53 protein-coding genes (2 of these 53 cut by a window edge) are annotated in these 57,671 nt (G+C 42.6%); 32 read left to right on the top strand and 21 right to left on the bottom strand.

The features are described from left to right. Both C5Z25_RS06495 and C5Z25_RS06490 read right to left on the bottom strand, forming a co-directional pair. Positions 1 to 492 carry the 5' portion of a beta-galactosidase small subunit gene (locus C5Z25_RS06495; RefSeq protein WP_105451896.1) on the bottom strand. Its footprint begins 474 nt before the window's first position, so 492 of the gene's 966 nt are visible here — the first part of the coding sequence; its start codon is at positions 490 to 492; its stop codon lies beyond the left edge, outside the window. Further along, complete coding sequence (locus C5Z25_RS06490) at positions 476 to 2,368, bottom strand: glycoside hydrolase family 2 TIM barrel-domain containing protein (protein ID WP_105451895.1); 1,893 nt, start codon at positions 2,366 to 2,368, stop codon at positions 476 to 478. Before C5Z25_RS06490 ends, C5Z25_RS06495 begins: the two co-directional genes overlap by 17 nt. Positions 2,369 to 2,667: 299 nt before the next feature. On the opposite strand from C5Z25_RS06490, the gene C5Z25_RS06485 reads away from it, so the two are divergent. From C5Z25_RS06485 to C5Z25_RS06470, 4 genes are all read left to right on the top strand, one after another. Continuing rightward, positions 2,668 to 3,834: a galactokinase gene (locus tag C5Z25_RS06485; protein ID WP_105451894.1), complete on the top strand. Its 1,167-nt coding sequence runs from the start codon at positions 2,668 to 2,670 to the stop codon at positions 3,832 to 3,834. 43 nt (positions 3,835 to 3,877) lie between these two features. Further along, positions 3,878 to 4,882 carry a UDP-glucose 4-epimerase GalE gene (gene galE, locus C5Z25_RS06480; protein ID WP_105451893.1) on the top strand — a complete coding sequence of 335 codons (1,005 nt, stop codon included), beginning with the start codon at positions 3,878 to 3,880 and terminating at the stop codon, positions 4,880 to 4,882. Continuing rightward, positions 4,882 to 6,351, top strand: a complete 1,470-nt coding sequence (locus C5Z25_RS06475) for a UDP-glucose--hexose-1-phosphate uridylyltransferase (protein WP_105451892.1) — start codon at positions 4,882 to 4,884, stop codon at positions 6,349 to 6,351. The genes galE and C5Z25_RS06475 overlap by 1 nt, the downstream gene beginning before the upstream one ends. A gap of 93 nt (positions 6,352 to 6,444) precedes the next feature. Further along, complete coding sequence (locus C5Z25_RS06470) at positions 6,445 to 7,446, top strand: LacI family DNA-binding transcriptional regulator (protein WP_105451891.1); 1,002 nt, start codon at positions 6,445 to 6,447, stop codon at positions 7,444 to 7,446. A gap of 261 nt (positions 7,447 to 7,707) precedes the next feature. On the opposite strand, the gene C5Z25_RS06465 is transcribed toward C5Z25_RS06470, so the two are convergent. Then, positions 7,708 to 8,697, bottom strand: coding sequence for a LacI family DNA-binding transcriptional regulator (locus C5Z25_RS06465; protein WP_105451890.1), 990 nt, complete (start codon positions 8,695 to 8,697; stop codon positions 7,708 to 7,710). Between the two features lie 136 nt (positions 8,698 to 8,833). Here C5Z25_RS06465 and C5Z25_RS06460 point away from each other — a divergent pair, with 136 nt between their 5' ends. The 6 genes from C5Z25_RS06460 (at position 8,834) to C5Z25_RS06435 (ending at position 16,955) form a co-directional block, all read left to right on the top strand. Next, positions 8,834 to 10,234 carry a glycoside hydrolase family 1 protein gene (locus tag C5Z25_RS06460; protein WP_105451889.1) on the top strand — a complete coding sequence of 467 codons (1,401 nt, stop codon included), beginning with the start codon at positions 8,834 to 8,836 and terminating at the stop codon, positions 10,232 to 10,234. Positions 10,235 to 10,296: 62 nt separating this feature from the next. Then, positions 10,297 to 10,962: a ribulose-phosphate 3-epimerase gene (locus C5Z25_RS06455; protein ID WP_105451888.1), complete on the top strand. Its 666-nt coding sequence runs from the start codon at positions 10,297 to 10,299 to the stop codon at positions 10,960 to 10,962. Between the two features lie 16 nt (positions 10,963 to 10,978). Beyond that, a complete protein-coding gene (rpiB, locus tag C5Z25_RS06450) occupies positions 10,979 to 11,479 on the top strand; it encodes a ribose 5-phosphate isomerase B (RefSeq protein WP_105451887.1) in 501 nt (166 codons plus the stop codon). Between the two features lie 25 nt (positions 11,480 to 11,504). Further along, a complete protein-coding gene (locus C5Z25_RS06445; RefSeq protein WP_105451886.1) occupies positions 11,505 to 13,373 on the top strand; it encodes a beta-glucoside-specific PTS transporter subunit IIABC in 1,869 nt (622 codons plus the stop codon). Positions 13,374 to 13,637: 264 nt separating this feature from the next. Beyond that, the gene (locus C5Z25_RS06440; protein ID WP_105451885.1) at positions 13,638 to 15,038 is read left to right on the top strand and encodes an FAD-dependent oxidoreductase; all 1,401 of its coding nucleotides are present in this window, start codon (positions 13,638 to 13,640) and stop codon (positions 15,036 to 15,038) included. Between the two features lie 180 nt (positions 15,039 to 15,218). Further along, the gene (locus tag C5Z25_RS06435) at positions 15,219 to 16,955 is read left to right on the top strand and encodes an ABC1 kinase family protein (RefSeq protein ID WP_105451884.1); all 1,737 of its coding nucleotides are present in this window, start codon (positions 15,219 to 15,221) and stop codon (positions 16,953 to 16,955) included. 73 nt (positions 16,956 to 17,028) lie between these two features. Here C5Z25_RS06435 and C5Z25_RS06430 read toward each other — a convergent pair whose 3' ends face one another. Then, complete coding sequence (locus C5Z25_RS06430) at positions 17,029 to 17,679, bottom strand: MIP/aquaporin family protein (RefSeq protein ID WP_105451883.1); 651 nt, start codon at positions 17,677 to 17,679, stop codon at positions 17,029 to 17,031. Positions 17,680 to 18,026: 347 nt separating this feature from the next. Here C5Z25_RS06430 and C5Z25_RS06425 point away from each other — a divergent pair, with 347 nt between their 5' ends. Next, positions 18,027 to 19,145: an exonuclease SbcCD subunit D gene (locus C5Z25_RS06425; RefSeq protein WP_105451882.1), complete on the top strand. Its 1,119-nt coding sequence runs from the start codon at positions 18,027 to 18,029 to the stop codon at positions 19,143 to 19,145. A 3-nt stretch (positions 19,146 to 19,148) separates the two neighbouring features. After that, the gene (locus C5Z25_RS06420) at positions 19,149 to 22,280 is read left to right on the top strand and encodes an AAA family ATPase (protein WP_105451881.1); all 3,132 of its coding nucleotides are present in this window, start codon (positions 19,149 to 19,151) and stop codon (positions 22,278 to 22,280) included. A gap of 237 nt (positions 22,281 to 22,517) precedes the next feature. Here C5Z25_RS06420 and C5Z25_RS06415 read toward each other — a convergent pair whose 3' ends face one another. Further along, entirely contained in the window at positions 22,518 to 23,102 is a 585-nt protein-coding gene (locus C5Z25_RS06415) for a TetR/AcrR family transcriptional regulator (protein ID WP_105451880.1), read from the bottom strand. A gap of 683 nt (positions 23,103 to 23,785) precedes the next feature. Between C5Z25_RS06415 and C5Z25_RS06410 the strand changes: the two genes are divergently transcribed. The 5 genes from C5Z25_RS06410 (at position 23,786) to C5Z25_RS06390 (ending at position 28,648) form a co-directional block, all read left to right on the top strand. Continuing rightward, the gene (locus C5Z25_RS06410; RefSeq protein WP_105451879.1) at positions 23,786 to 24,067 is read left to right on the top strand and encodes a cell surface protein; all 282 of its coding nucleotides are present in this window, start codon (positions 23,786 to 23,788) and stop codon (positions 24,065 to 24,067) included. Next, positions 24,067 to 24,636: a WxL domain-containing protein gene (locus tag C5Z25_RS06405; RefSeq protein WP_105451878.1), complete on the top strand. Its 570-nt coding sequence runs from the start codon at positions 24,067 to 24,069 to the stop codon at positions 24,634 to 24,636. The genes C5Z25_RS06410 and C5Z25_RS06405 overlap by 1 nt, the downstream gene beginning before the upstream one ends. Before the next feature lie 50 nt (positions 24,637 to 24,686). After that, entirely contained in the window at positions 24,687 to 25,376 is a 690-nt protein-coding gene (locus tag C5Z25_RS06400) for a WxL domain-containing protein (RefSeq protein WP_105451877.1), read from the top strand. Positions 25,377 to 25,459: 83 nt separating this feature from the next. Next, positions 25,460 to 26,482 (top strand): WxLIP family cell surface protein, encoded by a 1,023-nt coding sequence (locus C5Z25_RS06395; RefSeq protein WP_105451876.1) that lies wholly within the window; start codon positions 25,460 to 25,462, stop codon positions 26,480 to 26,482. A gap of 21 nt (positions 26,483 to 26,503) precedes the next feature. Continuing rightward, on the top strand, positions 26,504 to 28,648 hold the full coding sequence (locus C5Z25_RS06390) for a lectin-like domain-containing protein (RefSeq protein ID WP_105451875.1): 2,145 nt from the start codon (positions 26,504 to 26,506) through the stop codon (positions 28,646 to 28,648). 57 nt (positions 28,649 to 28,705) lie between these two features. Here the strand turns inward: C5Z25_RS06390 and C5Z25_RS06385 are convergent, their stop codons facing one another. From C5Z25_RS06385 to C5Z25_RS06375, 3 genes are all read right to left on the bottom strand, one after another. Beyond that, entirely contained in the window at positions 28,706 to 30,055 is a 1,350-nt protein-coding gene (locus C5Z25_RS06385; RefSeq protein WP_105451874.1) for an FAD-dependent oxidoreductase, read from the bottom strand. Between the two features lie 313 nt (positions 30,056 to 30,368). Further along, positions 30,369 to 30,857 (bottom strand): GNAT family N-acetyltransferase, encoded by a 489-nt coding sequence (locus C5Z25_RS06380; protein ID WP_105451873.1) that lies wholly within the window; start codon positions 30,855 to 30,857, stop codon positions 30,369 to 30,371. A gap of 59 nt (positions 30,858 to 30,916) precedes the next feature. Then, on the bottom strand, positions 30,917 to 32,833 hold the full coding sequence (locus tag C5Z25_RS06375; RefSeq protein WP_105451872.1) for a M13 family metallopeptidase: 1,917 nt from the start codon (positions 32,831 to 32,833) through the stop codon (positions 30,917 to 30,919). A 188-nt stretch (positions 32,834 to 33,021) separates the two neighbouring features. On the opposite strand from C5Z25_RS06375, the gene C5Z25_RS06370 reads away from it, so the two are divergent. From C5Z25_RS06370 to C5Z25_RS06355, 4 genes are all read left to right on the top strand, one after another. Then, entirely contained in the window at positions 33,022 to 33,957 is a 936-nt protein-coding gene (locus C5Z25_RS06370; RefSeq protein WP_105451871.1) for a sugar phosphate isomerase/epimerase family protein, read from the top strand. Positions 33,958 to 33,983: 26 nt separating this feature from the next. Beyond that, positions 33,984 to 35,369, top strand: coding sequence for a PTS transporter subunit EIIC (locus tag C5Z25_RS06365; protein WP_105452853.1), 1,386 nt, complete (start codon positions 33,984 to 33,986; stop codon positions 35,367 to 35,369). Between the two features lie 95 nt (positions 35,370 to 35,464). Next, entirely contained in the window at positions 35,465 to 36,202 is a 738-nt protein-coding gene (locus C5Z25_RS06360) for a DeoR/GlpR family DNA-binding transcription regulator (RefSeq protein ID WP_105451870.1), read from the top strand. 19 nt (positions 36,203 to 36,221) lie between these two features. After that, complete coding sequence (locus tag C5Z25_RS06355; protein WP_105451869.1) at positions 36,222 to 36,686, top strand: PTS sugar transporter subunit IIA; 465 nt, start codon at positions 36,222 to 36,224, stop codon at positions 36,684 to 36,686. Between the two features lie 58 nt (positions 36,687 to 36,744). Here the strand turns inward: C5Z25_RS06355 and C5Z25_RS06350 are convergent, their stop codons facing one another. Next, on the bottom strand, positions 36,745 to 37,419 hold the full coding sequence (locus tag C5Z25_RS06350) for a Crp/Fnr family transcriptional regulator (protein WP_105451868.1): 675 nt from the start codon (positions 37,417 to 37,419) through the stop codon (positions 36,745 to 36,747). 180 nt (positions 37,420 to 37,599) lie between these two features. On the opposite strand from C5Z25_RS06350, the gene C5Z25_RS06345 reads away from it, so the two are divergent. The 3 genes from C5Z25_RS06345 (at position 37,600) to C5Z25_RS06335 (ending at position 38,715) form a co-directional block, all read left to right on the top strand. Further along, positions 37,600 to 37,821 (top strand): heavy-metal-associated domain-containing protein, encoded by a 222-nt coding sequence (locus C5Z25_RS06345; RefSeq protein ID WP_199774899.1) that lies wholly within the window; start codon positions 37,600 to 37,602, stop codon positions 37,819 to 37,821. A 13-nt stretch (positions 37,822 to 37,834) separates the two neighbouring features. Further along, the gene (locus C5Z25_RS06340; RefSeq protein WP_105451866.1) at positions 37,835 to 38,386 is read left to right on the top strand and encodes a ferritin-like domain-containing protein; all 552 of its coding nucleotides are present in this window, start codon (positions 37,835 to 37,837) and stop codon (positions 38,384 to 38,386) included. Positions 38,387 to 38,505: 119 nt separating this feature from the next. Next, positions 38,506 to 38,715: a hypothetical protein gene (locus tag C5Z25_RS06335; protein WP_105451865.1), complete on the top strand. Its 210-nt coding sequence runs from the start codon at positions 38,506 to 38,508 to the stop codon at positions 38,713 to 38,715. 58 nt (positions 38,716 to 38,773) lie between these two features. Here C5Z25_RS06335 and C5Z25_RS06330 read toward each other — a convergent pair whose 3' ends face one another. The 3 genes from C5Z25_RS06330 to C5Z25_RS06320 all read right to left on the bottom strand — a co-directional run bounded on the left by C5Z25_RS06330 (position 38,774) and on the right by C5Z25_RS06320 (position 41,478). After that, positions 38,774 to 39,046, bottom strand: a complete 273-nt coding sequence (locus C5Z25_RS06330; protein ID WP_105451864.1) for a metal-sensitive transcriptional regulator — start codon at positions 39,044 to 39,046, stop codon at positions 38,774 to 38,776. Between the two features lie 2 nt (positions 39,047 to 39,048). Beyond that, positions 39,049 to 39,369 carry a thioredoxin family protein gene (locus C5Z25_RS06325; RefSeq protein ID WP_105451863.1) on the bottom strand — a complete coding sequence of 107 codons (321 nt, stop codon included), beginning with the start codon at positions 39,367 to 39,369 and terminating at the stop codon, positions 39,049 to 39,051. Between the two features lie 186 nt (positions 39,370 to 39,555). Further along, positions 39,556 to 41,478, bottom strand: coding sequence for a heavy metal translocating P-type ATPase (locus tag C5Z25_RS06320; RefSeq protein ID WP_105451862.1), 1,923 nt, complete (start codon positions 41,476 to 41,478; stop codon positions 39,556 to 39,558). Between the two features lie 101 nt (positions 41,479 to 41,579). Here C5Z25_RS06320 and C5Z25_RS06315 point away from each other — a divergent pair, with 101 nt between their 5' ends. Next, on the top strand, positions 41,580 to 42,551 hold the full coding sequence (locus C5Z25_RS06315; protein WP_105451861.1) for a GDSL-type esterase/lipase family protein: 972 nt from the start codon (positions 41,580 to 41,582) through the stop codon (positions 42,549 to 42,551). On the opposite strand, the gene C5Z25_RS06310 is transcribed toward C5Z25_RS06315, so the two are convergent. The 7 genes from C5Z25_RS06310 to C5Z25_RS06280 all read right to left on the bottom strand — a co-directional run bounded on the left by C5Z25_RS06310 (position 42,525) and on the right by C5Z25_RS06280 (position 48,395). Then, complete coding sequence (locus C5Z25_RS06310) at positions 42,525 to 43,553, bottom strand: acyltransferase family protein (protein ID WP_105451860.1); 1,029 nt, start codon at positions 43,551 to 43,553, stop codon at positions 42,525 to 42,527. The two genes, C5Z25_RS06315 and C5Z25_RS06310, sit on opposite strands and share 27 nt — an antisense overlap. Before the next feature lie 252 nt (positions 43,554 to 43,805). Beyond that, complete coding sequence (locus C5Z25_RS06305; protein ID WP_105451859.1) at positions 43,806 to 44,507, bottom strand: YdcF family protein; 702 nt, start codon at positions 44,505 to 44,507, stop codon at positions 43,806 to 43,808. Beyond that, positions 44,500 to 45,228, bottom strand: coding sequence for a demethylmenaquinone methyltransferase (locus C5Z25_RS06300; protein ID WP_105451858.1), 729 nt, complete (start codon positions 45,226 to 45,228; stop codon positions 44,500 to 44,502). Before C5Z25_RS06300 ends, C5Z25_RS06305 begins: the two co-directional genes overlap by 8 nt. 209 nt (positions 45,229 to 45,437) lie before the next feature. Then, positions 45,438 to 46,304, bottom strand: coding sequence for a transporter substrate-binding domain-containing protein (locus tag C5Z25_RS06295; protein ID WP_105451857.1), 867 nt, complete (start codon positions 46,302 to 46,304; stop codon positions 45,438 to 45,440). Between the two features lie 21 nt (positions 46,305 to 46,325). Continuing rightward, the gene (locus C5Z25_RS06290; protein WP_105451856.1) at positions 46,326 to 47,066 is read right to left on the bottom strand and encodes an amino acid ABC transporter ATP-binding protein; all 741 of its coding nucleotides are present in this window, start codon (positions 47,064 to 47,066) and stop codon (positions 46,326 to 46,328) included. Then, on the bottom strand, positions 47,063 to 47,752 hold the full coding sequence (locus tag C5Z25_RS06285) for an amino acid ABC transporter permease (RefSeq protein ID WP_105451855.1): 690 nt from the start codon (positions 47,750 to 47,752) through the stop codon (positions 47,063 to 47,065). The genes C5Z25_RS06290 and C5Z25_RS06285 overlap by 4 nt, the downstream gene beginning before the upstream one ends. Continuing rightward, positions 47,733 to 48,395, bottom strand: a complete 663-nt coding sequence (locus C5Z25_RS06280) for an amino acid ABC transporter permease (RefSeq protein ID WP_105451854.1) — start codon at positions 48,393 to 48,395, stop codon at positions 47,733 to 47,735. Before C5Z25_RS06280 ends, C5Z25_RS06285 begins: the two co-directional genes overlap by 20 nt. A 516-nt stretch (positions 48,396 to 48,911) precedes the next feature. On the opposite strand from C5Z25_RS06280, the gene licT reads away from it, so the two are divergent. The 3 genes from licT (at position 48,912) to C5Z25_RS06265 (ending at position 53,196) form a co-directional block, all read left to right on the top strand. Beyond that, complete coding sequence (licT, locus tag C5Z25_RS06275) at positions 48,912 to 49,757, top strand: BglG family transcription antiterminator LicT (RefSeq protein ID WP_105451853.1); 846 nt, start codon at positions 48,912 to 48,914, stop codon at positions 49,755 to 49,757. Between the two features lie 111 nt (positions 49,758 to 49,868). After that, positions 49,869 to 51,743 (top strand): beta-glucoside-specific PTS transporter subunit IIABC, encoded by a 1,875-nt coding sequence (locus C5Z25_RS06270; RefSeq protein ID WP_105451852.1) that lies wholly within the window; start codon positions 49,869 to 49,871, stop codon positions 51,741 to 51,743. Continuing rightward, positions 51,736 to 53,196 carry a glycoside hydrolase family 1 protein gene (locus C5Z25_RS06265; RefSeq protein WP_105451851.1) on the top strand — a complete coding sequence of 487 codons (1,461 nt, stop codon included), beginning with the start codon at positions 51,736 to 51,738 and terminating at the stop codon, positions 53,194 to 53,196. The genes C5Z25_RS06270 and C5Z25_RS06265 overlap by 8 nt, the downstream gene beginning before the upstream one ends. A gap of 215 nt (positions 53,197 to 53,411) precedes the next feature. Here the strand turns inward: C5Z25_RS06265 and C5Z25_RS06260 are convergent, their stop codons facing one another. Then, positions 53,412 to 54,569 (bottom strand): site-specific integrase, encoded by a 1,158-nt coding sequence (locus C5Z25_RS06260; RefSeq protein ID WP_105451850.1) that lies wholly within the window; start codon positions 54,567 to 54,569, stop codon positions 53,412 to 53,414. A gap of 65 nt (positions 54,570 to 54,634) precedes the next feature. Continuing rightward, positions 54,635 to 55,246 carry a helix-turn-helix domain-containing protein gene (locus C5Z25_RS06255; RefSeq protein ID WP_105451849.1) on the bottom strand — a complete coding sequence of 204 codons (612 nt, stop codon included), beginning with the start codon at positions 55,244 to 55,246 and terminating at the stop codon, positions 54,635 to 54,637. 124 nt (positions 55,247 to 55,370) lie between these two features. Between C5Z25_RS06255 and C5Z25_RS06250 the strand changes: the two genes are divergently transcribed. From C5Z25_RS06250 to C5Z25_RS06235, 4 genes are all read left to right on the top strand, one after another. Then, positions 55,371 to 55,565 carry a helix-turn-helix domain-containing protein gene (locus tag C5Z25_RS06250; protein WP_105451848.1) on the top strand — a complete coding sequence of 65 codons (195 nt, stop codon included), beginning with the start codon at positions 55,371 to 55,373 and terminating at the stop codon, positions 55,563 to 55,565. A 12-nt stretch (positions 55,566 to 55,577) separates the two neighbouring features. Beyond that, positions 55,578 to 55,847 (top strand): helix-turn-helix domain-containing protein, encoded by a 270-nt coding sequence (locus C5Z25_RS06245; RefSeq protein WP_105451847.1) that lies wholly within the window; start codon positions 55,578 to 55,580, stop codon positions 55,845 to 55,847. Positions 55,848 to 56,269: 422 nt separating this feature from the next. Next, positions 56,270 to 56,563 carry a hypothetical protein gene (locus C5Z25_RS06240; RefSeq protein WP_105451846.1) on the top strand — a complete coding sequence of 98 codons (294 nt, stop codon included), beginning with the start codon at positions 56,270 to 56,272 and terminating at the stop codon, positions 56,561 to 56,563. A 19-nt stretch (positions 56,564 to 56,582) separates the two neighbouring features. Continuing rightward, positions 56,583 to 57,671, top strand: the 5' portion of a protein-coding gene (locus C5Z25_RS06235) for a virulence-associated E family protein (protein ID WP_105451845.1). Its footprint extends 174 nt past the window's final position; 1,089 of the gene's 1,263 nt are visible here — the first part of the coding sequence; the start codon lies at positions 56,583 to 56,585; its stop codon lies off the right edge, out of view.

Raw genomic sequence — 57,671 nt, 5'->3', positions numbered from 1 at the left:
TAGTCCCAAAGCGGGTAAGTCAGGTAAGGCGGCATTTCCCGTATAGTGGACTTGGACGTGTAATTGACCCGTACCGGTGACCGTATAGGTGACGGTGACCGGTGTGCTAGGCACGGTATTGGTACTAAAGGTAAAAGTTAAGGCAACCTCAGTCGCAGTTTCGTTGTTGCTATAACGATTATTCAACGGCGCAATCGGCAACTCTGGTAACAGCCGGCCGTCAATACTTAACTTAACTTGGGTACAAGGCGTTAACAGGTCGGCTGCTAACCATTGTGCAGATTTTTCTGAAAAATGATTACCGTGATCGTTATCGGTCGTGGCCCGCCAGAAGGTTGGCTTTGGTGTGCGATAAAGCCATTCTTTACCGTGGATTTGTAAGGACTCTAACCCACCGCGTTCATAGCTAAAAAGATAATGAAAATCAGCACCGTTCAAACCGAGTGACCCATCACCGTAAATGACATGAAGCTGATTAGTTGTGTAAACCATAGTAATATTTCACCTCCTGCATAGCTGGTTTCGGGGTCCGGTCAGCGAATAATAAGCCGTCGCCCGAAAATTCGTAGTCTGAATGACGGTCATCAAAATCGCCACCATAGCGTAAAACATCCTGTCCAGAAATTGGATCGTGAACTAATAAGGCTTGGTCAATAAAGTCCCAAATAAAACCACCTTGGTACATTGGATAGCGATCAATTAGGGCATTGTAAGCCTGCATGCCGCCTAGTGAATTACCCATATCATGCATGTACTCACAATCGATAAAGGGTTTTTGTGGATTATTATCCAAGTAAGCGGCAATGTTTTTAGGACTTTCATACATCCGACTTTCAACGTCTGAAATTTGGTCTTTCAATTCGGGCGTATGGACGACGCCTTCGTAATGAACCAAGCGAGAAGTATCGTGGGTTTTGTAGAAACGATTCATGGCAGCGATATCGCTCCCGGCATAAGATTCGTTACCCAAGGACCAGAAAATGACGGCGGGATGATTCTTGAAGAGTTCATAGTTGGTGCGCGCACGGTCCACTACGGCGGCTAGCCAGTGGGGGTTGTCGCCGGGCACGTTATAAGACGGTTCGATGGCCCCTTGTTTTTGCCAAGAACCATGGGATTCTAAGTTGTTTTCGGCCATCAAATAAATGCCTGCTTGGTCACATAAGGTATACCAAGGGAGTTGATCAGGATAGTGGCAAGTTCGATCGGCGTTGATATGATTAGCTAACATGGTTTGAATATCCGCTTGCATGTCGGCGATTGATAGGACGCGGCCGGTTTTTGCGTTCCATTCATGCCGGTTCACACCGTTGATTATCAGGCGCTGATTATTGACGTAAATTACTTTATCAGCTCGTAGTTCAACTTTCCGGAATCCAAATTGATAAGGCACGACTTCCATTAAGTGTTGGTTAGCTGTCAAAACTGCTAACGTGACTTGGTACAGACTCGGCGTAGCGGGTCCCCAAAGTTGCACATCCGTGACAGTAATCGGGTCAAATTTGACCGTCGTAGCACTTGGTTGGGTTTGTTTGGCAATGACTTTACCGGCTGGATCAGTAACCGTGAGTTGTAAGGTGGCCGTTGGGGCGGTGTCCACACATGATAACTTGGTCGTAACTGCTAATCTACCAGTGTGCCAGTCGGCAGCTACGGTTGGTCGTAAATCGAGGTCCGCAATATGGACGGCCGGGAGTGCTAATAAATTAACATCGCGAAAAATCCCTGAGAATCGAAACATATCTTGATCTTCGATGAAAGCGGCGGTACTACGCTTGTAAACGCGTACTGCCAACGTATTTTCCCCGGTTGTGATGAATGGCGTTAAGTCGAATTCGGATGGGGTGAAGCTATCTTCTGCATAGCCAACAAAATGTCCATTTAACCAGACGTATAGGGCTTCTTCGACCCCTTGAAATTGAATAATTGTCCGTTTATCGTGGAATTCAGGGGTTAATTCAAACGTTTTGAGATATGAGCCGACGGTATTGTCAGCAGCATCACTGAAGAGCCCAGATACTAACTGATCGGCATTTAAAGTGTAGGGTGGCCGGCGAAAGACTTGGCCATCCCAAGGATATAACGTATTAATGTACTGAATCTGGCCGTAGCCAGCTAATTCAATATGACCAGGAACTGTAATTGGTTTAAAAGCACTGGCGTCGAAATCTAGGTCGTAAAAATTTAAGGGCCGTTCCGCAGGGGTCTTGGCAAAGTTAAATTGCCAAGAGCCATTTAAGGATTGCACGTAACTGCTAGTTTGGGTCATTTCAGCATTGGTTTGATAGAAGGAATGGTCGCTATGAGCCGGAAGTTGATTCACGCGAAACACTTCGGGGTCATCCAACCACTCAAGGTCAGCTTGCATATAAATGGTGCTCCTTTCAAAAATAACGGCATTTTGTAAAACGCTTACACAAACAATATAAAGCAAAACTAGGCATTTGTATAGAATATTTAGTTAAAATTAACTGAAATAATTTTACCAATTAGATGAAAATAAGCCTGGATTTGGTTATTAACTAGGCGAGTGAATTAAAAAATAGCTATTTGATAAAGCGTTACCATTTTTGTTAAGACGGGGATAATTAGCATTTGACAAACATCGGTAATTGTTTTATATTCAGATTAATAAAGTTTTACTAAAACATACCGGAGGCTACAATTATGAAAACCAGCGACTTACGACAAGAATTTAAAACGACTTTTGACAGTGAACCAGAACGGGTCTTTTTCTCACCTGGTCGAATTAACTTAATCGGCGAACATACGGATTACAATGGTGGGCATGTCTTCCCGTGTGCAATTAGTATTGGGACATACGGGGTCTATGCTGCTCGAACTGACAACACGGTGCGGATGTATTCTGCTAATATTCCGAATCAGGGCATCGTCACCTTCGATGTCCATGACTTAAATTATGACAAGGCCGCTGGTTGGACAAATTATCCTAAAGGTATGATGGATGAATTAGCGAAGACTGGGGTTACATTTGACCACGGCTTTGATTTATATGTGCATGGGAATTTACCAGATGGGGCTGGATTATCATCATCAGCTTCCATCGAATTGCTGATGGGCATCGTCTTAAAAACTGGCTTTAACTTAACGGTTAGCCAATTAGACCTCGTTAAATTAGGTCAAAAAGTTGAAAACAATTACATTGGCGTTAATTCTGGAATTATGGATCAATTTGCAGTTGGTATGGGTAAAAAAGACCAAGCTATTCTATTAGATACTAATACAATGGATTACTCATATGCACCCGTTAAATTGGGCAATCATGTTATTGTGATTATGAATACGAATAAACGTCGTGAACTTCAAGATTCGAAATACAATGAACGCCGGGCAGAATGTGAAGAAGCCTTGGCACGTCTTCAAACTAAGTTAGCTATTAAATCATTAGGTGATTTAGATGAAGCTAGCTTTGATGAAGCGGCTTATTTGATTAATGATGCGACATTAATTAAGCGCGCCCGGCATGCTGTTTTTGAAAATCAGCGAACGATTCGCGCAACAGAAGCCTTGGCTAACGCTGACTTAAAAACTTTCGGCAGCTTAGTGACAGCTTCACACGTGTCACTGCATTTTGATTATGAAGTTACGGGTGAAGAATTGGATACCTTGGCAGAAACTGCTTGGCAGCAACCTGGCGTTTTAGGCGCTCGGATGACTGGGGCTGGTTTTGGCGGCTGTGCAATTGCAATCGTTGAAAAGGATCAAGTCGAAGCCTTTAAGGCAAACGTGGGTAAAATTTATCGGGATACAGTGGGTTATGATGCTGATTTCTATATTGCTGAAATTGCGGATGGACCTTTAGAATTAGCTTAATAAGCTTGGGCATAAGTAGCTGAATTGAATAGGAGGAAATCACATGGCAGTGTTAGTTTTAGGTGGAGCCGGTTATATTGGGTCACATGCAGTCGATCGGTTAGTTGCACAAGGTTATGATGTTGCGGTGGTGGATAATTTAGTGACAGGACATCAGGCCGCTATCAATCCGCAAGCCCGTTTTTATGAAGGTGATGTCCGTGATACCACGTTTATGAATTCGGTTTTTGATCAGGAAGATATTGAAGGGGTTATGCACTTTGCAGCCTTTTCTGTCGTACCAGAATCAATGCAAGATCCGTTGAAATATTTTGATAATAATACGGCCGGTATGGTGAAATTACTAGAAGTTATGGCAAAACATGATGTGAAACGAATTGTCTTTTCATCAACTGCCGCAACTTATGGCGAACCCAAGCAAGTTCCCATCAAAGAAACTGACTCCCAAGTGCCGACGAATCCTTATGGGGAAAGCAAGTTAGCTATGGAAAAAATCATGCATTGGTCAGATGTTGCTTATGGGATTAAGTTTGTCGCATTGCGCTATTTCAACGTGGCTGGTGCGAAACCAGACGGCAGTATCGGTGAAGATCATCACCCAGAAACGCATCTCGTGCCGATTATTTTGCAGGTTGCTGCGGGTGAACGGGATCAATTGCAGATTTTTGGTGATGATTATCCAACTCCAGATGGCACCAACGTGCGTGACTATGTCCACGTGGTTGATTTAGCGGATGCACATATTCTGGCATTAACTTATTTACAACAAGGTCATGCCAGTGCAGCCTTTAACTTAGGTTCTTCAACGGGTTTTTCTAATCAAGAAATGTTAGATGCAGCTCGTGAAGTGACTGGACAACCGATTCCAGCCGTGATGGCGCCACGTCGAGCCGGCGATCCAAGTACCTTAATTGCTGCGAGTGATAAAGCCCGCGCTACTTTGGGCTGGCAACCACAGTATGATGATGTCAAAGAAATCATTCGAACTGCCTGGAACTGGAAACAGCGCCATCCCGCTGGCTATGACGATCGGGGAGGGCAAGCCTAATGACAACCATTGATCAATTTGTGACGGCAGTCATTGCGTCGCCATCACAATACACAGCCTTAGACCGGATTTATGTCACCAATCGAGTCCTCGCCTTAGTCGGTGAAGGCCCCGTCTTGACTGCGACTGATGATCAGCTGACGAGTCTTACTGCTGCCCTTGTTCAAACTGCAGTCCAAAATAAGTTGATTGCGGCTGATCAATCGGCACGTGATATTTTAGCGGATCAATTGATGGATTTAGTCACGCCATTGCCATCCGTGGTTAATCAAAATTTTTGGGATAAGTATCAAACGAGTCCTAAAGCGGCAACTGATTATTTTTATCAGTTAAGTCAAGCAAATGACTACATTAAAACGAGTGCCATTGCGAAAAATGTTGTTTTTCCAGCGCAGACTGATTTTGGTGAACTTGAAATTACGATTAATTTGTCAAAACCAGAAAAAGATCCTAAAGCCATTGCAGCTGCACGTAATCAACCGGAAAATGGTTATCCGTTGTGCCAACTATGTCTAGAAAATGAAGGCTACTTGGGCCGTTTAGGTTACCCAGCTCGCAGTAATCATCGGGTGATTCGTTTCACTTTAGCAGGTGACACTTGGGGCTTTCAGTATTCGCCCTATGCCTACTTTAATGAACATTCAATCTTCTTAGATCGGGTGCATCGACCAATGGTGATTAATCGACAAACATTCAGTAACTTGTTAGCGATTGTGACCCAATTCCCACACTACTTTGTCGGTAGTAATGCTGATTTGCCAATTGTGGGCGGGTCGATGTTGTCACATGAGCATTATCAAGGTGGCCGCCACGACTTTCCAATGATGAAGGCCCCCATTGATCGGCCGATTGATTTGGGGCTTGCTAACGTTGAGGCTGGAATCGTGAAGTGGCCGATGTCGACCATTCGTTTGACCAGTTCAGATCAGACCGCATTACTAGATGCGGCGACTAAGATTCATGAAGTCTGGAAAAATTATTCGGATGAAACGGTTGATGTGCGGGCTTATACAGGGACAACGCGCCACCACACAACGACGCCGATTGCACGTAAAGTGGGCGATCAATATATTTTAGACCTGGTACTACGGGATAACCAAACATCAGCGGCTTATCCAGACGGGATTTTCCATCCACATCAAACCGTGCAACATATTAAAAAAGAAAATATTGGTTTAATCGAAGTCATGGGTCGTGCCATTTTACCTGCTCGGCTAAAAACCGAACTTCAAGAAGTTGCAAAATACCTCTTAGACCGTCATAATCAAATGGTACCAATGCATCAGCCTTGGGCCGATGCATTGAAAGCCAAGTATACGTTTACGGCCGCTAATGTGACGACAATTTTGGATCGTGAAGTGGGTCAAGTCTTTGCAGAAGTCCTTGCTAACGCGGGGGTCTTTAAATGGGATGATGCCGGAAAAGCGGCCTTTGATCGGTTTGTCACGGCAGTTAGAGCCAGTAATTAAATGTAAAAAATTGTCAGGTTAAATGACAGTAAGGCGCCAGGCTCAGCAACTTCTGTGGGCCTGGCATTCTTATCATCTAGGAGGAATTGGGTAATGGCGGCAACGTTAAAAGATATTGCCAAAGCAGCGGGGGTTTCGTTAGCAACCGTTTCACGGGTTTTGAATCATGATCAGTCTTTATCGGTCGGTGATGAGACCCGCCAACGAATTTTTAGTGCAGCGGAAGCGTTACAATATTCGAAAAACAAACGGCGGTCAACCATGCCAACTGCACGTAAAAAGTTGGCAATTGTGCAATGGTATTCTGAATCAAAAGAACAAGATGATTTGTACTATATGTCCGTACGGATGGGGATTGAGCGCCAAGGTCAGGCCCAACAATTTGAAGTCACCCGGATTTTTCAAAATGACATGCAACAAATTGCGACCGATGTGGATGCGGTAATCGCAATTGGGAAGTTCAGTCCACATCAAGTTCAGGATATGGCAGCGTTGACGGATCAATTGGTCTTTGTGGATGACGACCAGTTTGCAGCTGGCTTTGATAGTGTCTTGACGGATTTTAAGCTGGCAACGGCTAAAGTTGTGGATTATTTTTGGCAACAAGGTATTCAAGCGATTGGGATGATTCATGGTCTTGAAACTACGACTGATCAGGCAGTCCAGGTAGTCGACCAACGATTGCTTAGTTTTAAGGCGGCGATGACGGCACATCAAGCTTATCAGCCGGAACTTGTCTTTGAAGGTGATTATACGGGGCAAAGTGGCTATGAGATGATGAAGCAAGCCATTGAGACGTTAGGTGATGACCTACCGCGGGCTTTTTTTGTTGCCAATGATCCAATGGCTGCCGGCGCGCTCAAGGCTTTGCAGGCGGCTAAAATCCAGGTCCCGGAACGTGTCAAACTATTCAGCTTTAATGATACGTCGTTAGCGACATTCGTTTATCCGGAATTAAGCTCGGTTCGGGTTGCGACTGAATTAATGGGCGAAACGGCAGTAGATTTAATTGTGAGTCGTTTACAAAATGGCCGCAAGATTCCACAACGGATTGAATTAGGCACACAGTTAGTGGAACGAGATAGTACGAAGTAAGTTAGTGTCAGGCGATAGTCATGATAGCCACGCCAACTTTCTGTTAGGTCGCCTTTTTTTAAAATCATTATAAACAAGTATGAAATAGCGATTTTTGCGTGCAATAATTTCTGTTGGTGGTAATCAAAGTGAAAACTCAGATTACCACCAGCAGATTTTTAATAAAATGCAACCTAAAAATAGACATAAGCGTCAGGCTTAATGTCTATTTACTAGTGCCTTTCAAGTGTCAGCAGTGGCGCTATTGAAGCAAGGCAAGAATCAACTGGTTTCCCGTAATCGTAGCTTGGCTGGAATAATTACTTCGTGTCCTGGTTGTGTCGTCTTGTCAATGAGCCCAAGCAATTGTGCGACGGTCTGCTCAGCTAACTCAGTATTATTTTGAGCGACTGATGAAAGGGTAGGCGTCACGTATTCGTCGGTTGGTGAGTCATCAAAACCAATCAGTTTCATCTTTGCTGGGACTGAAATAGCCAATTTCCGTAGAATCTGATGTAATTTTAAAGCGACGGAATCATTAACCGCAAAGATGCCATCCGTTTGGGGATGTCGTTGTAAGTAGGCGGTTAGGTCATCAGTACCAGCCGCTGGTGTTGATAATTTAAAGATGTGGCCCCATTGGGCGGTACGATTGGTTAAGGCGGCGTTAAAGCCAGCAAGTCGGCCCTGCATTGAAGGGGTGTCAAAGGTACCAATTGCAATTACTGGATTTTGGCAACCAGCGTGATAAAGTGCTTTGGTAGCGTCATAAGCACCTTGCTGATGATCTGAAGAAATAAAAATAGTCTTGGACTTATCGGCCGGTTTACGATCAACGCAGACATAAGGAATCTTTTTTTGACTGTTTCCTTGCGTAAATTCAAAGGTGGCACTACCAGAGATGACAATCAGGCCGTCAATTCCTTTACTCTCTAAGGTTCGAAGATAGCTTTGTTCACGTTGATCATCATGTGCCGTATTGCAGATAATAACAGAGTAGCCATGGGCAAACAATTTTTCTTCTAACAATTTAGTGATTTCAGCAAAGAAAAAGTTACTGATGTCAGGAATCAAGATGCCAATGGTATCAGAACGATTCATGCGTAAATTTTTAGCGCTATAGTTGGTTTCATAGCCAGTTTTTTGAATAACAGTTGATACCTTTTTACGAGTTTCTTCAGAAAAACGACCGTTATTATTAATGACGCGTGAAACGGTCGCCACGGAAACCCCGCTGAGCCGGGCAATATCTTTAATTGAATAGTGCTGCATTTGAGTCACCTCGATGTTTTTAAATAAAACTAGTTAAGTAAGCGTTGACAATTACATTTTAAGGTATTACGATAGTAACCGTAAAGAGTAAACGATTACTCAAAGGCTATTATATAGTTTAAACGGAGGTTTTACAATGACAGAATTACTACCTGTTGGGTTTCCAAAGACTTTTAAGTGGGGATCCTCAACGAATGCGCAACAATTTGAAGGCGGTTCCAACGCCGGGAATAAAGGCGTTTCGATAGCGGATGTCCGTCAAACGGCTAGTTCTCAAACTAATACGGCGGCATCGAGTGCTGACTTTGCCGATTTTAAAACGGCTTCGGATCATTATCATCGGTTTAAAGAAGATATTGCTTTATATGGTGAAATGGGATTTCAGATTTATCGGTTTACGATGGCCTGGACGCGGATTTTCCCGAATGGTGATGAGGCTACACCTAATCAAGCTGGTTTAGACTACTATGATGCGATGTTAGCCGAGCTGGAAAAATACCATATTGAACCAGTCGTGACGCTTTATGCTTATGATTTACCGCTGCATTTGTTGCAAGCCTATAACGGCTGGATGGATCGTCAAATTATCACAGACTATTTGCATTATGTTAAGACGGTCGTGACTTATTTTAAAGGGCGCGTGAAGTATTGGGTTCCCTTTAATGAGCAAAATTTTTTACCCATGGATTCGCAATATATGACTGGTTACCATGGAAAAAATAAGACTGAAATTTTTAAGATGCAACATTACTTTAATTTAAGCTATGCCCAAGCAACGGTACTCGTGCATGAAGTTGATCCGCAAGCGCAGGTGGGTGGTAATATTGGTAATATTTGTGCTTATCCAATGACCGCAGATCCAAAGGATGTCGAAGCAACGGATGGCTTATTAAAGCGTGTTGGTTACGGGCCAGCGGATGTTTATTTTCGTGGTAAATATGCCCCATTTTATCTGAAAGCTTTTCCAGGTGCTGATTTTGATCAGGTCATTGAACCAGGGGATTTAGCGATAATTGCTAAGGCTGAACCAGACTTTATGTCATTAACTTATTACATGTCGTCAGCGATTTCAGCACAACAAACGGATCTCAGTCATGAAATGAATGGGATTAAAGCGCCTAATCCGTACGTCGCAACTAGTGAATGGGGCTGGACCATTGATCCTTATGGGTTTAAACATTATTTAGAAGATTTTTATAGTCGTTACCAATTGCCAATCTTGATTTTGGAAAATGGCTTAGGTGCTCGTGATACGTTGGAAGCCGATGGCACTGTGGTTGATAACTACCGAATCAAGTATTTAGCCGATCATATTGAGAAAATGCGTGAGGCAGTTGAAGATGGGGTCGAAATGGTCGGTTATCTAACCTGGTCGGCAACGGATTTGTACTCAACCCGTGAAGGTTTTGAAAAGCGTTACGGTTTCGTGTATGTTGATAAAACCCAGCAGTTAAAACGGATTAAGAAGCAAAGCTTTTATTGGTATCAACGGGTTATTGCCACCAATGGGGCTAATTTAAAATTAACATTGGATTAATTTTTTTGCTGGTTGAGTAAACGATTACTCATGAGTAATTTAAAAGAAATGAGGATTAATTAATGAAATTACGACTAAGTCCGTCAATGATGTGTGCTAACTTCGCCGAGTTAAAGCATGAAGTTTCAACTTTAAATCAGGCTGGGATTGATTACTTTCATATGGATATTATGGATGGTCAATTTGTTCCTAATTTTGGTATGGGGTTACAAGATTATGCCTACATCAGTCAGGTGGCACAAAAGCCATTGGACGTGCATTTGATGATTGAGCATCCCCGGCGTTACGTCAAGTTATTTAGTGACCTCGGTGCGCAAGTGATTTATTTTCACCCTGAAGCGGAAACACAAGCGGCTCGAACAATCGATGATATCCATGCACTGGGTAAGCAAGCTGGCATTGCGATTAATCCTGGGACTGCGGTGGCAACCATCGAAGCACTACTCCCAATTGTCGACAATGTGATGGTGATGACGGTTAATCCCGGATTTGCTGGACAACCATTTTTAGACTACGTTTTACCGAAGATTGAGGCCTTGGCTGCCAAACAAGTTGAATTTGGGTACACCATCAGTGTCGATGGGGCCATTTCACGGCCACGAATTCAGCAATTACATGCTTTAGGCGTGGAAAACTTTATTCTGGGCACATCGGCGCTATTTAACAAGCCTCAAACCTATCAACAAATTATTCATGAAGTTCGACAAGAAAATACCGTTACGATTTAAATTAAGGAGAATAATGATGACAAAAATTGCAATTGGATCAGATCATGTGGGAATTGAATTAAAACCAACGATTAGCGCTTATTTAAAAACACTCGGTTATGACGTAACTGATTTTGGTACGAATACAACGACGAGAACGGATTATCCGATTTATGGTAAGCGGGTTGGTGAGGCCGTTGCTAGTGGAAAATTTGACCTAGGAATTGTGATTTGTGGTACCGGTGTTGGCATCTCCTTAGCTGCCAACAAAGTTAAAGGGATTCGGGCGGTTGTTTGTAGCGAACCTTATTCGGCCCAATTATCACGACAACACAATAATACCAATGTTTTAGCTTTTGGATCCCGGGTTGTCGGTCCTGAATTAGCCAAGATGATTGTTAAGGCCTGGTTAGATGCTAGCTTTATTGGGGGGCGTCATTTACGACGAGTTGATGAATTAGCGGCAATTGAAAATAATGATGAGCAACAATTTGAAGCTATTCGGACGGCTACTTCGGACCGATACGCTGATCAGTAGCGGTAGTTATTAGGAGGGCTTAGATATGGCTAGTGATAAGATTAAAGAGACTGCCAATGCGATATTGGTTGGTGTTGGTGGTAAAGATAATGTTAATAGTTTAGTGCATTGCGCGACGCGGCTACGCTTTAAATTAAAAGATGAGCGCAAGGCCGATCAGGCGAGTATTGAAAGTATAGCAGGCGTTGTCTCAGTCGTTAAAAGTGGCGGCCAGTTTCAAGTAGTGATTGGGAATACAGTTGCTGATGTGTATGATCAGATTGTGCCGCAGTTGAATGACGCTGACGAATCGAATTCTGACAATGATGGTCCCAAAGGGAATATCCTCAATCAAGCGATTGATTTGATCGCGGGAATTTTCACGCCGGTATTACCGGCTTTAATCGGTGGTGGGATGCTGAAAGGTATTCTTATGCTGGCGGTTCAATTTGGACTGAGTGAAAAAAGTGGTACTTACATTATCGCAAATGGGATGGGTGATGCTGTCTTTTACTTTTTACCATTCCTGCTAGCCCTGTCGTCTGCGCGGAAATTCAAAGTGAATGAGTTTTTAGCTTTAGTCGTCGCCGGTTCATTGCTTTATCCAAGTATTGTGACTATTTTTGGTCGCGGGTCTAATCTAGATTTCTTAGGAATTCCAGTGGTGTCAGCGACGTATTCTTCTTCGGTGTTACCGATTATCTTAGCGATTTATTTGATGTCGAAAATTGATCAATTATGTAAACGGATACATCCAAATGTTCGTAATATTTTAACGCCGATGTTAGATTTGGGATTGACTATTCCAATAACTTATATCGTAGTTGGTCCCTTGATGACTTATTTAGGTGATGCGATTGCTAAAGGGTATCTGGCTATTTATCAAATCAATCCGATGATTACGGGTATTATTTTTGGGAGTCTCTGGGAAGTTCTGATTATTTTCGGGATTCATTGGGGCATGATACCGATTATCACCCAAAATATTGCTAAGTTTGGCAGTGATACGATTGTCGGCATGACTGGCGCGGCGAACTTTGCGCAAGCGGGCGCAGCTTTTGGTGTTTTTCTCAAGTCGAAACGAGCTGATATCAAACAAACCGCTTTGTCTGCGGCAATCACAGCATTCTTTAGTATTACTGAACCGGCAATTTATGGCGTTAATTTAAAGTATAAAAAGCCGTTCTATATTGCTTGTATCATGGGTGGAATTACCGGGGGAATCACCGGTGCAGCCGGAACATCCGCGTTGGCAGCAATTCCAGTTGGTATTCTCAGTATCCCAGTATTTGTTGGTAAAGGATTTACAGCGTTTTTAATCTCAATTGGGTTAGCTTTTGTAGGTAGCGCAGTGCTAACGGTCCTGTTTGGGTATCAAGATGCCGATGAACCGGCAACAACTGTGACTGACAAAGTACGCATTCAAAATAATGAAACATTAATGGGGCCGGTGACTGGAACTAGCTTTGAATTAACACAGGTTAAAGATGATGTCTTTGCTTCACTGAGTTTAGGTGAAGGAGTTGCATTTGGGAGTCAAGATGGGCAGGTCTATTCACCAGTGAGTGGTATTGTGCGGGTTGCTTATCCAACGGGACATGCGATTGGCATTGCTTCAGATGATGGCGCTGAAATCCTGTTACATCTTGGGATTGATACGGTTGAATTACAAGGTAAGTATTTTAAGAGTCATGTGAACCAAGGCATGCGGGTTAAAAAAGGTGAGTTGCTAGTTGAATTTGATCAGGATGCGATTATTGCAGCGGGATATGATCCAACCGTGATGTTGATTGTCACTAATACTGATAATTATGAAGCGGTTTTGCCGACTGCATATGGGCACGTTTCACCACAAGTTGAGGTGCTAAAAACGACCCAAACCACGCAAGCAACACTACAGGCACAACCGAGTTAACTTAGTTAAAGAAGCGGCCAGCCCAAGGGATTAACCTAGGCTAGCTGCTTTAAACTAGCCGCTTAACGGTACTAGCTAGCGATTAAATGGTAACGATATAAAAATAAACTTAAAATTTTATATCTTTTAATAACGCCTTGTGGTTTACTAATCAATTAATTAGCATTAGTATTAAAAAATCGAGATGAGGTTGTAATTTTATCATTTGGGTCATTAATTTTATGTTAATTAGTTAAGTTTATTTTTATGAATGGAAGGTATCACATGAAGGTTATTATTGTAGGTAGTACGCACGCTGGTACCGCAGCGGCAAAGCAAATTTTAAGACGCCATCCGGATACTCAGGTGACGGTATATGAACGGCACGATAATATTTCATTTGTTTCTAGTGGGATTTATTTATATTTAACTGGGAAAATTAAGCACTTAGAAGACATGTTTTATTCATCACCCGAAGCCTTGGAAAAGATTGGGGCCACGGTGAGAACACAGCATAATGTCTTACGGATTGATACGAAAAATAAGACGATGCAGGTGGCTGATATGCAAACTGGTCAAGTTTTTGATGACCAGTATGACAAGTTAATCATGACGACCGGTTCCTCAGTGGTAGTGCCGCCCATCATGGGGATTGACCAATCAAAGGTCCTGCTCTGTAAGAATTATGAGCAAGCCCAGGCTATCTATGCCACCGCTAAAGATAACCAGCATATCGCAATTATCGGTGCTGGGTACATGGGAACTGAATTAGCTGAAAGTTATGCGTCAACCGATCATGATGTGTCCTTGTTTCAGTCGCATGATCAAATTTTGAATAATTATATTGGCCCTGAGCTATCGACCAAAGCGGTTCAGTTATTACGGGATTATCAAGTTAAAGTCTACTTAAATGAACGGGTAACTGGTTTTAGTGATAATGACGCCGGGCAACTGGTTATTGAGAGTTCGTCAGGTGACTATACGGCTGATTTAGCCATTGTTTGTACCGGCTTTGTGCCGAATACCGAACTATTACGGGGCCAAGTGAAGATGGATCGGCATGGTGCGCTCATTATTAATGACTACGTTCAAACGTCAGATCCAGATATTTACGCGGCTGGCGATGCCTGTGTGGTGAACTATAATCCGACTGGCAAGCCCGCCTATACGCCATTAGCCACGAATGCGCTACGGCAAGGTGCGCTAGCGGGAATCAACGTCTTTGGTGATATTCAGCCGTATGTGGGCACGCAGGCCACTTCAGCGATGCAGTTATTTGACACTACCCTGGCAACGTCTGGTTTGACCTACGTGGCGGCACAACGTGATCAGTTACCAGTTCGGCATGTGATCTTTGAGGGGACTTGGCGGCCAACCTATATGCCAACGGCAGAACGCCTATTGATTGATCTCGTTTATAATTATAAAACGCGCCAAATCTTAGGTGCGCAATTTTGGAGTAAGCACGATGTTTCTCAATCAGCGAACACGATTTCGGTGATGATTCAAAATCAGAATACGATTGATGATTTGGCTTATATCGACATGTTGTTCCAACCAAATTTTGACGAACCATTTAATTATTTGAATTTGGTCGGCCAACAGGCGGTTGAACAGGAGTTAGACTTAGGTCGTGTTGAACCACGAGTGACTGCACGTGGGAATTGGCAAATCGATCAGAATTGAAAAATTAAACTTGAATAAAGACCAAATAATCGCTGTAAGAATGTCCAATTCTTGCAGCGATTATTTAGTAGCTGGCGTCGAGACGGTTTCTTTTTTGGGGAAAGACAGTTTAAGTCGTGCGTATTGTGATGGAAAGATGGATAATAGACTTAATTCAATTTCTGAATCGGAGGCCTTCAAATGGCTAAAACCACGACTGAAGAACCACAATGGCGAGTTAACCAAAATCGACATACGCGTTTTCGCACGATTGTGAGCGTGTTACGAAAATATAATGTCCTCAGTAATTTAGCTCGGCAGAAGCATCCAAGCCAGGTACGGGCAGCCTTTGAAGAGCTCGGGCCAACTTTTATTAAAATTGGTCAGATTTTATCGTCGCGAACTGATATTGTTAAACCAGAATTTGCCAATGAATTCAAAAAATTACAGGATAATGTTCGTGCGGATGATTACCAAGTGGTCAAGCAAACCATTGAAACTCAGACCAATCAGTCAATGGATCAGATGTTTGCGGCTTTTGATGAGCAGCCGTTTGCTTCTGCTTCGATGGGGCAAACCCATCATGCAACCTTACTTAACGGTCAAAAAGTGGTCGTGAAGGTGCAACATCCCGGTATTGATGCCGAAGTGACATTGGATATTTCATTATTTGAACGGGCTTTGCCGCTTTTACGGTATATTCCAGATTCATCGGTGGTTGATTTACGAGAAATGGTAGCTGAAATTAAGCGGTCATTGTTTAACGAATTAGATACGAGTATTGAAGTGAAAAATGGGACACGCTTTTATCGACTGAATAACCAAGATGATATTATTCGTGTGCCCCGGGTCTATGCGAAATATAGTACTCAAAAAGTTTTAGTCAATCAATATATGGCTGGGACCAGTATTCAGCATTTTATGGCGCAAGTCATTGCAGCGGATGCGGCTGATGATCATCAATATGATGAAGAACGACAATATCTGGCACAAGTATTAGTTACCAATTTTTTAAAACAAGTTTTTGAGGATGGCTTTTTTCATGCTGATCCGCATCCTGGTAATATTTTATTACGTGAATTAGCGCCAACTGATATTGGCTATCACGAAACGGTTCTCCGGAAAAAAGGGCGCTTAGGGCAACGTTCAGTACCACCATACCGGTTAGTCTACTTGGATTTTGGTATGATGGGAGCGATTAGTCCAGCCTTGATGACGGGGATTGCGAACGTGGTGGTTGCAGTCACGACCGAAAATACGCGCCAAGTTGGCAAAGCCATTCTAGCGATTTCTAATCGCACCGGCGAAGTGGATGAAGAAGCTTTCTTTAGTGAATTAGCACCATTTTTAGGGCAGTATTATAATTCTGGATTAGGCGATATTGATTTTCAAGGACTAATTTTTGAAATGGTCAAAGTTTGTCGGAGTAATAATATTCAGGTTAACTCTGAAGTGACGTTACTTGGTAAGGCATTTGGCACGATTGAAGGCATTGTCGAAACGTTGGACCCCAAGTTGTCGATGATGGATGTTGCCCGTCCCTTTGCCCGCCAATATATTCGCGAGAATTTTAATTTACAACATGAGTTGGAAGATGGGCTGCTAGCGACAGCACAGGGCTTACGAGATACGCCGAAGTTACCGTCACGATTGTTAGCGGCTTTAGATACTTTTGAAAATGGACAGACACGGGTGAATATTGTCTTTTCACACCGTAAAATGTTTATCGATCGGATTGATTCAATGGTCAATAAGGTTGTTTTAGCGGTGATTTTAGCGGCTTTGATTGTGGGCTCTTCTTTATTGGTTCAAAGTCACTCGGATAATAGTTGGATTACTAATATTGGGATTTTTGGTTACGTCACGGCCGTCATTGTCATTGTCGGTCTGGTAATTGGGACGCTACACGAATGGTACCGACACTGGCGCCGAAAATAAATAATACCGCTAACAGGCACGAGGGCCGATTAGCGGTATTATTTTTGAACTAATTTTGATGTTAACTTAAGTGCTAGTCTTCACTACCCAAAGCACGTGAGCAGTAAGCGGCTAGAATTGCGCCAACTTCAGGGGCTAAGATGTAGACCCATAAGTGTGAGAGCGCAGTGCCACCGGCGAAGAGTGCTGGGCCGATTGAACGAGCGGGATTTAATGAACCACCGGTCAAGTTCAAGGCAACGATAATTAAGAAACCTAACGTAACCCCGATTATTAAGCCGGCAAAGTCACTGTTACCGTGGCTGGCACTGGTGACATTTAAGATGACCATTAAGAATAAGAAGGTCACTAAGGCTTCAACGAAGAAGGCCATGCCACTGTTGATCTTTGAAAAGTCTGTTTGACCAAGTGAGTTGGTTGCAAGGCCCAAGGCGCTAACAAAACTACGGATTGCGGCCGAAGCAACAATTGCCCCTAAGATTTGACTGACGATGTATCCCAAGGCATCGCGAGCGGCTATGCGACGATTGATCAACATTGCAGTAGTGACAGCTGGGTTAAAGTGTCCACCGGAAATGCCACCGAAAGCATAAGCTGAAACCGTAATCGCTAACCCGAAGGCTAAACCAATGGTTAAGACGCCACCCTTACCAACTACAACGGCGCCAGTCCCAAGAAAGACCAGCATGAATGTACCGAGAAACTCGGCTAGATATTTGCGCATGAAATTCACGCTCCTTTTTATAATATGACAACCTATTGACTATTCTACAATACTTTAAAATGGACTGCTCGTAATATACGTATTATATCGATGAGTTCGATAAATTAAACACAATAAATATGATGTTAATGGAAACGATTTCTTTGCTGATAAATAAGCGTTTTTATAATTAAAAGTTCTAAACGTTTAATTCAATAATAATTTTTTTGATTTTACTTAGTGAGGTAATTCTAAGCATAGCTAGTTTGTCATTTTAACGAACTTAATATGTAAATGATCCTAACTGAGTTAATTAATGTGCTAGCTGCTTTATAATGGAACTAACTATTTTTAGGAGGACGATAAACATGCGTTTTTTACATACAGCTGATTGGCATATTGGCAAGAAACTACATGGGTTTGATCTAGCTGCGGAACAGCAGGCGGCTTATCAGCAGATTAAACAAATTGCGATTGATGAACAAGTGGACGCAGTCGTTATTGCTGGGGACTTGTATGATCAGTCGATTCCGAGTGAGCGGGCAGTGACCCAACTAGACAATATGTTGATTGATTTAAATTTAAAAGCTAAATTACCGGTGTTGGCAATTAGTGGTAATCATGATAGCGCAACCCGGTTGCGAACTGGGAGTCCTTGGTTTCAAGCGACCAATTATTACCTCAATACGACGTTAAGTCAGGCAGTCACACCAGTGGAATTCGAGGATACCCAATTTTTCTTATTGCCGTATTTTGAACCGTTCGCAGCGCGACAGTACTTCGATGACCAGCATTTAACAACGGCGTTAGCAGGAATGGAACGATTAGTGGCAGCTATGGTGGCGCGCTTCGATTCAACAAAAAAACATGTTTTGGTGGCGCATTTTTTTGCGGCTGGTAGTGAACATGTCGATTCAGAAACTAAGATAACAGTTGGGGGATTGAATGCAATTCCAGTTGATTTGCTCGCGCCATTTGATTATGTGGCGTTAGGCCATTTGCATGGTAAAGATGCTTTACATGCTGAGCGTGTGCGATATAGCGGTTCGCCAGTAAAGTTCTCCGTCTCAGAAGCCCAGCAACAAAAAGGGGTCTGGGTTGTTGATACTGCACCTTTTAAAGTCACATTTAAGCCGGTAACACCAATCCACGATGTCCGGGTGTTAACTGGAGCCTTTGCGACACTAACTGATCCCGCATTTTATCAACAACAAGAACAGGCTGATTATTTAGCTGTTCGGTTAACTGACCAGGCCGTTATTCCTAACGTCATGGCTGCATTACGGGAAATCTATCCTAATATTATTGAATTAGAGCGTGCTGATGGTCCAATCAATACCGATAATCAGATAACTGAACTGGACCCAAACTTGGATCCAATGGCATTGTTAACGCAATTCTTTGAACAAACGACGACTAGTCCCCTTAGTGCGCAACAAAAAAAGTGGGCCGCCCAAGCATTAACGGCAGCCAATCAGGAGGAATAACCGATGCGACCTTTAACCTTACAACTTGATTTTTTTGGTCCGTTTCGCCATCAAAAGATTAATTTCACGAAATTTAATGATTTTCCAGTCTTTCTAATTAGTGGTAAAACGGGTGCTGGTAAAACGACGATTTTTGATGCCATGTGTTTTGCGTTATTTGGCGGTACGTCGGGGGGCGACCGGCAAGTCAAACAAATGCGGTCCGACTTTGCGACGTTTGATGAATTGACCCAAGTTAGGTTTGATTTTGAACACCAGGGACAGACCTATCGGCTCGTCCGGTCACCTGAGCAAACAGTTGCAAAAAAACGGGGCACTGGGACACATAATCAGCCGGCTACCGTGACCTTAACGGTTTTTGATGCCAGCGGTCAGGCGGTTGCGGAATATACGAAAGTTAATGCGGTCCAGACGCATATTAGGGACTTGTTACAATTGACGCGAGCTCAATTTTCACAAATCGTGCTCTTGCCACAAGGCCAATTTCGCCAATTTTTAATGGCTAATAGTGATGAAAAAGAAAAAGTCTTACGCGGAATTTTTGGGACGAGTCTATATGGCCGATGGGCGGCGCAACTGAAGCAACAGCTAAAGCAACAACAGCAGGCTAATGCGACAACCACGCAAACGTTGGCCACGTATCAACAACAATTAACATGGCCTCCTGAAATGACCGGTGCTGATTTGGCACCACAGGCAGCGGTAACAGCCCAGTTAACATGGCAAACCGAGCAAGTGACTAAACGAACAGCCTTAAATACAGCACTAACCACTGCTAAACAGACCTTAAAGCAGGTCCAGCAAGCTGAAGCGACCGGGCAGGCACTGGCTGAAAAGTACGCGACGCAGCAACAATTAACGATGGAACAGACCCAATTAAAGCAACAAATGCCACAGATTGAAGCACAACGGCAACAGGTGAAGCACTTAGAATGGGCGCAGCAATTAGCACCAGTTCAGCAACAATTGACGGCTGCACAGGGCCGAGTACAAGCTGAACGGACGGCGCAAACACAGTTAATTGATCAGCAAGCCAGCTTGAAAGTCCAACAAAAAGCAGCACAAACAACGCAACAGCAGCTAGCAGACCAACAGCCTATTGCCGATGACCGACAGCAACGTTTGACGACATTAACCGCTAAAAAGGGGCTATATGAACAAGTTGAGCAGACGACGATAGCGGTAAATAAGGCACACCAACAAGTGGCACACCTTCAAGAACAAGCAACTGAGTTGGCCAAGCGGCAACAACAATTGCAGCAGCAACAGACTGAATTAACGGCTCTGAGTGACCAATTACCTAGTCGATTAACGAGGCAAGCCACTTTGGGTAATCAACAACGCGATTTAACTGAGATTACGCAACAATTGACGGCGGTCACAAGTCAACAAGTTAAGCTAACCCAAGCAAAGGTAGTTTGTGAGCAACAGAAAAATGTGGTGACGCAGCAAACGGCCGAGGCGACTCAGGCCGAGACAATCTATCGGAAATTAGATAGTGATTGGGCTCGCGGACAAATTGCTTTGTTGAGTCAGCGCTTATTGCCAAATGAACCGTGTCCGGTGTGTGGTTCGACGACGCATCCCAAGCCGGCCCCAAGCGATACGTTGACCATAACTGAGGTTGATGTGAAAACAGCTCAAAAACAAAGTATGCAGGCCACGAAAACGTTGACGACCGCACAAACGCAATTAATAAATGACCAACAACAAGTTAAGGCGGCGCAATCACAACTGGATGAGTTAACCGCTGTTTTGACCGAATTGATTCAAGCGAAGCAACCAACTTTGACGACGGTGGTCGCACAGTTAGCCGCTGCACTAACTACCATGCAGGCCGAACTGACCACGCAACAAGCTGACAATCAGCTGCAAGTGACCGCTGCGCAACAGGCCCAGACCCAATTGACTCAGTTGGTACCAACAATCGATCAATTAACGCAACAACAAGCTGAAGTGACACAGGTCCTAACTGCTGCTGAAAAACAAGGGCTACAATTACAGACGCAGTTAGCTGATCAACAACAGCAATTAGCACCGGATTATCCAACCTTGACGGCCCTAAATCAGTATTTAGAGCAGTTATCACAGGCGCAAACTGATTATGAAACGGCGATGCAGCAAGCTAATCAAGCCGTGACGACTATCAATGAACAATTAGCGGCCGTCCAGGCACAATTAGTAACGACGGCTAGCCATTTAACCGCTAGTCAACACCAAGTTAAAACTGCGACTGAAACCTTAACGGCAGCTATGCAGGCAGCCTGGTCGCACGTTGATTTTGAACGGCTAAATCAGCAATTACAGGCAGTCACCACGTTGGCTACTTTGCGGGCGCAGATTAATCAGTTTGAACAACAACTTTCAACATTACAAGGTCGGCTTGCGACTGTGCAACAAGCGATTGGTAAGCAGCCACAGCCAGATTTGGCTGCTTTGGCATTAGCTGTCACAACGGCGACGGCGGCCGAACAACAAATTGAACATCAATATTATGATTTGGATCGTGAATTGCAAGCCAATCAAACCTTAGTCGCTAAAATGCAAGCGGCGTTAGCTCAGGCTCGTGATCAACAAGCTGAGTTGGCCCAACTGGCTAAGTTAGCTGATGTCACTAACGGTAGCGGCGCACAAAAGTTAAGCTTAGAACGCTTTGTATTACGGACTTATCTGCAAAAAGTTCTGCGGCAAGCTAATCATCGGTTACAACAATTAACGCGTGGACGCTATCAATTCCAACTAGAGACGGCGTTGGGGACCTTCCGGAATGGTAGTGGTCTTGAAATCAATATTTATGATGATAATGCCGGCAAAGTTCGAAGTGTGCATACTTTATCAGGTGGTGAAAGCTTTGTGGCTGCGCTGTCCTTAGCATTAGCGTTGGCTGAGGTTATTCAAGCGCAGGCCGGTGGCATCAAAATTGAAGCGTTGTTTATTGATGAAGGCTTCGGTTCTTTAGATGAAGAAGCTTTAGAAATGGCCATGGAAACGTTGCAGCAAGTGGAAGGCCAATCACGCATGATTGGGATTATTAGTCATGTTAGTGAGCTTGAAAGTCAATTACCGGCGCAATTACAAGTTATTCCAAATGGTAATGGTGAAAGCAAGGTTCACTATCAACTGGCCTTTGATTAATTGTTTCACGTGAAACAAAAGAGAACGGGTCTAAACTGACTTTTGTTGTGTAGATTTCAGCACTTTTGATGGTAGAGACTAAATGGTTGCTTCAAGAATTCACAAATTCTTGAAGCAACCATTTTCTTTTGCCGGATTCTCTTTTGAACGACTGCAAGTTACAGGTTGAAACGTGAGACCAAACGCTGTGACTAGTACTTGTTACTAGGTCATACGGATAACAAAGGCCCTATTTGATTAGACCTGAAGTAATGCGGTCCACGCTTGCTGACGTTGCGTAATATCGGGTTTTTGTCCCTGTCGTATTCGGGTTTGCAAGCCAATTCGAGCTTCCAATAAGCTTTGCGCCCAAACCATGCTGGATTGGGCATTGCTAATGGTTTGACTGGCTTGCCCCTTCAAAATAACAGCAGCCATTAACGTTAAATAGTCCGTATAGAAGTGTTCAGCGGCTTGAGTAACGGCGGCGTCTGTTGTGGCAAATTCTGCGATGGCATTGGCCATTAAGTCACCAGTCGGTTGAGTCGACGTGACTAACTCACGGCTAAATAGCATCATGAGAATAGTTAAAGGGGATTCGCCAGCTTGTTCTAGCGGTTGCATCGCTTGTGCGCAAGCCTTTAAAGTTAATTGGTGGTAGCGCTGCAAGGATTTGAGATAAAGGGTGTGCTTATCACCAAAAGCATTATAGAGGCTTTGCTTTTTGACACCACTCTTAGTAACAATATCATCCATTGAAGTATGGTAGTAGCCGTTTTGCCAAAACAACTGCATGATTTGGGTGATGACTTGGTCGTCGTTAAAGGTTTTCTTGGCAGGCAAGATCAGGGTCTCCTTCTGATTAAATCACTTATTTTTCTTAGTATACCATATGGAAAGGGCCGGATTAGCAGTGTTCATGGTTGATTGGTTAACATGGAAAAACAAAAAAGGTTGTATTTAATATAATCTTTTTTGTTTTTATAGCAAGTTCTAATCAAATATTGAAATGTGTGATTCATAAAAGAAAATATTTTGCAACTTAATTGTCATTACAGTTGTTGGAAATTTAGAAACATAAGCTATATATAGCAACAATGAACCCGTTAACATTCCATTTTTATATTAAGGATTGTTGGTTATAGTAATTAAAGCAAATGACTAATAGCTGGTCACATTAAACTTTAATAACAATATAATGTTAACGGGTTAATTAGTTAAATGGGGTTACTGACTTTTTCAAAAACTGATTTATTAGTTGCTTAAAAATGCTGTTACCAAACTGATTAAAGTAGTTTGTATAACTATTTTTATCTTTTTATAAAAATGAGAAATGCCTCAGAAGACCGTTAGAAGTGTGTTTTTAGCCAATAGTTAACGCCCCTAATTAATTGACAGCGATTTGCGTTCCGTGCTATATTTTCGTTGCTGATAGGGAAGCGCTAACGAATGTTAACTATTAGTAACTGACATTTAAGTTGACTAAGCGATTAATTGTAAAGCCAAGCGAAGGGTGTGATGGTAAGATGTGGTGGCGAATTTTGCTGAGCGGACTAGCAGCCGTATTAAATGGTAGCTGGACGCTTAATGCGTTGGCTGATGTTCAACAAAGCACCTATGATATTACCGTAACCGCACATGCAGCTGGCGATGCGATGCAAGCAGGCCGGTTATCGGGGATACTGCCACAGTTAAGTGGTAGTCAAGCCGGGGTCTTAGGTGGTATCGCATTACTTATAGTTAGTTTATTAGGACTATTGATCAGAATCTGGTGGCAATGCCGTCGACAAATAAAGGAGCAATCATGATGAAGAAATATATCGGAACACTACTTGCAGGAGTTTCACTAATGACCGTTTTACCTTTGGCTGCCCAAGCTGCAGACACTAGCAAAGATACGACTGCTGAAATTGAATTAACACAGGACGAAACTAACAAAGATATTACCTTAGACTCGGCACCGGATATTAATCTTGGGACTAATACCAATAGTTTAACAACTGAAACTTACACTGCTACATCGGTTTCTGGTTTAGCCCAAGTGACCAATCCAGGGAACACAGATGGTTGGCATGTAGCTGTTAAAGGGACGAGCTTTGATAGTAGTACTGGAACATTAAGAGGTGCGACTTTGAGTTTAGCTAGTGGCGAGGTAGCTGCTACAGATACAAGTAATGCCTCAAAAGCACCGGTTGCTCAAGATGTGACTGTTAATACAGAGAATCAATCGATTTTATCAGCGGATGCTGGTGAAGGGATTGGGATTTTCACCATGACCCATGATAAAGACAATGTTAGTTTAAATGTTCCTGCTGGGAATTCAGCGGGCGCCTACAAATCAACCTTAACATGGACTTTAACGAACGCACCATCGTAATCATAAGTTAATTCAGTTGAAATTTCACTGCGAGAAGTGAGGTGTAGCTGATGCATAGGGTAAGGGCCTTAACGTGGTTATCGTTAGCTGGCAGTACGCTCGCCGGCAGCTGGTTACTGATGCCATTAGTGGGTCAGGTTGCCACGACTCATCAGTCCCAAGTAAAAATTGAAATTACGCCTAATACGGATGATAGTGCCGTTGCACCAGTTGATCCAGATAATCCAAATCGACCCTATCCAGGTGATCAAGTTGATCCAGGTAATGTCGATGGTACTGGTTCGCAAGGTGACCTAACGATTGACTATTTGAGTAATTTAAAGTTTGAGCCCAGTTCGATTAAACAAGGGCCAGTAGCTGTACCAGCCCAGAACCAACGGGCGATGGTTCAGATTTCTAATCGGCGAGCTAGTGCGACTGGGTGGACGTTACAGGTTAATCCTAGTCCACCAAGCAGTACTAGCCGTGAATTACATGCGACAATTGATTTAGGTTCGGTTGAAATTAAACCCGTGGGAGTTAACGTGAGTTCAGCGCCAAAGTTAGTTAATACCGGTCATTTAATAGCTGGTCAGGTAAATAATGTACTAGTTGCGGCGCCTAACACAGGTTTGGGAACATGGTTGTTAGTTATGAATCGGGGCACGGTTCCGACAACCTTACATTTACACGATCCAACCATTGAAGATGGGCGTTATACCGGCACACTAACGTGGTTATTGACTAACGCACCGAGCTAAATTTAGTCGGGCGAGGCGCCGTCATTAAGGCACCTCGCCCGGATACATAAGTAATGATTTGAAAAAGAAAGGTAAATATAGTGATGAAAAAAATATTCTGGCAATTAAGCGTCATCCTAAGTGTGATGTTTGGCAGCTTGACTATGGTTGCTAAGGCGGACAATCTAAACTACAGTGTTGCTGCGGAATTGCCTGACAATCAAGTGAATACAGATGTTTCTTACTTTGATCTGAAAGTTAGTCCCGGCCAGACACAAGACTTAACGATTAAGATTAAGAATAAAGATAGTCAGGCCCATACTTATATTGTTTCGCCTAATCGGGCAAGCACTAATAGTAACGGGGTCATCGATTATAGTCGGTATCAGGCTAAGGCCGATGCGTCATTGAAATTTGATATTAAACAAGCTTTGCCAAAGCGCCAAAAGGTTGATGTTCCAGCCAAGTCAACTAAGGCAGTGACTATCAAGTTATCCGTACCCAAAAAAGCATTTACTGGGATTGCATTAGGTGGAATCAATGTCACTCAGGAAGATACGGCAACTGCCAAAAAATCCAGTGGTATGACGATTGAAAATCAGTATGCCTATGTTATTGGGCTGCAATTACATGAAACGACTAGTGAGACCATTAAACCTAATATGAAGTTATTGGGGATTAAGGCGAAGCAAATTAACTATCAGAATTATGTCACGGCTAATCTACAAAATAATCAACCCGTGATTATGCATCGGCTCAAGATTAAGAGTTATGTCACTGGTGTTAATTCGACTAAAAAGCTATTAACAACGAATAAAGAAAATATGGCGATGGCCCCCAATAGTAATTTCAACTTTGCGATTGGGGATGGCAAGCAGCCTTTAAAAGCTGGAAAATATACGTTGCATTTAACGGCAACGGCGGACAATGGCAAATACAAATGGCAGTTTACCCGTAATTTTACGATCAGTCAGCAAAAGGCTGATAGCTTGAATAAAACGGCAGTTGGTCAGGTGCAACAACGTAACTACTTCTGGTGGTTCGTGGGTCTTGGTGTGATTATTGTCGCTTTGCTGGGACTTATTATCTGGTTATTACTCAAGAATCGTCGTCGCAATCAGGATTAATTAGGGAGAGGAGCTAATCAAATGCGTCAAGTACGAAGACTATTATTGGCCGGATTTATCATCTGGGCTAGTTTATGGGCGAGTGCCGCGCGTGTTCAAGCCGTTGACGGGTCCGCTGAAGCAGCGGCTGCCCCATTAACGACTGCTCCAAAAGGATTGAACCAATTGAGTCAGTTATTTACGTTACCAGAAACCTTTACAAATGGGGTTAAAAACAGTGCCAGCATTCAGAAAGTAACTAATGCGGCCGCGCCTAATACTGAAGCTATTGAGATTAATAGTGCGAAAAAGCAACTGGGTGGCGCATGGTCGTCGGATGCCAATCGTTTTGACATTAATCAAGATGCAACCTTGAAAATGTGGCTTTATCTGGGGACTTCTACGAGCAAAGCGGGCGATGGGTTGGCATTTGTGATGCAAAATGATGCCAATGGTACCGGCGCCGCATCGAGTTATACGAAACAAACCATTATCGGTGAAACGATGGGGGTTTGGGGCGTTGATGATGACAAACAACGGACAGATGCGGCTGAAATTGCTGCAACTGGGATTCAAAATAGTTGGGCGTTAGAATTTGATACGTATTCTAACACCTCGAAATCATATAGTGATGCAGGGAGCGGGTCGGCGTTTGATGTCGGTATTAAAGGCCAGCATATTGCCGCCGGGTATCCCGGTTCGGCCGATCAATACACGGCGACAAAGGTCACCCAACTCCTTTGGGCTGATCGGTATCTATTTACCCAAAATCATATTGACGCCAAACCAAGTTTGTCCTTGACGGATGGTGCCTGGCACCACTTGACTTTAAAATGGAATGCTAGTGCGAAGACGATGACCTATGCGTTTAACGATGTTAATCCTGATGGGTCAGCTAATGCGAATGTTATCACACAAACTGAGGATGTGGATACGAGTCAATTTAAGAGTAGTGATGGGTTAGTCCGTTGGGGATTTGTTGGGACCAATGGGAGTAATGCTGGGAGTAGCCTAGTCGTATTTGAATCCTTGCCCAACTTACTAGATGTAACTGCGGATGTAAAAGTGACTGATACGACCAAAGATAAAGTTGTGACCACTGGTTCAAAGGTGAAGGCCAAAGACAAGGTGACCTATGAATACAAGTTAGACTATCAAAGTGGTGCGGTTAATTGGGATCAGATCAAAGCTAATCTAAAGTTGCCAACTGGCATTACATTCTCATCAGCTAGCATTACCTATGCTAACGGTGAGACCCAAAGTATCAATGCACCCACTGCCGGTGCTAGTAGTGTGACGTATGATTTGGCACAGGCGTTGTCGACTACCAATCCTAATGCGGTGATTACCTTGAAGGGGCAAGCTGACGAGGTGAAGATTAATACGGCTACAACGGCGACAGATGCCACCTTTACGAGTGACAAATTTGAAACGAGTACGACGGCACCTAATTATACGGTGACCGTTGACCAAGATATTCAGCTCTATATTCCGAAACAATCTTATACCATTGATAACGGTAGCGACTTAAAAATCACTGGATTTGTGTTTGCGGAAGATTCTGAACAAATTAAGAATAGCTGGATAACAGTCAATTCGAGCTTGAATGGTGAAAAACTTGATTCATTCCAAATGAGTGATGACGATGAGTCAGGGGTGTTCAGCATGGTCCTCAAAGCGGATCAACTGCATGTTGGTGATAACGAATTGAAGATTCATGTTATTGATGAAGATGAAAATGAATCAAATGAAGTGACGATTGCGATTAAGGTTAGTAGTGGTGAGCTTGGATTTAAGACGATTGCGTCAACTAGTAAATTCGCAGCGATTACCGTTAATGGAAAAGCTCAGACTGCTACCCGCGAAGACGACTGGCAATTAGTGGTTTCTGATGAACGGGGTAAAGGGTCTAGTTGGCAATTACAAGCTAGCGCTGGTGACTTTACCAATGAAGACGGACAAACGTTACCTAGTCAGATTGTTTATAAAAATGGTGACCAGTCGACCATAATCAATGGGGCTGGTACGGTTATTGATAGTCACAAAAGTACTAGTGACAGCGATGAGTACGATGTGATGAAGGATTGGACGGCGGATACTGGTTTATTAATCGAAACTAATGCGGCGGCGACGCCGGGATCGTATTCGGGTAAAATTACATGGACATTGAGTAACGCACCTAGCTAACAAAAAACCACTAAGGCCCGGCGATAATCATCGTCGGGCCTTAGTGGTTTTTGACGTTTAAGCGTGAACTTGTTTTTCAGCTTGGGCGATTGCTGCTTGACCAAGAATATTCAAGTAGTTAAATGGCCGATCGTAAGTTGGCTGGAAGAACATATCAACGAAGCCTAAATCATCAATCGTGTTATTATTTTGAATCATGACTGAGATCGTGTTTGCAGATTGCGAAACATCATAGTCACTCATGAATTGGGCCCCTAAGATAACGCGAGTTTCAGGATTGTAGACTAATTGCATTAAGACTGGGGTAGTGGTTGGCATAAATTCTGGCCGGTAGTTATCCTCGACTGTGACAGCTGCGGCTGGAATTGATTCTGCTTGAGCATGTTCTAGGGTCATCCCAGAAGCAACAATCGTTTTGCCAAAGAGCATTAAGCCAGAGGTTGATTGAGTTCCCATATACTTTCGAGTTGGTTTGAAAAGGTTTAAGCCAACCAAAGTTCCTTGACGGATAGCATTAGTTGCTAGCGGAATATAAGCGTCTTTGTGGGTTGGGTTGTAGTGAACAGCAACCGAATCACCAGCACCGTAAATGTCAGGATCAGAAGTTTGCATGTAATCATTAGTTTTAATGGCGCCATTTGGTAACATCTCGAGTTGGCCTTTGAACAGGCCAGTGTTAGGCCGGAAGCCAACACAGAGAATCGCCATATCAGCGGTATAGCTACCTTGGTCAGTCGTAACGGTCACTTCATCAGTGCCACTGAAGCCTTTAACCATCTGACTAAGGGCGAGCTTAATCCCATGATCAGTAAAGTCCTTTTCGATGCGATCAGTATAATTTTGATCTAGATACTTGTTTAAAATTCGTGGTAAGCCGTCAATTAAGGTCACTTCTTTACCTTGGTGTTGGTAAGCTTCTACTAGCTCGGTCCCGATGTAGCCACCACCAATGACAATCACCCGTTTGGCATCTTTAGCATCGGTCCAGAGCTTTTGCGCATGGCCCCAGTTTTTGCAAAGGTAAACGTTGGGATTGTTGATGCCGTCGATTGGCGGGATGACTGGCCAAGAACCGGTTGTAACGACTAATTTGTCGTAGTGTTCGGTTGAAACGCTGCCACTCACTAAGTCGGTTACTGTGACAGTATGAGCCTTGGCATCTACGGCCGTGACGTCATGCTGCATTTTTACGGTGGCACCAAGTTCAGCAAGCTTTTCAGGACTTGAGTAGAACAAGCCTTGTGAATCGGCGACTTGACCACCTAAGTAGAGCGCAATCCCACAAGATAAGAAGGAAACGTTATCATTTTTTTCATAAATAGTCACGTCTGTTTCTGGATTTGAGGCTAAAATTTGATTCACCGCAGCGGTGCCGGCATGGGTACAACCAATAACGATAACTTTCATTTTAAAACACTCCTTAATTAATGTGTCTATCTTCACAATCACAATTGCACAATATGTTTTTGTTAACAATTCTATTTTACTAGATTTAAAAGAAAACGCAACCAAAAACGGGTTGAAAGTTAAAGTATTTCATTAATTATGTGATAAATGAATGCTGATATTACAGGGATACTAATGATTTCGAGGGCGACTATGTGGTTTGATCATGATTAAATTGGTCTGACTTTGAATGATAACTCAAACCGTTATTAAAAATAAGCCCTAATATAAAAAGACTCACAATCTTATGATTGTGAGTCGGTATAGCAGGTTATTAATTCTTTAATTCATAAGCACGAGCCGCAGGTGTTTTGGGAACAAAATCGAGCTGTACTAAAAGATGACGTGTGATTATGTCGTCTGCTGCCGGTACCACGGTCAAGTGGGTGAGGTGAAGTTCATGCCATGCAAATGCGATTAACCGTTGATAAATCTCAGTTAAAACCGCAGTTTGATGGTGAGCGCTCAGAACAGTCACGGTGAGGACGGCTGTTTTAGTAGTGAGATCAATCGGATCAAAGCCAGCCTGACCGACGAATTGATCAGTTGGCCGGGTACTAATTCCCCAAACTAATTTTTGATCGTGAAAAATCTCGCGCATAGTTTGGTTTAACTGATCGGCCGTTGTTAGCATGGTCGGCGGCGTTTGGGTGTCGCTCATCTGTTGATAAAGGGTGAAGACACTCTTAACTCGAACCTTGGTTAACCAATCAAACGTGTAGTGGGGCGTTAATAACGGATGATACTTTTCAAATTTTGACATACGGATACCTCGCAATAACTAAAAAATCCGGGCAAGTAACCCGGATTTAATAAGGGACATTACCAGATTTTGACGCGGTCAGCAGGGGCTAAGTACATTGGATCGCTGGGTTGAACATCAAAAGTGGTGTAAAAATCATCTAAATTCTTTGGTTGCACGTTAGCGCGTAATTTAGCTGGCGCATGCACATCAATGGACAGCAGTAATTGCATGTATTGTTTGGTGGCTTTCATGCGCCAAACCATGGCCCAGTTGGTGAAGAAGGCCGTGAGATCAACTTCAGGTTCACTCTTTGCAGCTTCCTCAGCACAACTTAGCCCACCAGCGTCGGCGATGTTTTCGGAAACAGTTAAGGTCCCGTTAACTTTGGCACCGGCAAATTCAAGCCCATCGAATTCGGTAATCATTGCTTTTGCCAATTCTTTAAAATGGGTCGTATCGGCTTCAGTCCACCAATTATGCAAGTTCCCAAATTCATCAAACAATGCACCGTTATTATCAAAGGCATGTGAGATTTCATGCGCAATGACCGCACCGATACCACCATAGTTGGCGCTAGCAGACTGTTTGAGACTGTAAAATGGCGCTTGCAAGATAGCGGCTGGGAAGACAATGATATTCATGAATGGATGGTAATAGGCATTGACGGTATCCGCACTCATTTCCCAGCGAGTCCGGTCGGTTGCTTGATTCCACTTAGCGAACATATCTTGTCGTGCAATCCGACCAAAAGTTAAGACGTTACTCAATACGCTACCACCTTCAGCGGCAGTATGTGTTTTGAACTTAGTGTAAACAGCTTCTAATTTATCGGGATAGCCAACTTGGATGCCCAAGTGGTTGAGCTTAGTGATGGCCTTTTCACGGGTAGCGGTACTGAGCCAAGTATTGGCTTGTAATCGGCGTTGATAGACGCCAATCATCTTAGTGACCATTTGGTGGACATCCGCTTTTGCGGCCTCGCCAAAGTATTTGTGGCCATAATAGAGGCCGACGACTTGGTCAAAAGCACCGGTAGCCAAATAATAAGCACTTTTGGCTTGGCTACGTGGCTGCTCTTGCCCAGATAGCGTACGTGAATAAGTGGTCCCTAAAGTGCGAATTTCGTCACTTAGATAGCCACTAAGTCGTTGAACTAATTTTGTCTTCATCCAGTTCTTCATTAAGTCGAAATTATCAGGATTAACGACTTCGTTAAGGTGATCAAAATAGGCAGGTTCTGGCAAAATAACTGTTTCTGGATTACCAGCAATCACTGAATAAGTAATGGCGGCTAAGTCCAAGTATTTACTATCATTAGCAAAATCTTTGAAAGCCCGTGGATTATACATCTTACTGTAATCGGCACTTTCTTCGGCACTTTTAACCCAAGGGACAATTAAACGGTCAAACTTCAAAGCATCAGCGACGGTTTGTTGTGCCTCGGTTTCATCAGCACCGGTTAATTGAAGGAGTTGAGTCATCATGTGGCTATAAACGGCTAATAATTTTGGTCCAGATTCGTTGCCTTCATCGTAATAAGTCTTGTCTGGCAAAATAGTGCCAGGCGCTTGAGCGAAGAGGGCGTTGACTTTGGTATTCTTCATGTCAGCGTCGACGTCTAAGCTAAATGGCAACGGTAGGCCGTCATAAATCCAGTCAGGCATGCGTTGTTGTAAGTCGGCGAAGTCACTCAAACTGTCGATTTGTTTCAAATAAGGCAGTAGTGGTTGGGCGCCAGCTTGGTCACGTTGTTGGAAATCTTTAGCTAATTGATAAAATTTAATGAACTCAGTTAATTGGGGATCATCGGTCGCCAAGTCACCGGCGGCCATCGCATCAAAATCATGCATTAAGGTTTTTTCAATTGCATCGACTAAATCCATAAAGCCACCGGTTGAAGCATGGTCGGCGGGAATTTCGGCTGTCTTAAGCCAGTCACCATTGACGGCGTCATATAAGTCATTTTTTACTGCTGCTGGACTGATTGTTGCCATTAAATTCACTCCTCGATTGATTTTCTAATACAATCCTCATTATACCGTAGATTAATGACGCAAGTGGGTTTTTGCTTCTGGTTTAAAAAACTAAAATGAATAATTATGGAATTAAATGACAAAATATGATTGTAAACGGAAAAATATGGTGCTATACTAATTTTGTTAAATATTGAGGAGGAAAAATAATGAAATTAGCAACCCGTATCAATTCGTTTTTACCAGTAAATAATGAGGATATGCAGCAGGTGTTTCAACAGTTTCACAAACTTGGCTTAACGCATGTGGACTTGAATTATCCAGAACATATTAATGATTATTCAGCAGTTGAAATGAAAGCGCTTCTTAAGTCGAATGATTTGCAACTTAACGGGGTTGCACTTCGTTTTAAGTCAGATTTCATTAATGGCGAGCTAGGCAATACGGATACCGCAATTGAAGAGCAAGCAGTTCAATTGTGCAAGGATGCAGCTGATTATTGCCGTGAGGCTGGGGGACATGTTGTAACGGTTTGGATGGCACATGATGGTTTTGACTACAGTTTTCAAATTGATTATGTCCGCTTTTGGAACCAGTTGGTGAAAGCTTTTCAAACGATGGCGGACTACGCACCAGATTTGAATTTTAGCATTGAATATAAGCCATTCCAGCCACGCGGGTATGCATTCGTTGATAGTATGGGGATTGACGGCATGCTAATTAATGAAATTAATCGTAAAAATGTTGGGGTGACATTGGATTATTGTCATATGTTAATGAAACATGAAAATCCTGCTATGGCCGCCGATTTATTTGGCAGTCGGCAACAATTATTCGGTGTTCATTTAAATGATGGTTATGGGTTGAACGACGATGGCTTAATGATTGGCACGGCGAGTCCCTTTAAAACTTTAGAATTTTTATACTATCTAAAAAAACACAATTATGATGGTATGTTGTATTTTGATACGTTCCCAGTAATTGAAAATGCGACAGCTGAGTGTAAACGTAATATTGAAATGGTGACTCGATTAGATACATTGCTAAATAAAGCTGGGCTTGACCGAATTCAACGGATTATTGATCAAAATGATGCCATTGAAGTCCAAAAATTAATGATGGGCTTTCTAGATAATCCAGCATAATACTATGAGGAGTGAATGATATGAGTATGGACTTTAAACAAGCGGCACAAGATATTTTAAAAGCGGTTGGTGGCGCCCAAAATATTGGTAATATGACCCATTGTGCCACTCGTTTACGCCTTAATTTGGTTGATCGGTCATTAGCGGATGATAAGGCAGTTGAAGCTATCCCAGGGGTATTAAATGTTGTCTATCAAGCTGGTCAATATCAGATCCTAATTGGTACTGAAGTACCTAAGTTATATGCTGAGTTTGAAAAGGCCGTTAAAATTGAGCGCGGTGATGCACCGGTTGAATTAACTGATGAACAAAAAAATGCTGCTAAGGGTAGTATCATTTCACGAATGTTTTCAGCGATTTCAGCAATCTTTGCACCCTTGCTCCCAGCTTTAGCGGGTTCTGGGATTTTGCGTGGTCTATTAATCTTAGTTACTCAAGTAGGTTGGGTTAAGACGGGTAGTGGGACGTATGTCATTTTATACGCAACATCGATGAGTGTCTTTTATTTTTTGCCAGTATTGTTAGCGTTTACTTCTGCAAAACGGTTTGGGGCTAGCCCGTATATTTCAGCACTAATTGGATCGGCATTATTGTACCCAGATTTTATTGCTTTGATGGGTAAAGCGGGTAATGGTGCAGTGACACATTTCTTCGGTGTTCCAACGGTTTTAATGAATTATAATTCAACAGTAGTCCCAATTATTTTGGCGATTTGGGCCTACTCATATCTGTATAAGTGGCTGGATAAACACGTTATGGAAAACTTGAAATTGGTTGTGTTACCAGCGGTTTCATTATTAGTGATGGTGCCGTTAACAATTATTGTTATTGGTCCTTTAGGTGTTTACGGCGGTGAAGCAATTGCAGCCTTTGTTAATTGGTTGATTGGTCGTAGTAGTATTTTAGCCGGCGCTGTTGTTGGTGGTGGTTGGAGTATTTTGGTCAGCATGGGAATTCATTGGGCTGTTAATCCAATTATGATTAATAATGTTGCTAACAGTGGTTTTGACTACATCTGTCCTTGGACATTTGCCTGCAACTTTGCGGTGATTGGGACAACATTGGGAGTTTGGCTAAAAGCGCGTGATAGTAAACTGCGAGGCTTTGCCTTAACTGGGGCGATTACGGTTGCTTTGTCGGCCATCATTGAGCCAACTTTATTCGGCTTGTTAGTTAAGAATCGTAAACTTTGGCTAGCACAAATCATAGGTGGCGCAATTGGTGGTGCCTATCTTGGACTGACTAAGGTCGTTACTAATGCTTTTGTTTTTGGCAGCGTTACCACTTTTCCAGCCTTTATTGAAAAGAATGGGAGTAACTTCATTAATGCGATTATTGGACTAGCCATTGCGTTTGTTGTTTCAACTGTGCTCGGTTATCTGTTTACTAAACGGGAAGAAAAATTAGTGTAGTCTGGTGATAATTTTTTAAAACTTTCCATAATATGCGATAATACTAATAATATAAGGGATTCACACTACTTAGATAGATATTATGGAGGGTCAACATGATTCCATATGAAAGACAAGAAAAAATTAGTCAATTATTGACAGCTCGAGAATTAGTCAAAATTGATGAACTTAAAGCTTATTTACCAGAAGTCTCGTATTCAACACTGCGGCGAGATTTAAAGACACTAGAAAATGAAGGTAAGATCGAGTATTTAAATGGTGGTGGTGTCAAAGCGGTCACGACCACTCGAGAATTACCAATGGCACAAAAAGCAGAATTACACTCGAAGCAAAAGGGACTAATCGCGGGTCGGGCTGCTGAAGAAGTTTGTGATGGTGAAAGTATTTATGTAGATTCGGGATCTAACTGTGCGTTACTATTGAATGATTTATTGGATCGGAATATTACGATTTATACGACAAATACAACGATTTTTAATGTTACTCGGGAGTTTAATGCGACGATTATTTTGTTAGGTGGACGCTATACGTCATCCATTTCATCGTTAAGCGGGACATTGACTGAGAATAATCTCAGTACGCTTTACTTCGATCGGGCTTTTCTTGGCGTTAATGGTATTGATGATGAAAAAGGAGTCACTACGCCTAACATTTCAGAGGCAACTAAAAAACGTTTGATAAAGAATAATGCTAAAAAAACATATTTACTCTGTGATAGCAGTAAATTTCATCGTATAGCTACGGTTCAAGCTTTTCAATTAACCGACGTTGTTATTATTTCTGATCGGACTGATCAGATAATTGGCAAGCAGGTTCCGATATTAGTCCCGTAATTTGAAGGGAAGATGAGTTATGAGCTTTTTTAAACAACGTAAAGTGACAATTTATGCACCTGCGACTGGTAATCTTAAGGCAATCGAAAAGGTTCCTGATCAAGTTTTTTCAAGTAAAGCAATGGGCGATGGGTTCGCAATTGAACCAAAAGATGGAGCTATTTATGCACCAATTGAGGGCCAAATAACTTCGATATTTCCAACGAAACATGCGATTAGTCTAAAAACTAAAGGCGGGTTTGAAATTCTGTTACATCTTGGAATTGATACAGTCGAATTGAATAGGGCTGGTTTTGATATTGTAGTCGCGGAGGGTGACAAAGTAACTGCGACGACTAAATTAGTTAATATGAATCTAAACTATCTAGCTAAGCAGAACAAGGTTAGCGATGTAATGGTAATTTTTACAAATTTAGAGAAACATAGTGTCAATTACAATGAGATGGCAGTAACAGCTGGTCAAGTAGTCGGTGAAATTCAATAATTTAATAAAATAAACCGTCCACAATTTTGCGGGCGGTTTATTTGTGTCCCAATGGGCGTCAATCAACCAGTAACAATTGATCAACATCATTAAGTTGAATGACTTTACCCGGTTTTTGGGTAATTAGGCCGGTCTCTTCAAAACGTGTGAGCTTCCGGCTGATGGTTTCGGGGGTCGTGCCTAAGAAGGTGGCTAAATCTTTCTTCTTTAATGGGAGTTTGAAAGCCTTAACATTGAGTGAAGCCGCAGTTTCCACTAAATAATTGGCCAATCGTGCCTCAACGGATTCAGTAGCGGTGCTGGTTGTTTGACGTTCTAGCTGAGTTAGTCGTTTTCCAAAAACATTCAAAACGTTCAGGCTGATACTAGGATAGGTCTGCATCAAGCCCTGAAAGTCTTCACGCCGGATACTACAAACATCAGTCGGGACTAAAGCTTCGCCGTAAGAAGTCCGGTTTTTATTTTCGAATAAGGCAGCTTCGCCATCAATATCACCAGTTTGTAAAAGATAGAGTAATTGTTCGCGACCATTTGCAGCGAGTTGATAAACTTTAGCTTGGCCACCAGAAACAATCATTAAGGTATCTAACGGGTCATCCGCATTGAATAGCGTTTCGCCAGCTTGATAATGGTGATGCTGCACAATGGATTCAATTGTATCCAATTGGTCGGTCGCCAGATTCTTGAAAATGGGGACAAGTTGCACACAGTCGTGCGTGGCGTGAGTGGGCATGGTAAGAACCTCCTTCATATAAGTCATCATAACTATAGCAGATATGACGGGGACTTTCAGGTCCTAATCACTGCTTAGAAAATTTATTTGGTTTCTTGACGGGGATCAATTTTTAATTGCCGCTGAGCCGTTATGATAGGTTCAAGCAATCGGAAGTAAAACTAATTGGAGGTTATGATAATGACAAAAGCAACGATGCAATTAGGAACCTTAACGTGTCCATCATGTTTAACAAAAATTGAAAAGGCTTTGACGAATCAAGCCGGTGTAGCAACGGTTAAGGTGTTATTTAATGCCAGCAAGGTTAAGACGACCTTTGATGAAAGCGTGACAAACGCTGATGAATTGAGCCAAGTCGTGACTGGCCTGGGTTACGAAGTTGAAAATGTGAAGGTTAAATAAGGAGATTTTAATGATGAGTGACTTAACAATGGCTGAACGATATGCCGCTGAACTAAAACAGAGTGAGCTTGACCATAAATTACCAACGGCCGGCGCCATGACGAATCATATCTTGGCTAACTTAATGGTCGAATACGTCAAGTTAAATCAAGTCAAATGGTATGTTCAAGGCCCTGATTCATTGGCGTTGCGAACTGAATATGACCGGTTAATTACCTTGAATACGCAAAACTTTGCAGCGTTAGCTGATTTATTATTAGATGAAGATCAACAACCATCGTCAACCACGGCCGAATTGGTCAAATATACGATGTTGACCGAGGATGGGGCCTTCAAATATGCGGATGCTAATGCCATGGTTACAGCAACTGTTAAAGATTTCGATACTGAAAATCTATTTACCGATCGCGCAATTAAGTTGGCAGTCAAAGAAGATCGGCCAGCACTAGCGGCGTGGTTAACGGCCTATCGTGGCAGTAATAATCGCCAAATTCGCCAATTACAAGCTTTCTTGGGTCACACAGCTCGGACTGGGTTAGATGAAGAAGACGAGGATGACGATTAAAGCGATTGCAAGACGACTATCTAATGATGGTCGTTTTTTATTTTGGAAAAATCGTGCTTGATGACAAATTAAACGATACTGCGGTATACTAGCGCTAATCAATACTGGGGGTATTAAGGATGTCAATTAGTGAAATTATCATGTGGACGTTCGTATTCATCCTTGCAACTGGATTTATTACAGTCGTGTCAACGGCAGTGTTAATGCGACGTGCCAAACAACAGCAACCGACTGCTGAACAAATGAAGCAAGCCGATAAAGAACAGGCGGCGTGGGACCAAGATGACTGGGCACACGATGATTGGAAAAAAGGTAACTGGGATAAATAAGAATCACTAAAAGGCGACCATCGAGGTGAAATACTTTGATGGCCGCTTTTTAGTCTGATTATTTAGTTTTGAGCAATAAATCTAACGAATGGGCAAGCTGTTCAGCATCGACGGCGGTTGTGTCGTCAAGACAATCGCTAATATTGCGAGCGATGACTAGTTTCATAGCCTTATCAACGCTTGATTTAACGGCAGATAATTGAACCAGCACTTCATCACAAGGGCGGTCTTCAGCCATCATTCGTAGAACGCCGTCTAGTTGTCCAGCCGAACGTTTTAAGCGTGTCGTGATTTGCTTGCTGGTTACGTAAGGCGTTGCGTCGGTAGCCATGATTAATTGACGGCTTTCTTTAATTCAGCTTCAAAATCAGGTTTCGGCCGAGCGCCGACCATGTGGCTAATGACTTGACCGTCTTTTTTAATTAAGAAAGTTGGAATTCCTTGTACCTGAAATTGGCTGGCAATTTCTTGATCATGGTCAACATTTAATGAAACGAAATTAACCTGATCTTTATACGCTGAATCTTCAGATAAGGATTTTAAGATGGGGTCCATCATCCGGCAAGGTGGACACCAGTCTGCTCGAAAGTCGACGACGGCAATGCCAGTATCGGTTTCTTTAGCAAAATCTTGGTCATGAATTTCTTTAATCATTCTTGATTCCCTCCAAATTTAAATAACCCCACTGGGTGTTTGATAATTATCAATATACCCCCGCCCGTATGCAAAAGCAATTAATTAGTTTGAAACTATCTGGTCGTCCCGCGAGATAAGTCACAAAAAGACAGTTACAACCATTCTCATTGAGAATGGCTGCAACTGCTTATTGATAGACCGAATCTATCCTTTAACAGTCGAGCTAAGTTTACCAGTTGTATGAGTCACTTGCGTTGGCTGATTGGTTTTAGTTTGAAAGTTGATTAAGCGCATCGCATTAAAAATAACGACTAAGATGCTGGCTTCATGCACGAACATCCCACTGGCCATGTAGATGTAACCAAAGATTAAGCCAATTAGTAGAAAGACAACGGTCGCAATAGCGATAAAGATATTTTCTCGGGTATTTAAGACCGTTTTTTTAGCGAGACCATGGGCATGAACTAAGGCAGGAAAGCTGGATTGCATTAGGACAACGTCGGACGTATCAATCGCAACATCGGTTCCACTGCCCATCGCAATGCCGATATCAGCGTTGGCAATTGACGGACTATCATTAATGCCGTCGCCAATGAAGGCGACTGTATTGCCAGCGGCCTGTAACTTTTTAACATAAGTAACTTTTTGGGCGGGCAATAAGTTGGCGTGGACTTCGTCAATGTTGAGTTCATGGGCGACTGCATCTGCAGTTAAAGCGTTATCCCCAGTTAACATGACGAGGTGCTTGATGCCTTGGGTCTTCAAAGCCGCTAAGGAAGCTTTGACGTCGGGACGAATCGTATCTGCAATCCCAAACATCAAGGTAACAGTACCATCAATAGCCATGATGACCGTTGATTGACCAGCTTGTTGCATCGTCTTGAGGGTTTGCAATTGTGCCGTTGTTAGCTTGATCTGATGCGCCGTTAACATGGCTTGATTACCAATGACCACTTGTTGGTGATTGACTTCGGCACAGATACCTTGGCCTTTAACTGTTTCGGTATTGGTTAAAGTTGGGGCTGTCATTTTGTTAGCGTTCTTTTCAGCATAGGTGACAATGGCTTGACCTAAAGGATGGTCAGAAACGCCTTCAATAGTTGCGGCCAAGGTTAATGCTTCAGTAGTTTGCGGGGTGTAAGCTTTAAAACTAGTGACCGCAGTATTGCCTTCGGTTAAAGTACCGGTTTTGTCGAAAACCAGCGTGTCGACTTTCGCAAAGGTGTCAATTACTTCGCCACCTTTGATTAAAATACCACGTTTGGCGCCATTCCCGATACCTGCCACATTGGAAACTGGGGCCCCAATGACTAGCGCTCCCGGGCAACCGAGCACGAGGACGGTGATAGCTAGGCGGAAATCACGGGAGAAAATAAAGACTAGCACGGCTAAAATTAAAACGGCGGGTGTATAGTATTGTGAAAAACGATCAATGAATTTTTCAGCTTTAGATTTGGTATCCTGTGCTTCTTCGACTAAATCAATGATTTTAGCGAAAGTCGTATCGTCACCAACTTGGGTGGCTCGGACTTTTAAATAACCATTTTCAACTAGGGTCCCAGAAAAAACTTGGTCGTCTACTTGCTTGTTGATTTGGCGTGCTTCACCAGTAATGGAAGCTTCGTTCAGGTAGCCATTACCGTCAATCACCGTGCCATCAACGGGGACTTGACTCCCGGTCTTAATTAAGACGACGTCGCCGGTTTCAACGTCATCAACATCAACAGTTTCAGTACCCGTGGTAGTGACTAACGTGGCAGTGGTTGGGGCCATTTCAGTCAAGCCTTTGATGGCGTGACGTGTTTTTTGAAGGGTTCGGCTTTCTAAATAAGAACCAAATAGAAACAAGAAGGTAACAATGGCCGATTCGTTGAACTCACCAATGATAAAGGCACCAATGACGGCGATACTGACTAATAGTTCGATACTGAAGACTTTATTGATTAGTGCGCTCCAAGCACGAACGGCGATGGGGATAGCTGCAATAATGGAAGCGACAGCTAGGGTGAGTTGATAGCCTAATGTAAAGTTGAGTACATATTTACTTAGCATTCCCAAGACGATTAAGATTCCGGTAATGAGTGTGATTTGATTGGTATACTTGGTTAAAAATTGTTGGAATTTCATAAGTAAGACTCCTCATTTGATTTGATGAGTCTAGTATATAATCGGAATGAGCAGATTAAATTGATGGGTATCAAGTTTCAGCAATTAGGAGGTTAATTTAAATGCGAGTGCAAGTGACAATCCCGAATAACCCCGTGATGACAGCATATTTCCAAGGGCGTTGGGCGGTGAAAACAATTCAGAACCAAACCGTAATGTATAGTACTAATCTTGGCTCAGAAGTCTGGTTTAAGGTGACTCAGGCGCAATTAGTGACGATAAAGATGCTCCCGTTAGCAGTTGCCGAAGCCTCATGGATGGCGCTACAAATTGATGGATTACCGTATCAGCGCATCGCAATTAGTACGCTGCCGTACCGATTAACTTTAGACGGTCGGTCGCATGTGATTCGATTAGTGATGAGTGGTAATACGGATGCTGACCCAGTCTGGCAAGGTGACAGTGGCTTTGCAGTAGTGGGACTTGAAAGTGATGGTCAACTGCAGGCTGTGAAACCTGGTCAGCATGGGATTACCTTTATTGGTGATTCAATTACGGCCGGTTGTTGGGTTGCTGGCAACCGGCCTGCCGTTGATTATCGGGCGGAAGCTAACTATGCGGTGCTTGCCAGTGATGTATTGAATGCTCGAAACGTTCGGATTGCTTATAGTGCCGCTGGACTAAAACGTCCTGGTACTGGTGGTGTGCCGCCGTTACCACAAGTCTTGACTGCGATTAACGCAACAACGTCTTGGCAACCGGAACCCACGGCGGTGGTGGTTATCAATGTTGGGACCAATGATCGTCGGTCTTCAGCGGCTGAGTTTACGTTGAGTTATCGCCAATTTCTCCAACAGGTCCAACAGTTATATCCGATGAGTCAAATTGCGGTGTTAGTGCCATTCAATCAAGCTTTTGACCGAATCATTCGTACTGTGGTTGCGACTTTTCCGGCAATCAAGTTGATTGAAACCGCTGATTGGGCGCCAACAACGACTGATTATGTACACTTGGACCGAGCGGGGTCACGAGTGGCGGGGCAATACTTGGCGCAAGCCTTGCAGCAGTTATACCCTATGCTGTTTGGTGTGTAACCAAAGAGTTGATAGCCTTTGCCGGCCAAACTCAAGGACCGAAGCAACAAGATAGATAGCTAAAACGCTGAGCAATAGATGTAATGGATAAAACGCACTGGCATAGAAGGTCTTTTCTGGGACCCAATGTTGCCAAAGTAGTGGCCGAATAAATTCATTATCGTGAATCAAATAGACCCCAAAAGTTAGGGTAGCTAAGCGATTAATCAGTGAATTGCTAAATGGTTTGAGTTGCATAAAGCGGATGAAAATGGCGATTGCGAGCAAAAGTAACAAAATGGATTCTTGTCCTGCAAAGTGGAGTTCTTTCCCTTGGAAAACAGGCCAGCGTCGGCCTAATAAGTCCATGGTTAAGATGGACCCGGCGAGGATAAAGGCACTCCCACCTAAGAATAGCCAAGAGCGCTGGTTGCTGGCTAGGCTAGTGGGGATCCCATAGAGTCGTAAGTACGCTGCAATGACGTACAATAAAATAAACCAGCCCAATTCGCTAACGGCGGTTTGATTTTGAAAAATACTGGGCAGAATGGACGTTAAGCCAGTCAGTAGGGCGACCAGCTTGAGTAAGGCTACACGGGATAATGACTTAATTAATTGGTTTAGATAAGGCGCTAATAGATATAACATGATATAGGTAGTTACAAACCAGTATTCATTGAAAATGACGGGCAGTAGCCCACGTAATAAAGCCATGAATTGAAAATGGCCATGGTTAATGATTAAAAAAAGAACAAAAAAGCCCGCTGAATAGGTAAATACTTGTTTCCACATTGGAATTAATTTTTTAGGGGTAACGTGAGACTGAATTAAAAAGTAACCGCTAATCATGACGAATAAGTTCACGCCTAATTTACCACCAACGGCAAATAATTGTGTGAAGCCACGGTTAACCGATAGTTCAGTAATCGTATTTAATGGCCCCCAAAAAGTAGCATGATAAAGTACAATCAGATACATGGCAATAATTCTTAGTAATTCAAAGGCTGAGTTTCGAGTTTTCATGGCGTCCTCCTTGGACAAATGGCTATCTGTTAGCTTAGCAGAATGGTTAACTAGCGCAATCTTTAGCCGGTTATTTCGGCTGATTTGGGGTTAGTTTTTTTGTTTAGATTGAAATGTCACTGAAAATACTACCTTGAATGGCAAGTTATTTTAGCTGTGTTATATCAGTTAAATTCGTAAAAAGTAGCTAGTTATTTTTTTCGACATCAAAAAAACGAATTTAGGGTCAAATTCGTTGGGTAAGTTTAAATTTTAACGGTGTCGCTGTAATGTCGTCGCAATTAAAGATTGATAGGCCGTTAATACCGATTGTGGGAGGTCAACATGCGGAATGAAGCGTTGACCTTTCGGACCGTAACCGGTGGGGGTATCCCAGAGTCGTTGCACTTCACCTAATAATAATTCAGTGAAGTAGGCGGGTGACCAGGCTGCGTCGTATTCGGGAGCGCCGCTAAATTTAAGTGTTGGCGTTAGTGCAGTGAGCTGTAACTGTTTAGGTATGACGCGCGCAAAGTGATACCTCGGCCCCCAGACTGATTCGAAAGTGAGCTGTGTTCGGCGGGCCAATAAGGGATCTTGCACCAGTAGGACGTCATGCCAATGAGCTGGGACTAGAGTTAAGGTGTGCTGAGCATTCTCACCGGTATTCGTCGAGGTGGGGTCAAGGCGTAAGTCACCTTGATAGCCAGCGTTGCGGACGCTAGCTGCCATGATTTTGGCTTCACTATCATCGTTAGTCTGTTGTAAATTCTGGCGTAGATACCTGGTGGCGTGACCGATACCACCAGTGATAATCATAGTTGATAAGTGGTGCTTGAGTGCTAATTGAGCGGCTAGTTGCGTTGTTAATGGGAGGCTGTTGCCGCATAGAATCAGGCCATCAATTGGACTGACTGGTGGTGCGGGCTGCGTGAGCCAAGTCAAACATTGATTAAGTGCAGTTAAATTAGTCATGAGTCACCGCCAAATCAGGTTTGAAGCCGAAGTGAGCGGCGGCCGCACCGAAGTTGAAGCGTTGATAATGAACATTTGTAAAACCCGTCTGTTCGAAATGAGTGACTAATTGTCGATAGCTCCAAAAGTGGCGGGTGGTCTCTTGGAGGTATGAATATTCTTGATATTGATGAGCAAATAGGCGACCAAACAACGGGACGACTTTAGTAAAATACCATTGCCAAATAGGCCGGATTAGTGGTTGATCTGGTTGTGATGTTTCTAAGCAGACTAGCTGACCCCCAGGCTTTAAGACACGATAAATTTCAGCTAATGCTTGACGCTTATCCGGTAAGTTGCGCAAGCCAAAGCCGATGGTAACGAGGTCAAAGGTATTGGCTTTAAAGGGTAGCCGCATGGCATTGCCCCGCCGTAACCAAACACGGTCAGCGACGTTGGCCTGATTAACTTTTTGTTGGGCGAGTTGAAGCATTGGTGCTGAAAAATCAAAACCAATAACTTCACCAGTCGAAGCTAATTGCTGGGCAAGTGCAATGGTCCAGTCACCGGTGCCACAGCAGAGATCCAACACCTCAGCTGATGGTGCGAGTTTAATCTGTGCCATGGTTTGTTTACGCCAATGGCGATGAGTGCCTAAGCTGATAATAGTGTTCATCCGATCATAGTTTGGGGCAATCGTATCAAAAAGGCCCTGAACGTTATGCAAGTAACGATTTGCCATGTGATAACCTCCAAAGTAAGTTTTATTATGTCTACTATAGCAGGTTGCGACAATTATGGTTAGCGAAGCTGACATAAAAGATAGGATCAGGCGGTTCTTGACGGTACTGCTGAATTTTATAGCTATTGATCATTTTAAAAAGAATCCCTAAGCCTAGACGTTTCATCTAAGCTTAGGGATTCTCTCCCACTCTTAATGTTTTTTAAAAACTAATTGATAATAATGTCACTAGCTTTAACTTCTTTACCAAAGTAAGGCTGGAGTTGTTGGGTGTAATCAGTCTTAAAGAAACCTGCCTGAGTTAATGTCGTAATTTCATGATTCGTCCATTTTAAAAGTGAATGATTTCCTTTTTTTACAGCAGGCGAAATATATTGTTTTGGACCAATACTCTTAATACCAACGGTATATTTAGGGTTGTTTTTGACCCAAGCATAGAGATAAGAATTATCATCTGCTAAGGCAATCCCACGCTTGTTTTTTAAGGCATTGAATTGTTGGGTTTTAGAATCGAATTTTAATAAATTAACGTTGGTTTGCTTGGTAGTAAAGTAGTTTTCAGCAGTGGTTCCTTTTGTGACAATCAGATTTTGACCAACGAGTTGACTGACTTTCGTAATGGGCTTGTTCTTAGGTGAAATGACGCCAACTGAGACTTTCATGTAAGGTTTGGCGAAGGCCACAACTTTTTTGCGAGCACTGGTAACAGTGAAATTAGCTAAGACAATGTCGACTTTGTTTGCATTTAGTGCGTCAACTCGATTGTTCGCGTTCACTTGAACGAATTTTAGGTTAACGCCTAAATCTTTTGCTAGCCGGCGCGCCAAAGTGACGTCATAACCAACACGTTTACCAGCGGAGTTCACCCAACCATAAGGCGGTAAGTCACCAAAAACAGCAACACGTAGAGTACCTCGTTTTTTAATCTTGGCGACAGTACTTTGATTGCGATTAGCGGTGGAACTACTATTGCTGGTACTAGAACGATGTTGGTTGCCACAACCGGCCAAGCCACCGATTAATAAGAGTACTAAGCCGAGTAGTGTCAATAGACCTTTAAGACTGTTTTTTTTCATTTACATATTCCTCCAATTAAATTAAAAATCCATACTAGCTAAAAAATCTTGGGCTCGCTTAGTCTGTGGATGTGTGAAAAATTGAGACCCTGATGTCTGTTCTTGAATTTGTCCTTCTGCTAAAAAGAGGATTTGATCAGAGATTTGTTGGGCAAAGGCAATTTCGTGAGTCACAATCAGCATGGTCATCTGATGACGATCAGCAAGTTGCCGCATGATGGTTAGAACATCACGGACCATCTCTGGGTCTAGTGACGCTGTGATTTCATCGAATAACATTAATTTAGGCTTTAGGGCTAACGCCCGGACAATTGCGATTCTTTGTTTTTGACCGCCGGAAAGTTGGCGCGGGTAGGACTGAGCGTAGTCTTGCATGCCAACCTGGGTTAATAATGATTGAACTTCTGGTAATACAATGGTCCGAGACCGTTTTTGAACTTTAATTGGTCCAAGTAAGATGTTTTCTAGAACTGTTCGATTTGGAAACAAATCGTAACTTTGAAAGACCATCCCAATTTGTTGTCGTAAGTGTTGCCATTGCTTGGGTTGTTGGGTGATAGTCTGTCCATCAAAAATTAGTGTACCTTGTTGATAAGGTTCAAGGCCGTTTAAGCAACGTAGTAGTGTACTTTTACCGGAACCCGATGGTCCGAGTAAGGTCAAAACTTCGCCCGCAAATAGGTCAAAATTAATGTTGTGCAAAATATGAGTTTTTTGATAAAATTTTTCTAAGTGTTGAACGCTTAATAATGGTTCACTCATACGTGATTAGCCTCCAATCGGCGTTTAGTTAGGGACTTGGCCCAAAGTGAAAGTGGATAATTAATCAAGAAGTAAAATAGGAAAATCAAGCCGTAGATCCAAAAGACGCCGTTGGGGCTGGTTTGATTATTAGCTTCAATAATTTGCTGCCCGATGTTAATAATGTCCATGACACTGATTAGCATTAGTAAAGAAGTCGTTTTGACAACGCGGGTCATTAAGTTAACGGTTGCCGGCAAGCAGAGTGGTAAAGCTCGCGGTATTAGGACATAACGTTGAAGTTGCCAATAAGTTAAACCAATGGCAAGGCCTGCTTCACGTTGTTGCTGCGGGACAGATTCTAAAGCGCCCCGCACAATGTCACTCATTTCAGCGGCGACCCAGAGGGCGAAGACTAACGTGGCCACTTGGTTTGCAGGGAGATTTAAATTAAATTGTTTTGGTAAAATATAATAGAATAAAAATAACAAGACGACTGTTGGGATAATTCGAAAAAATTCTAAATATAACCGTAAAATCCATCGGAGTGGTCGGTTATTGGTCGTCCGCAAAACGCCTAGTAAGCTGCCCACGAGTAAGCCGATAATTAAAGCAATTAGCGCAATTTTAAGAGTGGTCCACAATCCGCCTAGTAACCGGACAAAATTAGTTCCGGTTGTTAGAACCTCAATGCCCGAATGTGCCATAGCGAACCCGCCTTTCAAGATAGGTTAAGAGTAACGATAAAGGAATCAAGATGATGGCGTAAGCTACCACTAAGGTTAGTAAGTATTCATTAGTGTGGTAATACATACCAATTAAATCGAGCGTGGTATTCGTCAATTCTGGAATTGCAATGACTGTAAAAATTGAGGTTTCCTTAATTAAGAAAATGATATTAGCGGCCAAGGCCGGTACACTCAATGTAAGTCCTTGCGGCAAAATAACGTATTGTGCGAGTTGCCAACGGTTTAAGCCAATTGCCTGGCCCGCTTCTAATTGAGTTGATGTAATACCATCAAAACCACCGCTAAAGCCAGCCGCCATATAACTACCGCCTAAAAAAATGAGGCCAATAACACCACATTGGCTAGCCGTTAACCGCCAACCAAGAGCGGGGAAAGCGTAGTAGAGAAAAAATAATTGAATTAGTAACGGTGTATTACGGGCTACTTCAGTGTAGATGGTAACTAAAGGGTTCAGCACTGGTAATTTGAAGTACTGGATGAGACTACAAGTTAAACCGATAATGATGGCACCAATAATTCCTAGCGCAGCTAATTTTAGCGTAATGAAGAAGCCCTTTTCGAACAAGGGGAGACTTTGTTGAATAATGACCCAACTGCTCATCTTGAGGCCTACCTTTCACATTTGTTTGACTTAAACATCCTTAATCGGTAACAAAAAACGCCTGTTAGGAATCTCGTCAGATTCCAAGCAGGCGTTTCAAAAATAACGGTTTGAGCTCAATTTCGTTAATTTTGAGATACTAGCGACGCTTGTAATTTAACGCAAATAGCCATGTTGTTAGTTGCACAACATGGACAGCACATCATTTGCATGAATTGTTTTTGCGTTGACATTACAAAGTCACTTCGATTTCATTTAAGATAATCTCAGTATAAGAATTATGATTAAGATTTGTCAAGAAAAATTATAAAATAGTTAAAAATCAACAAAATAAATAAAATTCTTGCAATCGTTTTCTCGACTCGTTATACTAAATAATTGTAAATAAGGATTGTTACCGCTAACACGTTAGTGGGCAAAACCTGATAATTTTGAATGCCGTGATGGGTGTAGTCGATCACTGGGTTTGAAATTATTGGGTTTTATTTTTAGACCAAGAGTCAAGGGGCGTGAGGCATGCGGATTAAAAAGGTTTTTAACAATAATGTGTTATTGGCGGACCAGCATGGTCACGAAGTTATTTTAATTGGTAAAGGGATTGGTTTTCAAAAGAAAAGCGGCGACTCTGTAGATGAGACCCGCGTCACCAAGACATATACACCAACAGCCGATAATTGGTTAGCCAACTTTCAGTCACTTATGAGTGATATTGAACCAGAGTACTTTGAAGTTGCGTCGCAAATCATTGATTTAGCGGAAAAGCAGCTGAATACCACGTTTAATAGTTACTTACTTATCTCATTGACTGATCATATTCATTTTGCCGTGTATCGACATTTACATCAAATGGATATCAAAAATGAGATTCTGTGGGAAACCAAACGCATCTATCATCAAGAATATCAAGTTGGCCGACAAGCCTTAACGTTGGTTGCGAGTCAATTTGAGGTTCAGTTACCTGAGGATGAAGCCGGTTTTATTGCCATGAAGTTTGTTGAGAATAGTATGGCAACCTCGGATGCTGATCAAACGATCGTTATGACGAAATTGATTAATGATGTTTTGAATATCGTCAAATATCAATTATCGTTAACGATGACGGATGACAGTCTAAGTTTGCAACGGTTCTTAGTTCATTTGCGTTTCTTTGCCGAGCGGCTAACGTTGAAAGAGGTTGATCGCTCACAAGGCACTGAAGATGAAATCTTATTTCAACATGTTTCACAGAAGTATCCGCAAGCTTTTGCTTGTGTACAAAAGATTGTGACGTTTATAAAAAAGACGGCACAACAACCCGTTTCAATGAATGAACAGATTTATTTAACCATGCACATTCAACGGATGTTGAACGAAGCACATTAATAATGGGATTGTAACTATTGAATTAGGCAAAACCCAAGTGATCTTCTAATCGTCAATTACGACGAGCAGGGGGTGACTTGGGTTTTTATTTTTTTAAGGAGTGTGTCAATTATGGATTATCGAGAATTAGCCCAGCAGATATTAACGAATATCGGTGGCAAAGAAAATATTACTAAAGCTTGGCATTGTGCGACCCGGTTACGATTTAACTTGAAATCGACCGATGCTGCCAATACTGCCGCAATCAATGATTTAGATGGTGTGATTACGGTTGTTCAAAGTGCCGGTCAGTATCAGGTCGTGATTGGAAACTCTGTCGCTAAAGTGTACGATGCTTTAGCAGACTTGGCTGGCTTGGCAACTATGGCGACACCAGAAGCGACTACCACTGAACCAGAGGATAAGCCCAACTTGATTAACCGGTTCATCGGTTTTATTTCAAGCATTTTCACGCCGTTTTTGGGTGCTTTAGCTGGTGCTGGGATTTTAAAGGGGCTTTTAGCACTAGCAGTCGCTTTAAACTGGTTATCAGCTAGCAGTGGTGCTTATAAGATTTGGTACGCGGCAGGAGATGCAATCTTTTACTTCTTACCAATATTCTTAGCCTTCACGGCCGCCAAACAATTACGTGTTAATCAATTTGTTAGTGTGTCATTAGGCGCCGCATTATTGTACCCAACGTTGGTTTCAGTAATGTCAAATGCAACGACCCTGCACTTCTTTGGCATTCCAGTAGTGCCCACGACGTATACGTCAACGGTCATTCCAATTCTGTTGGCAATTTGGGTGCTATCCTATTTAGAACCGTTATTTGACAAGATTTTCCCAGAAGCCGTGCGAAATATTTTCACGCCGTTACTATCCTTGATTGTCATGATGCCATTGACATTACTTGTTGTCGGCCCGATCGGTGGCACGATTAGTAATGCGTTAGCAACCGGCATGATGGCTGTTTATAACTTCTTCCCAATCGGTGCCGGCGTCTTGATGGGGGCCTTCTGGCAAGTTTTCGTTATCTTTGGGGTTCATTGGACGTTTGTCCCATTGATGATGAACAATATTGCTAAGATGGGCTATGATCCATTGTTACCAATTTTAAGTGCAGCCGTCTTGTCTCAAGCGGGAGCTGCTTTAGGTGTCTTTTTACGAACTAAAGATAGCAAGATGAAAGCTTTAGCCGGCTCGTCCGTGATTACTGCGTTCTTTGGAATTACGGAACCGACAATTTATGGGGTAACGTTGAAATTAAAACGACCATTCTATTGTGCGGTTGTTGGTGGGGCCATTGGTGGGGCAATTAGTGGTGCGTTCCAAGTCCATGCCAGTTCCTTCACCTTACCAAGTTTACTCGCCTTACCGACCTATTTAGGTCAGGGCTTTATCGGTGAAGTCATTGGATTAATCGTGGCCTTTGTCGGTGCATTAATTTTGACACTGTTAGTCGGGATGCCTAAGACTACGACAGATACGGCGACTAAAACGACTACCACGACAACGACGTTGGTTGCTGCTGATACGACGATTACGGCACCTGTGACTGGGACGATTATTCCCTTAACGAGTGTTAACGATGACGTTTTTGCTTCAGAAGCGATGGGGAAAGGGTTAGCGATTGTGCCGACTGATGGTGTGGTTAAAGCGCCCGTCGATGGGACAATTAGCGCCGTTTATCCAACTGGACATGCGATTGGGATTACTTCCACAGCAGGTGTTGAAATTTTGATTCATATTGGGATTGATACCGTCCAGTTAAATGGTCAATTCTTTGAAACTTTAGTTAAACAAAATGCATCAGTTAAACGGGGTGAGGTCATCACGAAATTTGATGTTGCGAAGATTAAAGCGGCTGGGTACGATCCAACGGTGATGGTCATTGTGACAAATACGAATGATTATCAAGCGGTGACGCCAACGGATGCAACCGCCGCAGCCGATAACTGGATTTTGAAGTTAGCAACTAATGAAGGAGTAACTGCAAATGTATAAAACAACTTATCCTAAAGGATTTCCCAAAGATTTCTTATGGGGCGGTGCGACCGCTGCTAATCAAGTTGAAGGGGCTTGGAATATAGATGGTAAAGGTTTAACGACGGCGGAAGTCGTTGAAAAGGCGACAGATCGTAAGAAAATGTCGATGGACGCGGTCACGACTGAGTCTATCCAGGCAGCAGTGGCTGATGCCACGGATACGCGTTATCCGAAACGCCGGGGTGTTGATTTTTATCATCACTATAAAGAAGATATTAAATTATTTGCCGAAATGGGTTTTAAAGTTTACCGGTTCTCCATCGCATGGTCGCGGGTCTTTCCAAATGGTGATGAAGCGCAACCAAATGAGGCCGGCTTAGCTTTTTATGACCGGGTGATTGCAGAATTAAAGAAGTATGATATTCAACCATTGATTACGTTGTCACATTATGAGATGCCCATTGCGTTAACTTTGAAACAAAATGGCTGGGCTAGTCGGGCGACTATTGCAGCATTTAATCGCTTCACAGCAGTCGTTTTCAAGCGTTATCAGGGTCAAGTGCCCTATTGGCTAACGTTTAATGAGATCAACACGGGTACTTGGGGTTTCCATGAAACGGGCGCTATTGATACGGCGATGTCGAAACACGATCAGTTACAAACTCGGTATCAAGCCTTACATCACCAATTCGTGGCTAGTGCGATTGCGACGAAGCAATTACACGAAATTGATCCGCATGCAAAAATTGGTTCGATGTTAGCACGGATGCAAACGTATCCAGGTACCCCGAATCCGATTGATGTGCAAGCAGCGCAATTGGAAGATGATAAGAACCTATTCTTTACCGATGTGCAAGCGCGCGGTGAATATCCGGAATACATGAATCGCTATTTTGCCGACAATGGGATTAAGCTTGCAATGGCGGATGATGACCAAGCTATCTTGGCGCAATATCCAGTGGATTTCATTAGCTTTAGCTACTATATGACCACGGTCACGACCGCGGATGCTGGTGAACAGACCAATGGTAACATGGCGACTGGCGGGCGTAATCCGTATTTGGAAGAATCCGACTGGGGTTGGCAAATTGATCCCGTTGGGTTACGGATCACGTTAGACGAGATGTGGGATCGCTACCGGAAGCCGTTGTTCGTAGTGGAGAATGGCCTAGGCGCGGTTGACCAATTAACGGCGGATGGTCAAGTTCATGATGATTATCGGATTGACTATTTGCGGCAACACATTACGCAAATGCAGGAAGCGATTGCGGATGGGGTTGATTTAATGGGTTATACCATGTGGGGCCCGATTGACCTAATCAGCTTTTCGACGTCTGAAATGTCCAAACGCTATGGTTTTATTTATGTTGATCAAGATGATGCTGGTCAAGGGAGTTTGGCTCGGATTAAAAAAGATTCCTTCTACTGGTATCAGAAAGTCATTAAATCTAATGGAGATGATTTAGCCTAAATCTAAAAGTGACCCTAGTTATCTGCCGCCATAACGGGGTCCAACTTTTCTAAAGTACAATAAAACGCATCACGACTGATCAAAATCAGCGTGATGCGTTTTATTATGGACCCTACCGGGGTACCACACTGGAAATGTGAAACCCTTGATATACCAGCGATACCGGCATTTTAAAAGATATAAATAATTCTGATGTTATCCCTGATGTTATCCTTTCACATTTCAAGGTATTTTGCTAGGCTGTCGGTGGCCTTGCGTGCTTGTTCCTGATTAATGTGGGCATAAATGCGTAGGGTGGTAGTTGGCGAGCTATGTCCTACTAATTTTTGTACTGTTGAAACGGGTACCCCCGCCATTAACGCATTAGAAATAAAGCTATGACGGAACTTATGGACCGAGATAACCGGTGTCAAGTGGTTGGCGTCAATGATTGTTCTTAAACGCTTGGCCGGAGTGTTAAGTGAATGAAAACCATTCTTAGTGTTCGAAAAAATTAGTTGATGGGGTTTGAGTGTATTAAACCCTAGCTTAAAATAAAGTTGTTTCTGATATGTTCGCCATTTCCTAAGCCATTGCATAGTTTCAGCGTCCACGGGAATGGTTCGCCGTGATGCTTTAGTCTTAGGTGCTTGGATAATCTGCCGGCCCCGGTCACCCTGTGTTAACGTTTTATTGATGGTAATCGTATTTTCATCAAAATTAACGTCATTGTATTCTAGGGCTAGTAGTTCACCACGTCGAACACCAGTATAGGCAAATAGCCGGAACATCATAAAAACGTCTAAATGTTCGTTAGGATCAATGCAACCAAAGAACTTAGTTAGTTGGTCCTTGTCCCAAAATTTATCTTTATCATCCCCGGCTTGTTCCTCCCGTTTAGGTATTACAACATTGTTAGCCGGATTGGTTTTAATATAGCCTTGACGTACAGCGTATTCAAAGACCCCAGATGCATAAACGAACCACCGGCGATAATTAACCCGGACTTGCTTAAACCACTTCTTAACGGCTTTTTGAACGTCTCTAGTTGTGATCATAGCTATTTTTTTATTGCCAAATTCTGGTAAAATGTGGTTATGGAAGTAGCCGGTTACCCGGTTACGAGTGGATTCACGGACAGTATTAATATAGTTGTCCCACCACTCATTAAAAACATCTTGATAGAAATAGTCCTTTGGTATTTCTTGTTCAAAGTCACCCTTACTGATTGCTAACTCTAATTTAGCACCGGCGAGGGTGGCTTTTTTTCGTGTATCGAAACCACCTCGGACCAGATACTTCTTTTTATCAGTCTTAGGGTCAAGGCCAGCATATACCGATACCCGCCATAAGGTTTTCCCGCCTTTTGTAGTGTACTGCTTAAATGATGCCATGATTGTTTCCTCCATATCGTTACGGCTGACAGGCGGTAAAGATATGTATTGGAAGAAATAGTTAATTACTTAGTTTTAATTGATGCAATTTGATTCCGTGCGTTTGAAAGTATTTCAGAAATCTGGTTGTAAACATCCGCATTCATATCATCATAAAATAATGAACCATCAGAGTGCTTAGATCCGGGATTGAAAAGTGGCATGTTACCCAATTTGGGAAGTTGGTCAACTTTTTTAGGATCCAAATAGTATTTATCAAGAACTTCATTACGAATATTGCTTAACAGATATTGAATTTCGTTAAGTACCGCAGCATCCGTTTCACCCCCCATATCGCCATCAAGGTTTGCAACGGCTCGACCTATCAAATGTTGTAAGGTTTCGTCACTTGATACACGGTTAGCTTTTTTCATTCGTTCGATTTCATGCTGAATTTGTTTTTGATCGTAACCAGTTGCATTTTCCCATAAGTCAAAGCCATCTGGGTCATCGGTATTACCTTGTAAATAAGAAATTGGAACTTGTAAAGCTGTGGCAATCTTTTCTAATGTTTCGGCTTTTGGTTCACGTACTTCTGTCTCATAGGCACGGATTGACGGATAAGGAATATCTGAAATGGAGCTTAGTTCTTTTTGTGTTAATCCTAATTCTAATCGGCGTTCACGTATTCGTTTCATTTAAGTTAAACCACCTTTTTAAAGTGATTATAACATAAAGGTACTACAAATGTATTGACAAAATTGTGCTACTTTTGTATTATGTACATGTGCTACAAATGTATCTGTTAAAGGAGGTTTCTGTATGGCTAAGATAACGAGTGATTTAACCAAGGCATTAGGGCGGAAACGTGGTGAGCTAAATATTTCAGTTTTAGAACTTGCCAGACAAACCGGGGTTAGTCGTTGGACACTGGATCGATTATTAAACGGTAAGTCTGAAAATATTAATCCAACAACGTTAAATAAATTAAACGGATGGTTATATGAACACGTTTAAGGAGTGATCAACATGGAAATGAGTTTTACAGTACCGACGGAAGTCGAAACGCAAATGAAAGCGGAAATGTACGAAGCGTGCCGTGATGCGTTTGAGAAGTTTGGTAAGCAGGCCACTTACCCGGATTACATGGACTTGGGGCAAGCATGCAATTATCTAAACGTTGCTAGGAACACGTTAAATGGTTTTATCCGTGAGGGGTTACCAGTTAGTATCATTGGTAACGTTAAACGGATTAGTAAGCGAGATATTAATAATTTCATGGATGAAAATGCAGTTTAAAAATAACAGGCTGACAGGCGGTATAGTTATAAAAAAATTGCATGCACCTAGGAGTGATTTTAAGCCCGTTTAAGCAGTTTTAATTAAACGTGGCTAGTTAGCTGGAATTAGTAATATCGGTCTGATTATGTGGTGCTAGTTAGGAAAAATGCAGTTTCACGGATGGATAAAGTAGCGTTAGTAATGATGGAATGTTAGTACTGGCCGGTTCACAGATTAAATTATGGCAAGTCGGTAGCGGATGCCGTAACCATCAATAAACGATGCATCCGCCGAGCTTAAAGCGGTGTTTCATGGTATTTAATCCGTGGCTAAATAAGCACAAAGAAAAAGTCCTAACGTGTGGACGCACGCAAGGACTTAGAACTAGAACCCCTAAACGGTTTTAGTTTATCACTGATTATAAAGGGAGAAAATAGGCAATGACTAAAACTGATAATAATAATTTTCCATTTGATTTTGAAGAAAATAATAGCGTGGTTTACGACGCTATTCAACTATTAGGTACCGCCCAAGACCTAGCGGGTGGCTTTGCGGACGTGGTGAACCGATATGACCGGCAACCATCTGACATGAATATTAATGTGGTAGCAATTGAAGCGTTGCACGTTCGTAAACAACTATTGGCACTAATTACAGTGAGTCAACGGCTATTGACGGATTGTTATAAAGAGAACGATCGTTTAACTTCAAAATATGTGGGAAGCAAACTTTAAAGAAAGAGGGTGTCGCCCTGTGAGTGCAGAAGAAGCAGCAGACAAGCTTCGTAAATTAGAAGAGTCCCAAGCTGACAATAGCAATGGTATTAAGTTTATGACTACGGCGCAAGGGAACATTAAAATCAATAGCATTGCTAACGTTAGCTTAATTTTAAAACATGATACAGTTTTAAAACAACTTTTTGCGTTTAACGAGTTTACGCACGAAACTGAGGTAACCAGAGATTCACGAGAATTATTAATTGAAAAAGGTCAGTTAAAGGATGAGTATACACCAGCCATTCAAGAATACATTGAAGAACGTTACCGGGTAATCTTTTCACCTAAGCTGATTAATGATGCAGTAACCAACGTTTCACGCCGAAACGTGTTTAATCCGGTAATTGAGTATTTCAACAACTGTTTTAAAAAGTGGGATGGCAAGAAAAGGGTAGCGGATTTTCTACCAACCTACTTAGGTGCTGATCATTCGGAAACTACTACTCTGCAAACTATGTTGTTTTTTGTTGGTGCGGTGGCTAAGACGTTTAAACCAGTAACTAAGTTTGATTTTGTTTTAGACCTAGTTGGCGGACAAGGTACGGGTAAAACTACGCTGTTAAAGAATATGGCTAACGGATGGTACACCGACCAGTTTACTAGTTTTGAAAACAAGGACGACTTTGGCAATATGATGCGGGCACTAATTGTAAATGATGATGAAATGACGGCAACTACTCACAGCAGTTTTGAAGTATTGAAGAAGTTTGCCAGTTTAGAAATGTTAGAGTTTCGACCAGCCTATAGGCGTAACTATATTAGAGAGTACAAAAATTTTGTCATGGCCCGAACCACCAATGAACTAACCTATTTAAAGGATAAGACCGGAGAACGCCGTTTCTTACCAATTATGGTTAATCCCAGTCAGCAGGAAAAGTCACCGGTGGACGAATTACCACAAGCAACCATTGATCAGTTATGGGGTGAATTCGTTAGTTATTACCATGATGGCTTTAGCTTTAAGTTGACCAACGAACAAGCATTAATGCTGGCTCGCAATCGTGAAAACTTTATGTATATTGATGAAGAGGAAGCCCAAATAGAAGAAGCGTTAGACCAGATTAAA

The sequence above is a fragment of the Lactobacillus sp. CBA3605 genome (genome assembly GCF_002970915.1).
In the GTDB taxonomy this organism is placed as follows: domain Bacteria; phylum Bacillota; class Bacilli; order Lactobacillales; family Lactobacillaceae; genus Lactiplantibacillus.
This window is presented reverse-complemented; position numbering and strand designations above follow the sequence as displayed.

Excerpts from the sequence above, each read along its gene's own strand:
- C5Z25_RS06420 (WP_105451881.1), top strand. The coding sequence starts at position 19,149 with ATGCGACCTTTAACCTTACAACTTGATTTTTTTGGTCCGTTTCGCCAT.
- C5Z25_RS06345 (WP_199774899.1), top strand. The coding sequence starts at position 37,600 with ATGACAAAAGCAACGATGCAATTAGGAACCTTAACGTGTCCATCATGT.
- C5Z25_RS06300 (WP_105451858.1), bottom strand. The coding sequence starts at position 45,228 with ATGGCAAATCGTTACTTGCATAACGTTCAGGGCCTTTTTGATACGATT.
- galE (WP_105451893.1), top strand. The coding sequence starts at position 3,878 with ATGGCAGTGTTAGTTTTAGGTGGAGCCGGTTATATTGGGTCACATGCA.
- C5Z25_RS06405 (WP_105451878.1), top strand. The coding sequence starts at position 24,067 with ATGAAGAAATATATCGGAACACTACTTGCAGGAGTTTCACTAATGACC.
- C5Z25_RS06445 (WP_105451886.1), top strand. The coding sequence starts at position 11,505 with ATGGCTAGTGATAAGATTAAAGAGACTGCCAATGCGATATTGGTTGGT.
- C5Z25_RS06385 (WP_105451874.1), bottom strand. The coding sequence starts at position 30,055 with ATGAAAGTTATCGTTATTGGTTGTACCCATGCCGGCACCGCTGCGGTG.
- C5Z25_RS06350 (WP_105451868.1), bottom strand. The coding sequence starts at position 37,419 with ATGCCCACTCACGCCACGCACGACTGTGTGCAACTTGTCCCCATTTTC.
- C5Z25_RS06320 (WP_105451862.1), bottom strand. The coding sequence starts at position 41,478 with ATGAAATTCCAACAATTTTTAACCAAGTATACCAATCAAATCACACTC.
- C5Z25_RS06485 (WP_105451894.1), top strand. The coding sequence starts at position 2,668 with ATGAAAACCAGCGACTTACGACAAGAATTTAAAACGACTTTTGACAGT.
- C5Z25_RS06340 (WP_105451866.1), top strand. The coding sequence starts at position 37,835 with ATGAGTGACTTAACAATGGCTGAACGATATGCCGCTGAACTAAAACAG.
- C5Z25_RS06425 (WP_105451882.1), top strand. The coding sequence starts at position 18,027 with ATGCGTTTTTTACATACAGCTGATTGGCATATTGGCAAGAAACTACAT.
- C5Z25_RS06335 (WP_105451865.1), top strand. The coding sequence starts at position 38,506 with ATGTCAATTAGTGAAATTATCATGTGGACGTTCGTATTCATCCTTGCA.
- C5Z25_RS06400 (WP_105451877.1), top strand. The coding sequence starts at position 24,687 with ATGCATAGGGTAAGGGCCTTAACGTGGTTATCGTTAGCTGGCAGTACG.
- rpiB (WP_105451887.1), top strand. The coding sequence starts at position 10,979 with ATGACAAAAATTGCAATTGGATCAGATCATGTGGGAATTGAATTAAAA.
- C5Z25_RS06395 (WP_105451876.1), top strand. The coding sequence starts at position 25,460 with ATGAAAAAAATATTCTGGCAATTAAGCGTCATCCTAAGTGTGATGTTT.
- C5Z25_RS06270 (WP_105451852.1), top strand. The coding sequence starts at position 49,869 with ATGGATTATCGAGAATTAGCCCAGCAGATATTAACGAATATCGGTGGC.
- C5Z25_RS06310 (WP_105451860.1), bottom strand. The coding sequence starts at position 43,553 with ATGAAAACTCGAAACTCAGCCTTTGAATTACTAAGAATTATTGCCATG.
- C5Z25_RS06475 (WP_105451892.1), top strand. The coding sequence starts at position 4,882 with ATGACAACCATTGATCAATTTGTGACGGCAGTCATTGCGTCGCCATCA.
- C5Z25_RS06390 (WP_105451875.1), top strand. The coding sequence starts at position 26,504 with ATGCGTCAAGTACGAAGACTATTATTGGCCGGATTTATCATCTGGGCT.
- C5Z25_RS06285 (WP_105451855.1), bottom strand. The coding sequence starts at position 47,752 with ATGGCACATTCGGGCATTGAGGTTCTAACAACCGGAACTAATTTTGTC.
- C5Z25_RS06465 (WP_105451890.1), bottom strand. The coding sequence starts at position 8,697 with ATGCAGCACTATTCAATTAAAGATATTGCCCGGCTCAGCGGGGTTTCC.
- C5Z25_RS06365 (WP_105452853.1), top strand. The coding sequence starts at position 33,984 with ATGGACTTTAAACAAGCGGCACAAGATATTTTAAAAGCGGTTGGTGGC.
- C5Z25_RS06260 (WP_105451850.1), bottom strand. The coding sequence starts at position 54,569 with ATGGCATCATTTAAGCAGTACACTACAAAAGGCGGGAAAACCTTATGG.
- C5Z25_RS06290 (WP_105451856.1), bottom strand. The coding sequence starts at position 47,066 with ATGAGTGAACCATTATTAAGCGTTCAACACTTAGAAAAATTTTATCAA.
- C5Z25_RS06280 (WP_105451854.1), bottom strand. The coding sequence starts at position 48,395 with ATGAGCAGTTGGGTCATTATTCAACAAAGTCTCCCCTTGTTCGAAAAG.
- C5Z25_RS06295 (WP_105451857.1), bottom strand. The coding sequence starts at position 46,304 with ATGAAAAAAAACAGTCTTAAAGGTCTATTGACACTACTCGGCTTAGTA.
- C5Z25_RS06370 (WP_105451871.1), top strand. The coding sequence starts at position 33,022 with ATGAAATTAGCAACCCGTATCAATTCGTTTTTACCAGTAAATAATGAG.
- C5Z25_RS06470 (WP_105451891.1), top strand. The coding sequence starts at position 6,445 with ATGGCGGCAACGTTAAAAGATATTGCCAAAGCAGCGGGGGTTTCGTTA.
- C5Z25_RS06315 (WP_105451861.1), top strand. The coding sequence starts at position 41,580 with ATGCGAGTGCAAGTGACAATCCCGAATAACCCCGTGATGACAGCATAT.
- C5Z25_RS06435 (WP_105451884.1), top strand. The coding sequence starts at position 15,219 with ATGGCTAAAACCACGACTGAAGAACCACAATGGCGAGTTAACCAAAAT.
- C5Z25_RS06410 (WP_105451879.1), top strand. The coding sequence starts at position 23,786 with ATGTGGTGGCGAATTTTGCTGAGCGGACTAGCAGCCGTATTAAATGGT.
- C5Z25_RS06250 (WP_105451848.1), top strand. The coding sequence starts at position 55,371 with ATGGCTAAGATAACGAGTGATTTAACCAAGGCATTAGGGCGGAAACGT.
- C5Z25_RS06240 (WP_105451846.1), top strand. The coding sequence starts at position 56,270 with ATGACTAAAACTGATAATAATAATTTTCCATTTGATTTTGAAGAAAAT.
- C5Z25_RS06355 (WP_105451869.1), top strand. The coding sequence starts at position 36,222 with ATGAGCTTTTTTAAACAACGTAAAGTGACAATTTATGCACCTGCGACT.
- licT (WP_105451853.1), top strand. The coding sequence starts at position 48,912 with ATGCGGATTAAAAAGGTTTTTAACAATAATGTGTTATTGGCGGACCAG.
- C5Z25_RS06490 (WP_105451895.1), bottom strand. The coding sequence starts at position 2,368 with ATGCAAGCTGACCTTGAGTGGTTGGATGACCCCGAAGTGTTTCGCGTG.
- C5Z25_RS06460 (WP_105451889.1), top strand. The coding sequence starts at position 8,834 with ATGACAGAATTACTACCTGTTGGGTTTCCAAAGACTTTTAAGTGGGGA.
- C5Z25_RS06305 (WP_105451859.1), bottom strand. The coding sequence starts at position 44,507 with ATGACTAATTTAACTGCACTTAATCAATGTTTGACTTGGCTCACGCAG.
- C5Z25_RS06430 (WP_105451883.1), bottom strand. The coding sequence starts at position 17,679 with ATGCGCAAATATCTAGCCGAGTTTCTCGGTACATTCATGCTGGTCTTT.
- C5Z25_RS06360 (WP_105451870.1), top strand. The coding sequence starts at position 35,465 with ATGATTCCATATGAAAGACAAGAAAAAATTAGTCAATTATTGACAGCT.
- C5Z25_RS06325 (WP_105451863.1), bottom strand. The coding sequence starts at position 39,369 with ATGATTAAAGAAATTCATGACCAAGATTTTGCTAAAGAAACCGATACT.
- C5Z25_RS06265 (WP_105451851.1), top strand. The coding sequence starts at position 51,736 with ATGTATAAAACAACTTATCCTAAAGGATTTCCCAAAGATTTCTTATGG.
- C5Z25_RS06255 (WP_105451849.1), bottom strand. The coding sequence starts at position 55,246 with ATGAAACGAATACGTGAACGCCGATTAGAATTAGGATTAACACAAAAA.
- C5Z25_RS06245 (WP_105451847.1), top strand. The coding sequence starts at position 55,578 with ATGGAAATGAGTTTTACAGTACCGACGGAAGTCGAAACGCAAATGAAA.
- C5Z25_RS06330 (WP_105451864.1), bottom strand. The coding sequence starts at position 39,046 with ATGGCTACCGACGCAACGCCTTACGTAACCAGCAAGCAAATCACGACA.
- C5Z25_RS06375 (WP_105451872.1), bottom strand. The coding sequence starts at position 32,833 with ATGGCAACAATCAGTCCAGCAGCAGTAAAAAATGACTTATATGACGCC.
- C5Z25_RS06440 (WP_105451885.1), top strand. The coding sequence starts at position 13,638 with ATGAAGGTTATTATTGTAGGTAGTACGCACGCTGGTACCGCAGCGGCA.
- C5Z25_RS06380 (WP_105451873.1), bottom strand. The coding sequence starts at position 30,857 with ATGTCAAAATTTGAAAAGTATCATCCGTTATTAACGCCCCACTACACG.
- C5Z25_RS06455 (WP_105451888.1), top strand. The coding sequence starts at position 10,297 with ATGAAATTACGACTAAGTCCGTCAATGATGTGTGCTAACTTCGCCGAG.